This is a genomic window from Burkholderia sp. IO2, assembly GCF_029522185.1.
GTDB classification, from domain to species: Bacteria; Pseudomonadota; Gammaproteobacteria; order Burkholderiales; family Burkholderiaceae; genus Burkholderia; species Burkholderia cenocepacia.
In genome coordinates, this window is the sequence record NZ_JAKWFH010000029.1 from 1 (window position 1) to 57,671 (window position 57,671).

The window sequence follows — 57,671 nt, forward strand, 5'->3', positions numbered from 1 at the left end:
GCCTGCACCGGCTGCCGCGCGCGTCGAACGCGACGCCGCGCCGAAACGCGCGCCTGCCGCGATGCCGGCGCGCCAGCCTGTCGCCGCATCGGCCGCGCCCGCGCCCGCACAGGCTGCCGCGACCGCCGGCGGCGACGACTGGAAGACGTTCTGATCGGCGCGCGCCGTGTATCTATCCCCATTTGGTGACGAACGACGCCCGCGATCAGCGGGCGTCGTCGTTTCCGCAACGGACGAAATGTGACAGCGCGGACGATCGATCGTGCGTCGTCGCGTGCAGTGCGCGTCGCCGGTCGACGGAGACGCAGGAACGCGCTGCGTGCACGTCATGTTCCCGCGCTCGTCGTACGGGTATGTCCGTAAGGGACTGCGAAAAAAATTTGTAACGGTGCGCGCGGCGTGTCATCGCACGCGACTGCTCGAACGTATAGGGATGAAGGGGAGAAGTGGCGACGTCGGCGGTGTCCAACGCACGAGACGTTTCGATGTTCGACGAGACGCGGCGGATGCAGTTTCTGCGGCTCGGGAGATCAATTGTAAAACGGCGAAATGCGTTGTCCAAGCGGTGTTGTCGAGAATGACGAACTTCATACGAAGAGTTCGTGAAAAAAAATAAGAAAGGGTTTAGGATGAATTCGAACGCGCTTGCTTCTGCGCAGTCATACGAAGGCAGGCACGTCTTCAGACTCAGGCGAGGGAGGTAGCATGGATATTTACAGCAGCTTCGCGAACCGCTTCGAAAAAACGCGAGAGGAAGAGCTCTCGCTGGAGGAGTATCTCGCGCTCTGCAAGAACGATCCATCCGCGTACGCGACGGCTGGTGAACGCATGCTGGAAGCAATCGGGGAACCTGAACAGATCGATACCCGCAACGACCCGCGCTTGTCGCGGATCTTCGCGAACAAGGTCATCAAGGTGTATCCGGCATTCCGTGAGTTCTACGGAATGGAGGAGGTGATCGAGCAGGTGGTCGCGTATTTCCGCCACGCTGCACAAGGCCTTGAAGAGAAGAAGCAGATCCTCTATCTGCTGGGCCCGGTGGGCGGCGGCAAGTCGTCGATCGCCGAGCGCCTGAAGCAACTGATGGAGCGCGTGCCGTTCTATTCGCTGAAGGGCTCGCCCGTCAACGAATCGCCGCTCGGGCTGTTCGACTACGACGAGGATGGTCCGATCCTCGAGGAACAGTACGGCATTCCGCGCCGCTACCTGAAAAGCATCCTGAGTCCGTGGGCCGTCAAGCGCCTGCACGAATACAACGGCGACATCCGCCAGTTCCGCGTGGTGCGCCGCTATCCGTCGATCCTGCGGCAGGTCGGCATCGCGAAGACCGAGCCGGGCGACGAGAACAATCAGGACATCTCGTCGCTGGTCGGCAAGGTCGATATCCGCAAGCTCGAACAGTATGCGCAGGACGATGCCGACGCCTACAGCTACTCGGGCGGCCTGTGTCTCGCGAACCAGGGCCTGCTCGAATTCGTCGAAATGTTCAAGGCGCCGATCAAGGTGCTGCACCCGCTGCTGACCGCCACGCAGGAAGGCAACTTCAAGGGTACCGAAGGTTTCGGCGCGATTCCGTTCGACGGCGTGATTCTCGCGCACTCGAACGAGTCGGAATGGAAGGCGTTCCGCAACAACCGCAACAACGAGGCGCTGCTCGACCGGATCTTCGTCGTGAAGGTGCCGTACTGCCTGCGCGTGTCGGAAGAGATCAAGATCTACGAGAAGCTGATCCGCAACTCGTCGCTCGCCGAGGCCGTGTGCGCACCGGGCACGCTGAAGATGATGTCGCAGTTCTCGGTGCTGTCGCGGCTGCACGAGCCGGAGAATTCGAGCCTGTTCTCGAAGATGCAGGTGTACGACGGCGAAAACCTGAAGGACACCGATCCGAAGGCGAAGTCGTACCAGGAGTATCGCGACTACGCGGGCGTGGACGAAGGGATGACCGGCGTGTCGACCCGCTTCGCGTTCAAGATCCTGTCGCGCGTGTTCAACTTCGATACGAGTGAGGTCGCGGCGAACCCCGTGCACCTGATGTACGTGCTCGAACAGCAGATCGAGCGCGAGCAGTTCCCGCCGGAAACGGAGCAGAAGTACCTGTCGTTCGTGAAGGACGTGCTCGCGTCGCGCTACGCGGAGTTCATCGGCAAGGAGATCCAGACCGCGTATCTCGAGTCGTATTCGGAATACGGCCAGAACATCTTCGATCGCTACGTCACGTATGCGGACTTCTGGATCCAGGATCAGGAATTCCGCGATCACGATACCGGCGAGAGCTTCGACCGCGCCGCGCTGAACGCGGAGCTGGAGAAGATCGAGAAGCCGGCCGGGATCAGCAATCCGAAGGATTTCCGCAACGAGATCGTGAACTTCGTGTTGCGCGCGCGGGCGGCGAACGCCGGCAAGAACCCCGTGTGGACGAGCTACGAGAAGTTGCGCGTCGTGATCGAGAAGAAGATGTTCTCGAACACCGAGGAACTGTTGCCGGTGATTTCATTCAACGCCAAGGGTTCGGCGGAGGAGCAGCGCAAGCATGAGGACTTTGTGAACCGGATGGTCGCGAAGGGCTATACGCCGAAGCAGGTGAGGCTGCTTTGCGACTGGTACCTGCGCGTGCGCAAGTCGTCATGACGCGCGCGGTACCGTGCCCGTACGGCGAGTCCGTACGGGCGCTTTCAGAGACGCCGCCCGCATGACGGCAGACGGCATGTGCGGCGAGCGTCCCGGCGTATCGACTTTCGAGCGGGAGACCGGGAGTGCTTCATCAAATCATCGACCGCAGGCTGGCCGGCAAGAACAAGAGCATCGCCAATCGCGAACGCTTTCTGCGTCGCGTCAAGAACTACATTCGTCGTGCCGTGTCCGACGCGGTGCGCGACCGTAGCATCAAGGATATCCAGAGCACGCAGAGCATCACGATCCCGCGCAAGGACATCGCGGAGCCGAATTTCCGGCACGCGCCGGGCGGGCGTCGCGAGTACGTGCACCCCGGCAACGAGGACTACGTGCGCGGCGACAAGATCCCGCGTCCGCAGGGCGGCTCGGGTGGCGGCGGCAGTCAGGCGAGCAACGAGGGCGAAGGGCAGGACGACTTCGTGTTCGAGCTGTCGCGCGACGAGTTCATGCAGTACTTCTTCGACGACCTCGAACTGCCGCGCCTCGTGAAGACGCACCTGCTGACGGTGCCGAGCTGGAAGAACGTGCGCGCGGGCTGGTCGGCGGAAGGCACGCCGAACAACATCGACGTCGTGCGTTCGCTGCGCAGCGCGCTCGGCCGGCGCATCGCGCTCGGCTCGCCGCTCGTCAACGAGCTGCGCGAGCTCGAGGCGCAGCTCGAAGCGCTGAAGAACGACCCCGAAGACCGCCGCGCCGAAATCGCGACGCTCGAGGCCGAGATCCATCATCTGAAAGGGCGCATCTGGCGGATTCCGTTCATCGATCCGTTCGACCTGCGCTACATCAATCGCGTGAAGCAGCCGCAACCGTCGAGCCAGGCCGTGATGTTCTGCCTGATGGACGTATCCGGCTCGATGGACGAGCAGCGCAAGGATCTCGCGAAGCGCTTCTTCATCCTGCTGTACCTGTTCCTCAAGCGCAACTACGAGCGCATCGAGGTGGTGTTCATTCGCCACCACACGCGCGCCGAGGAAGTCGACGAGGACACCTTCTTCCATTCGACCGAAAGCGGCGGCACCGTCGTGTCGAGCGCGCTCGAACTGATGCGCAAGGTGATGAGCGAGCGCTACTCGCCGACCGAGTGGAACATCTACGGCGCGCAGGCGTCCGACGGCGACAACTGGACTGACGATTCGCCCAAGTGTCGCAAAATCCTGGAAGAGGATATCCTCACTCAGACGCGTTACTTCGCGTATATCCAGGTCGCGCCGGAAGAGCAGAATCTGTGGCTGGAATACGCGCAACTGGCCCTGTCGCAACCGCATCTCGCGATGAAAAAAGTGGAATCGGCTGCGGACATTTACCCGGTGTTTCGCGAATTGTTCGAAAAGCAGGTGGAAATGTCATGACGACCCGCCATCTGCACAACGAGTCGCGCGGCTACGAGCCGCGCCCTTCCGGCGACGACACGGCCGGTCCTGCCGCACCGCAACAACATGGGCAGGCCGAACCGTCGCCGCCGGCCGCCGACTTGCCCGGTTCCGGGCAAAAGGAAGCGCGTATGAACGTTGCCGAACGCAAGCCGCTGCCGTGTCCGTCCGACTGGACGTTCGAATTGCTCGAGGAATACGACACGCACATCTCGCAGGTCGCCGAACAATACGAGCTCGACATCTACCCGATCCAGCTCGAACTGATCAGCGCCGAGCAGATGATGGATGCGTATGCGTCGGTCGGGATGCCCGTCAACTACCGTCACTGGTCGTTCGGCAAGCACTTTCTCGCGACCGAGAAGAGCTATCGTCGCGGCCAGATGGGCCTCGCCTACGAAATCGTCATCAATTCGAACCCGTGCATCGCGTATCTGATGGAAGAGAACACGATGACGATGCAGGCGCTCGTCATCGCGCACGCGGCGTACGGGCACAACTCGTTCTTCAAGGGCAATTACCTGTTCCGCCTGTGGACCGACGCGCACGCGATCATCGACTACCTCGTGTACGCGAAGAACTACGTCGCGGAATGCGAGGAGCGCTACGGCCTCGATCGCGTCGAGGAACTGCTCGACTCGTGCCATGCGCTGATGAATTACGGCGTGGACCGCTACAAGCGGCCGCAGAAACCGTCGCTGTCGAAGGAAGCGGCGCTGCGGCGCGAGCGCGAGGCGTACCTGCAGTCGCAGGTGAACGAACTGTGGCGCACGCTGCCGGGCAAGAAGCCCGAGCTCACGGAGGAGCAGGAGGACCGCTATCCGCCCGAGCCGCAGGAGAACCTGCTGTATTTCGCGGAGAAGAATGCGCCGCTGCTCGAACCGTGGGAGCGGGAAGTGATCCGCATCGTGCGCAAGATCGGCCAGTATTTCTATCCGCAACGGCAGACGCAGGTGATGAACGAAGGCTGGGCGACGTTCTGGCACTACACGCTGCTCAATACGCTGTACAACCAGGGGAAGCTGGAAGACGGCTTCATGATGGAGTTCCTGCACTCGCACAGCAACGTGGTCTACCAGCCGCCCGTCACGAAGCCGTACTACAGCGGGATCAACCCGTATGCGCTCGGTTTCTCGATGATGAGCGACATCCGCCGGATCTGCGAAGCGCCGACGGAGGAAGACTACAAGTGGTTTCCGGAGATCGCGGGCACGCCGTGGCTGCCGGCGATGCACTACGCGATGCGCAACTTCAAGGACGAGAGCTTCATCGCGCAGTACCTGTCGCCGAACCTGATCCGCGAGATGCGGCTCTTCTCGGTGCTCGACGACGACATGCGCGATTCGCTCGAGGTATCGGCGATCCACGACGATTCCGGCTACCAGTACGTGCGGCAGGCGTTGTCTCGGCAGTACGACATCCATCACCGCGAGCCGAACATCCAGGTGTGGGCCGTCAACACGCGCGGCGACCGCAGCCTCACGCTGCGCCACTTCATGACCGACAACCGCCATCTGTCGAACGACAGCGACGAAGTGCTCAAGCACATGGCGCGGCTCTGGCAGTTCGACGTGTACCTGGAGAGCGTCGACGAGGCCGGCACCGTGCGCAAGCGCTACGAGTGCCGCTACGTGCCGCCGGAAGTGCGCGTGTGATCGTCGCGTCGACAATGTTTGCATCGGACGCCAGCCTGCGGGCTGGCGTTTTCATATGACGAACGCGTGGCAGGAGAAAAATTTTCTACATCCGGACGAACCCGGAGCGCTTGTTACTTTACATTTCGCTAAAATCCCGTAGCGCCGTGCGCCGGAACCGGTGCCACGTGCGACCGCACGCGGCGGCCCCGGCCGTCTCGCCCAGAAAGCACTAAAAGGAACAGACCAACCCATGGACGTCCAGACCGACCAAGCTGCGCTGTCCGCGCATGACACCCGGCGACGCGTGTTCGCCATCGTCGGCGCCTCATCGGGCAACCTCGTCGAATGGTTCGACTTCTACATCTACTCGTTCTGCGCGCTGTACTTCGCGCCGGCGTTCTTCCCGAGCGGCAACACGACGACGCAGCTGCTGAACACCGCCGGCGTGTTCGCGGCCGGGTTCCTGATGCGTCCGATCGGCGGCTGGCTGTTCGGCCGCATCGCCGACCGTCACGGCCGTCGCGCGGCGATGATGATCTCGGTGCTGATGATGTGCGGCGGGTCGCTCGTGATCGCGGTGCTGCCGACCTATGCGCAGATCGGTGCGCTCGCGCCGGCGCTGCTGCTGGTCGCGCGCCTGTTCCAGGGCCTGTCGGTGGGCGGCGAGTACGGGACGAGTGCGACCTACATGAGTGAAGTGGCGCTGAAGGGCCGTCGCGGCTTCTTCGCGTCGTTCCAGTACGTGACGCTGATCGGCGGCCAGCTGTGCGCGCTGCTGGTGCTCGTGATCCTGCAGCAGACGCTGTCGGCCGGCGAGCTGAAAGCGTGGGGCTGGCGCATTCCGTTCGTGGTCGGCGCGGCGGCCGCGCTGATCTCGCTGTACCTGCGCAAGTCGCTCGACGAGACGTCGACGAGCGCATCGCGCGACAAGAAGGACGCGGGCACGATCCGCGGCGTGTGGCAGCACAAGGGGGCGTTCTTCACGGTGGTCGGCTTCACGGCCGGCGGCTCGCTGATCTTCTACACGTTCACGACGTACATGCAGAAGTACCTCGTGAACACGGCCGGCATGCACGCGAAGACGGCCAGCAACGTGATGACCGTCGCGCTGCTCGTCTACATGCTGATGCAGCCGGTGTTCGGCGCGCTGTCGGACAAGATCGGCCGCCGAACGTCGATGATCCTGTTCGGTGCGTTCGCGGTGATCGGCACGGTGCCGCTGATGCATGCGCTGAAGGGTGTGACGAGTCCGGTGGCCGCGTTCGTGCTGATCACGGTGGCGCTGGCGATCGTCAGCTTCTACACGTCGATCAGCGGCCTGATCAAGGCCGAGATGTTCCCGCCGGAGGTGCGCGCGATGGGCGTCGGCCTGTCGTACGCGGTGGCGAACGCGATCTTCGGCGGCTCGGCCGAGTACGTCGCGCTGTGGTTCAAGTCGATCGGCAGCGAGGAAACGTTCTACTGGTACGTGACCGCGCTGTGCGCGATCTCGCTGATCGTGTCGTGGCGGATGCGCGATCCGAGCAAGGAAGGGTACCTGCGTCACGAGCCGTGATCGGCCGCGCGTCGCGCATACTCGCATCATGACGAACGTCCCGCCGGTTGGCGGGACGTTTTTTTTGCGACGTGCAATCGCGCATGTGACGGCACCCGCGGTTCGACAGGCCAGGTGCCGGCATGAACGCGCCGCGTCATATCGATATGGAAATCGATTCGTTGTCCGTGGCGGCCGATTTCCTTAATCTGACTGCGTAGTTCGTGTGACACCTCCTTGACTGGGATTCGCGCCCGCTGCGTGCAGCGGGCGTCTTTTTTTGCGCCGCGGCAATGCGTGCCCGCAGCCCGTCTGCTTCATCACGAAACCCGCAGAGCAAAGCACCATTTGTTGGTTCGGATTCACTGCACGCGCTGATACGTTAGCGGCTTCGCGACGACACACTCCGTCGCGATGTTCTTCGAACCGTGCCGCCGCGCGATCCGCGGCGGCCTCCATAACAAATCAGGTCGTGCTCATGAAAATCAACACGCTCGCTACGTGGCTCATCGGAGTCGCGCTCGTTACCGCAGGCACCGCCGCCCATGCGGACCGTCTCGACGACATCAAGAAGGCCGGCGTGCTGCGCGTCGCGACGTTCGACAGCAATCCGCCGTTCGGCTATGTCGACGCGAAAAGCAATCACATCGTCGGTCTCGACGTCGATTACGCGAAGGCGCTCGCCGACAAGCTCGGCGTGAAGCTGCAGTTGCAACCGACCAATCCCGCGAACCGCATCCCGTTCCTGACGTCCGGCAAGGTCGACCTCGTGCTCGCGAACTTCACGATCACCGACGAGCGTGCGAAGCAGGTCGACTTCAGCATCCCGTATTTCTCGTCGGGCCAGCAATTTCTCGCGAAGAAAGGTGTGCTGAAATCGGCCGACCAATTGAACGGCCTGCGCGTCGGCGCCGACAAGGGCACGACCAACGAAATCACGCTGCGCGAGAAATTCCCGAAGGCGACGATCGTCGCGTACGACGACACGCCGTTCGCGTTCGCCGCGTTGCGCGCCGGCAACGTGCAGGCCATCACGCAGGACGGCCCGAAACTGATCGGCCTGCTCGCGAACGTGCCCGACAAGCAGAACTACGAGATCCCGGCGTTCACGATCTCGAACGACTACATGGGCGTCGGCGTGCCGAAGGGCGAGACGCGCCTGCTCGGCTTCGTCAACGACACGCTGAAGGGGCTCGAGGCGAACGGCCGCGCGACGCAGATCTACGACGCATGGTTCGGGCCGACGACGAAAACGCCGCTCACGCGCATTTTCCGGATCGGCGACAAGACCTGACCGCTGCCGCACGCGCGCCGCGTTTGGCCGGAACCTCGGCCGCGCGGCGCTTTTCGTTTTCATCCGACCGCGCGCGTCGTGCGCGCTCCCCAGCATGCTCGGGTTGGCTCCCAAATATCTGTCCTGGCTCTGGCAGGGTTTCCTGCTGACACTCGGCCTCGCGGCCGCGTCGGCCGTCGCCGCGACCGTCGGCGGGTTGCTGCTCGCCGTGATGCGGCATGCGCGCGGCAGGGCGCCGCGCACGGTCGCTGCGGCGTACGTCGTCGCGTTCCGCAACACGCCACTGCTCGTGCAGTTGCTGTTCTGGTATTTCGGCGTCGCGTCGTTGCTGCCCGATACGTGGATCGCGTGGCTCAATGCGCGCCATGCGGTGAGCGTGGGCCCGGTCACGCTCGCGTGGCCGTCGTTCGAATTCGTGGCGGGCTGGGTCGGGTTGAGCGCCTATACGGCTGCCTTCGTCGCCGAGGAATGCGAAGCCGGTTTGCGCGGCGTGCGGCGCGCGCAACACGATGCGGCGGCCGCGCTCGGCCTCACGCCGATGCAGTCGCTGCGCTACGTGGTGCTGCCGCAGGCCGTGCGCATCGCGCTGCCGCCGCTGTTCGGCCAATACATGAATCTCGTGAAGAACTCGTCGCTCGCGATGGCGATCGGCGTGGCCGAGCTGTCGTATGCGTCGCGGCAGGTCGAGACGGAGACGTTCCAGACCTTCGCCGCGTTTGGTGTCGCGACCGTGCTGTACGTCGCGGCGGTGGCCGCGATCGAGGCCGGCGCGTATGCGGCCACGCAATGGCGCGACCGGCTCGGAGCGGGACGCTGACAATGGATCTTTCGCTGTTGCTCTCGAATCTGCCGTACCTGTTGGTCGGCGCGTTTCCGGACGGCCCGCTCGGCGGCGCCGCGCTTTCCCTGGTGCTGGCGCTCGCGTCCGCGGTCGCGTCGGCCGTGCTCGGCGTGGCGCTCGGCGTCGCGATGGCGCTCGCGCGTGGCCCGGCGCGCATGCTGCTGCTCGCGGTCATCGGCTTCTTCCGCGCGATTCCGGTGCTGATGCTGATCTTCTGGACGTATTTCCTGATGCCCGTGCTGCTGCACATGGACGTGCCGGGGCTCGCGACGGTCGTGTGCGCGCTGGCGCTGATCGGCGGCGCGTATCTCGCGCATGCGGTGCATGCGGGGATCGTCGCGGCGGGCGACGGGCAATGGCAGGCCGGGCTGTCGCTCGGGCTCACGCGCTGGCAGACGGTGCGCTACGTGCTGCTGCCGCAGGCGATCCGGATCATGACGCCGTCGTTCGTCAACCAGTGGGTCGCGCTCGTGAAGGACACGTCGCTCGCGTATATCGTCGGCGTGCCGGAACTGTCGTTCGTCGCGACGCAGGTGAACAACCGGCTGATGGTGTATCCGGCGCCGATCTTCCTGTTCGTCGCGCTGATCTATCTGGTGCTGTGCACGTCGCTCGATGGCGCGGCGCGCTGGCTGCTGTCGCGGGGGCCGCGCACGCAACGTGCGGCGCAGGCGACGGCCGAGCGCACGGAACCCGCAAGGTAACGGTGGGCCGGCGAGCCGCGTCCAATGCGTGCGCGCGCTTTCGGTGATGAAGATGGATGATGGGCGACCATCCTCAGCGGGCCGCGTCGCCGTGATTCGAGCGACGACGCGCGCGGTGGTGCCGATGAGGCCGAGGTGCCCGGACGCTTCAGGACGTCAGCGTCATGACGCGCTGTAGTGCGTATCGAAAACCGCGCGCAGCGTCGACGGGCCGGTCGCGAAATCGCCCCACAGCGGCCCGTCGTTCTGCGTGAACGCGAACGGCGTCGTATTGATCGACGCGAGGCGCAAGCGCCATTGCGCGGCTTCCTGGCGGAACGCGGTGAGTTGCATGTCCGACAGCGCCGTCTGCGCGCTGGCCAGCGTGACGAGCGGATCGACCGGATCGTTCGCGACCCGCACCTCGAAATGCAGGTGCGGGCCGGTCGCCGCGCCCGTCATCCCGACCGAACCGATACGTTGCCCCTGCTTCACCGTTTCGCCGGTCTTGAGCCCGCGAGCGAACGCGGACAGGTGCGCGTAGTAGGTCGAATAGCCGTCCGCATGATCGACGATCACATAGCGGCCATAGCCGCCCGGATCGGTGCCGACGAACGACACGACGCCGTCGGCCGCCGCATCGACCGGCGTGCCGCTCGGCGCGGCGAGATCGACGCCCGTATGGAACGCCATCGCCTGCGACAGCGGATGGATGCGCTCGCCGAAGAACGAGCTGATGCGCGTCCACTTGACCGGCATCGTGAACGCGGCGGCTTCGAGCGGCGAGCCGTCGAGCGTGTAGTACGCGCCGTGCTCGGCGCCCGGCGCGCGGAACCAGATCGCGCCGAACGTGCGGCCGGCGACGCGCAGCTCGAGCGCGGTGAGGCGCGGCGTGCCGTCGTGCGTGTCGAACGCGACGCGGTAATAGTCGCCGCGCTGCGCACTCGCGCGCATCGCGACCTTGCCGGTGACGAGATCGCCGAGCTGGATGCGCACCTCGGGCGGCACGTCGAGACGGTTCAGCGTATCGGACAGCGTGAGTTCGATGTCGCCGGCGCGCATGCCTTGCTGGTGGTCGGGCGCCGCGAACTGGAACAGGCTCGCATAGCCGAGCATGTCGTTGCGATGCGCGCTGAGCGGCGCGAACAGGCCCGGCTGCAGGCTGCGATCGTTGCGATCGAGGTGTTCGTTGCGCTCGCCGATCGTGCGGGCGAGCTCGCTCGTCACGAAATGCTGCGCGGTGGGAAACGGCGTATCGGACAGCACGCGCTGCGGCAGCGCGGCCGTGCCCGAGTCGACGGCGCCCGGCAGTTGCGACACGGCCGGCAGCGCGGCGGCGAGGCCGAATGCGGCGAGGGCGCCGAGCACGGCGGCCGGCACGAGCGCGCGCACGGCGCGCTGCGCGCGACCGGGCGCGACGGCATCAGGGGTTGCGACAGACTTGACCAAGGTGTCCACATCCAGGAAAGCGGTTCAAAGGGGTGTGGGCGGGGGCCGCCGGCGGCACACCGTCGAACGGCGACGGGGCGGGCGGCGGGCGTGCAACAAAACAGGCCCCGCCAGGGGCCTGTGTCGTTTCCGTTCGACCCAACCTGCGGGGCAGTGCCCGCTTCGAACGGCGGCGTGCCTACCGGGTCGAACCCGGTTATCACGAAGACGCTAAAGAAAGATGACAGCATCAGTCTACCGATGTTCCGCAAAACGTTAAAAATTTTAAAGGGGGTCAGCTCATTCGTTTCGCAGTGCGGTAAATCGGGTTAAATCAGCATTTGTTACGACGATTTTCGTCAGTCCGGCAATTTTTGCGCGCGCCCACGCAGCGCGGCGGAGGTCCGGACGGCGTCGAAGCCGGCGTCGAGCATCGCCTCGGCGTCGTTCCACAGGTTGCCGCGCAGCCGGTTGGTCCAGATCATCGACGCGAACACGCCTTCGAGCAGCGACACCAGATAAACGGCGGCCAGATGCACGTCGAGATCGGCGGCGAGCTCGCCGGCGGCGATCGCGCGACGCAACAGCGCCTTCGTGATCCGCAGCATCTGCAGCTCGAGCAGCATGCGGCGCCGCTGCAGCGCGCCGTTCTCCTCGCTTTGCTCGCACTTCGTATAGAGAATCACGAGCACGCGCTGCATCGGGCCCGGCTCGCCGCATTCCTGCAGGTAGTGCGACGCGGCGCGGCGCAGCGTCGCGAACGGCGGCAGGCCGTCGCCCGCGTCGAAGCCTTCCGACGTGCGCGCGAACGCGCGGTCGCACATCGCCAGACACACTTCCATCTTGTTGCGGTAGTGGCCGTAGACGGCGCCCCGCGACATCCCGGCGGCCTCGGCGAGGTCCGCCATCGCGGTCTGCGCGACGCCTCTTTCGAGCAGCACGAGCTCGGCGGCGTCGAGGATCCGGTGCTTGATGGCGAGCGATTCTTCCCGGGTCTTGCGGGCCATGTCGTGAAATTCCTTACAGTTCGCTGTCGTTTTATTGAGACAGTGTGTCGGTCAGATTGAAACAGCATGTATTTAATCAGTCGTGACTGATTATAATCGGCCACCCTGAGCCGCCGCATTGTATCGGCGGCGAATGATCCGAGGTCAGAACATGAATAACAAACGCACCCTGTGGCGCCGCATGCGGCTGGCGCCGTTCGCGCTCGCGGCCCTGCTGGCCGTGGCCGGATGCGGAAAGGGCGACAAGGACGCCGCGCCGGAGACCGCGAAGCAGGCCACCGTCGTGACGGTGCGCCCGACGGCCGTGCCGATGACCGTCGAACTGCCGGGCCGGCTCGACGCCTACCGGCAGGCGGAAGTCCGCGCGCGGGTCGCGGGCATCGTCACCGCCCGTACCTACGAGGAAGGCCAGGAAGTGAAGCAGGGCGCGGTGCTGTTCCGCATCGATCCCGCGCCGCTGAAGGCCGCACGCGACGCCGCGCAGGGCGCGCTCGCGAAGGCGCAGGCCGCCGCGCTCGCCGCGACCGACAAGCGTCGCCGTTACGACGATCTCGTGCGCGATCGCGCGGTGAGCGAGCGCGACCACACCGAGGCCGTCGCGGCCGATACGCAGGCGAAGGCCGAGGTCGCATCGGCAAAAGCCGAACTCGCGCGCGCGCAGCTGCAGCTCGACTACGCGACCGTCACCGCGCCGATCGCGGGCCGCGCACGGCGCGCGCTCGTGACCGAGGGCGCGCTCGTCGGGCAGGACCAGGCGACCCCGCTCACGACCGTCGAGCAGCTCGATCCGATCTACGTGAACTTCTCGCAGCCGGCCGCCGACGTCGACGCATTGCGTCGCGCGGTGAAGAGCGGGCGCGCGACGGGCATCGCGCAGCACGACATCGCGGTGACGCTGCTGCGCGCCGACGGCACCGCGTATCCGCTGAAGGGCAAGCTGCTGTTCAGCGATCTTGCGGTCGATCCGACGACGGACACCGTCGCGATGCGCGCGCTGTTCCCGAATCCGGAGCGCGAGCTGCTGCCGGGTGCGTATGTGCGGATCGCGCTCGACACGGCGGTCGACCAGCGGGCGATCCTCGTGCCGCGCGACGCGCTGCTGCGCACGGCCGACCGCACGTCGGTGCGTGTCGTCGCCGCGAACGGCAAGGTCAAGGACGTCGAGGTCACGGCCGACCAGATGAGCGGCCATGACTGGCGCATCACGCGCGGCCTCGCGGGCGGCGAGCGCGTGATCGTCGACGACGCCGCGCAGTTCGCGCCCGATACGGCCGTCAAGCCCGTCGAGAAAGCGCCGCCGTCGAAGGCGGCGCCGCCCGCGGCCGCTTCGCAGGCGGCCGCCCGTCAAACCTGACCGGTTCAAACCAACATGGCACGTTTCTTCATCGATCGCCCCGTCTTCGCGTGGGTGATCGCCATCTTCATCATGCTGGGCGGCCTGTTCGCGATTCGCGCGCTGCCCGTCGCGCAGTACCCGGACATCGCGCCGCCCGTCGTCAGCATCTATGCGACGTACCCGGGCGCGTCCGCGCAGGTCGTCGAGGAATCGGTGACCGCGCTGATCGAACGCGAGATGAACGGCGCGCCGGGGCTGCTGTATACGTCCGCGACGAGCAGCGCCGGCGCGGCGTCGCTGTACCTGACGTTCAAGCAGGGCGTGAACGCCGATCTCGCGGCCGTCGAAGTGCAGAACCGGCTGAAGACCGTCGATGCGCGCCTGCCCGAGCCCGTGCGCCGCGACGGCATCCAGGTCGAGAAGGCCGCCGACAACATCCAGCTCGTCGTGTCGCTGACGTCCGACGATGGCCGGATGACCGACGTGCAGCTCGGCGAATACGCGTCGGCGAACGTCGTGCAGGCGCTGCGCCGCGTCGAGGGCGTCGGCAAGGTGCAGTTCTGGGGCGCCGAATATGCGATGCGGATCTGGCCCGACCCGGTGAAGATGGCCGGGCACGGCCTCACCGCGTCGGACATCGCGTCGGCCGTGCGCGCGCACAACGCGCGCGTGACGATCGGCGATATCGGCCGCAGCGCGGTGCCGGCCAGCGCGCCGATCGCGGCGACCGTGTTCGCGGACGCACCGCTGAAGACGCCGGCCGATTTCGGCGCGATCGCGCTGCGCGCGCGGCCCGACGGCTCGGCGCTGTTCCTGCGCGACGTCGCGCGCGTCGAATTCGGCGGCAACGACTACAACTATCCGTCGTACGTGAACGGCAAGGTCGCGACCGGAATGGGCATCAAGCTCGCGCCGGGCTCGAACGCGGTGTCCACCGAGAAGCGCGTGCGCGCGACGATGGACGAGCTGTCCGCGTACTTCCCGCCGGGCGTGAAATACCAGATCCCGTACGAGACGTCGTCGTTCGTGCGCGTATCGATGAACAAGGTCGTCACGACGCTGATCGAGGCCGGCGTGCTGGTGTTCCTCGTGATGTTCCTGTTCATGCAGAACCTGCGCGCGACGCTGATTCCGACGCTGGTCGTGCCGGTCGCGCTCGCGGGCACGTTCGGCGTGATGTATGCGGCCGGCTTCTCGATCAACGTGCTGACGATGTTCGGCATGGTGCTCGCGATCGGCATCCTCGTCGACGACGCGATCGTCGTCGTCGAGAACGTCGAGCGACTGATGGTCGAGGAAGGGCTCGGGCCGTACGACGCGACCGTCAAGGCGATGCGACAGATCAGCGGCGCGATCGTCGGGATCACCGTGGTGCTGACGTCGGTGTTCGTGCCGATGGCGTTCTTCGGCGGCGCGGTGGGCAACATCTACCGGCAGTTCGCGCTGTCGCTCGCGGTGTCGATCGGCTTCTCGGCCTTCCTCGCGCTGTCGCTGACGCCCGCGCTGTGCGCGACGCTGCTCAAGCCGGTGTCCGGCGACCATCACGAGAAGGGCGGCTTCTTCGGCTGGTTCAACCGTTTCGTCGCGCGGGCGACGCAGCGCTATGCGACGCGGGTCGGCACGATGCTGAAGAAGCCGGTGCGCTGGCTCGTCGTGTACGGCGCGCTGACCGCGGCCGCCGCGCTGATGCTCACGCAACTGCCGACCGCGTTCCTGCCGGACGAGGACCAGGGCAACTTCATGGTGATGGTGATTCGCCCGCAAGGCACGCCGCTCGCGGAAACGATGCAGAGCGTGCGCGAAGTCGAGTCGGCCATCCGCCGCGACGAGCCGACCGCCTACACGTATGCGCTCGGCGGCTTCAACCTGTACGGCGAAGGGCCGAACGGCGGGATGATCTTCGTCACGCTGAAGAACTGGAAGGAGCGCAAGGCCGAGCGCGATCACGTGCAGTCGATCGTCGCGCGCATCAACGAGCGTTTCGCGGGCACGCCGAACACGACCGTGTTCGCGATGAACTCGCCGGCGCTGCCCGATCTCGGTTCGTCGAGCGGTTTCGACTTCCGGCTGCAGAACCGCGGCGGGCTCGACTACGCGACGTTCAGCGCCGCGCGCGAGCAACTGCTCGCGGCGGGCGGCAAGGATCGCGCGCTCACCGACCTGATGTTCGCGGGCACGCAGGACGCGCCGCAACTGAAGCTCGACATCGATCGTGCGAAGGCGTCCGCGCTCGGCGTGTCGATGGACGAGATCAACACGACGCTCGCGGTGATGTTCGGCTCCGACTATATCGGCGACTTCATGCACGGCACGCAGGTGCGGCGCGTGATGGTGCAGGCCGACGGGCTGCACCGGCTCGATCCGGACGACGTGAAGAAGCTGCGCGTGCGCAACGCGCGCGGCGAGATGGTGCCGCTCGCGGCGTTCACGACGCTGCACTGGACGCTCGGGCCGCCGCAGCTCACGCGCTACAACGGTTATCCGTCGTTCACGATCAACGGCTCGGCCGCGGCCGGCCACAGCAGCGGCGAGGCGATGAGCGCGATCGAGCGGATCGCCGCGAAGCTGCCGGCCGGCATCGGCTATGCGTGGTCGGGGCAGTCGTTCGAGGAGCGGCTGTCGGGTGCGCAGGCGCCGATGCTGTTCGCGCTGTCGGTGCTCGTCGTGTTCCTCGCGCTCGCGGCGCTCTACGAGAGCTGGTCGATTCCGTTCGCGGTGATGCTGGTCGTCCCGCTCGGCGTGATCGGCGCGGTGCTCGGCGTGACGCTGCGGATGATGCCGAACGACATCTATTTCAAGGTGGGGCTGATCGCGACGATCGGGCTGTCCGCGAAGAACGCGATCCTGATCGTCGAAGTCGCGAAGGATCTGGTCGCGCAGCGCATGTCGCTCGTCGACGCCGCGCTCGAGGCCGCGCGCCTGCGGCTGCGGCCGATCGTGATGACGTCGCTCGCGTTCGGCGTCGGCGTGCTGCCGCTCGCGTTCGCGTCGGGCGCCGCGTCCGGCGCGCAGATGGCGATCGGCACCGGCGTGCTCGGCGGCGTGATCACGGCGACCGTGCTCGCGGTGTTCCTCGTCCCGCTGTTTTTCGTGATCGTCGGCCGCCTGTTCGACGTCGGCCCGCGCCGACGCGGCGGCGCGCAGCCGACGACGATGGAGGGTTCGCAACCATGATGTTTGCGCTGAATGCACGCGGCGCGCTGCGGGTTCAGGTCGCGCTGGCCGCCGCGCTGGCGCTTGCCGGCTGTTCGCTCGCGCCGCGTTACGAGCGTCCGGCCGCGCCGGTGCCGGCGACCTATGCGCCGGTCGACGCCGGCACGGCATCGGCGGCCGAACCGCCCGCGGCGCAGGATGCCGCGTTGCTCGACGACTGGCATGCGTATTTCACCGATCCGGCGCTGCAGGCGTGGATCGACGCGGCGCTCGCGAACAACCGCGACCTGCGGATCGCGGCCGGCCGGCTCGACGAAGCGCGCGCGCTGTATGGCGTGCAGCGCGCGGACCGGATGCCGTCGGTCGATGCGAATCTCGGCTATGAACGCGCGCGCCAGTACGACCCGGTCGTGCGCGAAAGCGCGATCAGCGGGCTGTATCGCGCGGGCGTCGGCATCAGCGCGTACGAGCTCGACCTGTTCGGCCGCGTGCGCAACCTGTCCGACGCGGCGCTCGCCGAATACTTCGCGACGGCCGACGCGCAGCGCACGGTCCGCATCGGCGTGATCGCCGAAGTGGCGGGCGCGTACGTTTCCGAGCGATCGTTGCACGAGCAACTGGCGCTCGCTCAGCGTACGCTCGAAGCCCGCGAGCGGATGGCCGCGCTCACGCAACGCCGCTATGCCGCGGGCACGAGCGACGCGATCGAGCTGCGCTCGGCCGAGATGCTGGTGGCGTCCGCGCGCGCGTCGCAGGCCGCGCTGCAGCGCGAGCATGCGCAGGCCGTACGGGCGCTGCAATTGCTGGCGGGCGATTTCGCGCGCAACGTGCCCGACGACGCGACCGTGCTCGACACGCTGTCGATCGCGCCCGTGGCGCCGGGCGCACCGAGCCAATTGCTCGAACGACGGCCGGACATCCGGCAGGCCGAGGCACGGCTGAAGGCCGCGAACGCGAACATCGGCGCGGCGCGTGCGGCGTTCTTCCCGCGCATCGCGCTGACGACCGACTACGGCTCGGTGAGCGACGCGTTCTCGAACCTGTTCGCGGCCGGCACGAGCGTGTGGACGTTCGCGCCGCGCATCACGCTGCCGATCTTCGCGGGCGGACGCAATCGCGCGAACCTCGACGTCGCGCACGCGCGCAAGGACATCGCGGTCGCCGAATACGAGAAGGCCGTCCAGACCGCGTTTCGCGAAGTGGCCGATGCGTTCGCCGCGCGCGACTGGATCGACCGGCAGCTTGCCGCGCAGCAGGACGTGTATGCGGCGGATGGCGCGCGGCTGAAGCTCGCGGAGCGTCGCTATGCGGGCGGCGTCGCGACGTATCTCGAACTGCTCGACGCGCAGCGCAGCACGTACGAGTCGGGGCAGGAGCTGATCCGGCTCAGGCAGCTCAGGCTCGCGAACGCGATCGCGCTGTACCGTGCGCTCGGCGGCGGCTGGGCGCCGGCAACGGCGGAGGCCGCGGCTTCCGTGTAGTCGGCGATGTGTTGCGTGGCACGGCAGCGTGCCACGCAACACGACGGCGGCCGCGCGATTCGACGTGCGGCCGCCATTTCAACAGGGCGTGCCGTGCCCGCCATGCCGCCGATCATCGTCGGCATTTCCTTTCGCTGTTCGGCGCCCCCGCTCTCCGCTCTTTCATCGCTCGGCGGGGCGGCGGCGCTGCTTTCGCGGCGTCCCGCATCCGTGGGTCGATCGTGTCATCTGCCGGCGCAAACGTATGCGCGGCGCTTCGTCGTTTTCATCCCGTCCAATCCGGCACGCCAGCCGCGTTCCGGCGACTGCACATGCATGCGATTCAAGATCGGCAATTGACGAAAGAATTAATCAATGTATTGGAATTAATGGTGGCGGCAAAATGTCGCGGTAAAACGTTTTTATGCTTTTCGCAATCGTTTGCGTGATAAGTCCGTATTGATGAAATGCCGTCTTTAATTTCCTGTCAGTTGAAAATGAGTCGATATTCGCGTTGCAATCGGGCAACGATGGCGGCGCAGGACAATGTTTTGTCTTTTGAGTGGCGGTTCCGCACGAGCCAATGTCGGCAAGGGAGAGCGGGGGTGGCGACGATTATCGGCAAGAAATTCCCTTAATCTTCAATCGGTTCCGAAAAATAAAAAAGGACTGCGGATAAAAATTTTGGGATTGTAAATTCAAAAGAAAGAGTGCCGTTTTAGAGTGCGGAATCGAACATTGTCAGAATCATTTGACAATGATTTACAGAAATCTTTCATGGTTATCTCGATAATGCCGCCTCGTGTCGGACGGGAGCCACCATGCGCTGCCGTTTGTGTCCGCCACGTCGTCCATTCCATTTGCACTCCTTACGGGAAACGTCATGAAAAAATCCATCCTGACCGCTGTCGCACTCGCGGCCCTGTCCACCTCGGCCTTCGCAGCGGGCACCGGCACGATCAACTTCACGGGCGAGATCGTCGCGGGCGCATGCGGCATCGATTCGAACTCGGTCAACCAGACCGTGCAGCTCGGCAAGGTGCCGACCAACAAGTTCAAGCAGGCCGGCGACAAGTCGGACCCGGTGTCGTTCGACATCAAGCTGACCGACTGCGACACCAGCATCGCGCAGAACGCGTACTTCACGTTCACGGGCACGTCGAGCGCCGGCCAGCCGAAGCTGCTCGCCACGATCGGTTCGGCCACCAACGTCGGCATCCGCCTGCAAGCCGCGTCGGGCGAATACCTCGACAACGGCGCCGAGCAGAAGGCGCCGACGCTGCTGCAGAACGGCACGAACACCGCACGCTTCGCGGCGATGTACGAAGCGACGGCAGCCGGCGTGACGCCGGGTACCGCCGACGGCGTCGCGAACTTCACGGTCCGCTACCAGTAAGCGTCCGTACCGGAGGAGGGGTGCATGCATCCCTTCCTCCTTCCTCTTTCCTCCCGTTTTCCTTCTCCCTGGACTCTCGGTAGCGCCGCGTGCGAATCAGACATTCCTTCCTTTGCGTCTCCGTGCTGGTCGTCGGCAGCCAGAGCCAGGCGACGGAATTCAATTCGTCGTTCCTCGACATCGACGGAACGAGCAACGTCGACCTGTCGCAGTTCTCGCAGGCGGACTTCACGCTGCCCGGCGAGTACATGCTCGACGTGCAGGTCAACGACCTGTTCTACGGGGTGCAAGCGATCGAATTCATCGCGGTCGACGCGTCGGGCGCCGGCAAGCCGTGCCTGCGGCCCGAGCTCGTCGCGCAGTTCGGGCTGAAGCCGTCGCTCGTGAAGGATCTGCCGCGCTTCCAGGGCGGGCGTTGCGTTGACCTCGGCGCGATCGAGGGCGCGACCGTGCGTTACCTGAAAAGCGACGGGCGGCTCAAGATCACGATTCCGCAGGCCGCGCTCGAATTCACCGATTCGACCTACCTGCCGCCGGCGCGCTGGTCCGAAGGCATTCCGGGGGCGATGCTCGATTACCGCGTGATCGCGAACACGAACCGCAACTTCGGTGCGGGCGGCGGACAGACGAATGCGATCCAGGCCTACGGGACGGTGGGCGCGAACTGGGATGCGTGGCGCTTTCGCGGCGACTACCAGGCGCAATCGAACGTGGGTAACACGGCGTACGCGGACCGGACGTTCCGCTTCAGCCGGCTGTATGCGTTTCGCGCGCTGCCATCGATCCAGTCGACGGTGACGTTCGGCGACGACTACCTGACCTCCGACATTTTCGACACGTTCGCGCTGACGGGCGCGTCGATCCGCAGCGACGACCGCATGCTGCCGCCGTCGCTGCGCGGCTATGCGCCGCTGATCTCGGGCGTCGCGCGCACCAACGCGACCGTGACGGTGTCGCAGGCCGGCCGCGTGCTGTACGTGACGCGCGTGTCGCCGGGCGCGTTCGCGCTGCAGAACATCAACACGAGCGTGCAGGGCACGCTCGACGTGGCGGTCGAGGAAGAAGACGGCAGCGTGCAGCGCTTCCAGGTGACGACGGCCGCCGTGCCGTTCCTCGCGCGCGCCGGGCAGTTGCGCTACAAGGCCGCGGTCGGCAAGCCGCGCCTGTTCGGCGGCGCCGGCATCACGCCGTTCTTCGGCTTCGGCGAAATCGCGTACGGCCTGCCGTTCGACGTCACGGCGTATGGCGGTTTCATCGCCGCGTCGGGCTACACGTCGATCGCGCTCGGCGTCGGTCGCGATTTCGGCGCGTTCGGCGCGGTGTCGGCCGACGTCACGCATGCGCGGGCGAAGCTGTGGTGGAACGGCGCGACGCGCAACGGCAACTCGTATCGCATCAACTATTCGAAGCACTTCGACGGGCTCGATGCCGACGTGCGCTTCTTCGGCTACCGCTTCTCCGAGCGCGAATACACGAACTTCGCACAGTTCTCCGGCGACCCGACCGCATACGGCCTCGCCAACAGCAAGCAGCGCTACTCGGCGACGCTGTCGAAGCGTTTCGGCGACACGTCGACCTATTTTTCCTACGACCAGACGACCTACTGGGAACGTGCGAACGAGCAGCGCGTCGGCCTCACGCTGACGCGCGCGTTTTCGATCGGCACGCTGCGCAACCTGAACGTCAGCGTGTCGGCTTTCCGCACGCAGAGCGCGGGCGCAAGCGGCAACCAGGTCTCGGTCACCGCGACGTTGCCGATCGGCGGGCGTCACACCGTCACGTCGAACCTGACGACGGGCAGCGGCAGCACGAGCGTGAACGCGGGCTACATCTACGACGATCCGAATGGCCGCACCTACCAGATCAACGCGGGCGCGACCGACGGACGCGCGTCGGCGAACGCGAGCTACCGCCAGCGCTCGTCGGCGTATCAGCTGACCGCGCAGGCATCGACGCTCGCCAACGCGTATGCGGCCGCGTCGCTCGAAGTCGACGGCTCGTTCGTCGCGACGCAGTACGGCGTGTCCGCGCACGCCAACGGCAATGCGGGCGACACGCGGCTGCTGGTGTCGACCGACGGCGTGCCCGACGTGCCGCTGTCCGGCACGCTCACGCATACCGATTCGCGCGGCTACGCGGTGCTCGACGGCATCTCGCCGTACAACGTGTACGACGCGACCGTCAACGTCGAGAAGCTGCCGCTCGAAGTGCAGGTGACGAACCCGATCCAGCGCATGGTGCTGACCGACGGCGCGATCGGCTTCGTGAAGTTCTCCGCCGCGCGCGGCAGCAACCTGTACCTGACGCTGACCGACGCGGCCGGCAAGCCGCTGCCCTTCGGGGCGTCGGTGCAGGACGCGGCGAACGGCAAGGAACTCGGCATCGTCGGCGAAGCCGGCGCGGCGTTCCTGACCCAGGTTCAGCCGAAATCCACGCTGGCGGTGCGGGCGGGCGAACGCACGCTCTGCACGATCGCCGCGCTGCCGAACCAGCTCCAACTCGAAGGCACGCCGATTCCGGTGACGTGCCAGCCACCCGGCGAGTCGCATGCAGCGGCCGCGCGGGCCGAACGATGATTTCACGGATCCACGATGAAGCATTCCTTTTCCCGTTCTTTCCCGCGGCGCGCGCTGGGCGTGTTCGCGACCGTCGGCGCGATGCTGGCAGGTGCCGCCCAGGCGGCGATCGTGCCCGATCGCACGCGTGTGATCTTCAACGAAGGCGAGCAGGCCGCGATCGTCACGATCACCAACAAGAGCACGACGTATCCGTATCTCGTGCAGTCGTGGCTCGAAGATGCGAAGGGCAACAAGATCACGTCGCCGCTGATGGTCGTGCCGCCGCTGCAGCGGGTCGAGGCGAACGAGCGCAACGTGCTGCGGATCGCGAAGCTGCCCGGTGCGCAACTGCCGGCCGATCGCGAGACGGTGTTCTACCTGAACATCCGCGAAGTGCCGCCGAAGACCGACACGCCGAACACGCTGCAGATCGCGCTGCATACGCAGATGAAGCTGTTCTACCGGCCGAAGGCCGCGCAGCCCGCGCGCGACGAGGACTGGACGTTGCCGATGACGCTGCGGGTCGATGCGGCCGCGCACAAGCTGGTGTTCGACAACCCGACGCCTTACCACGTGACGGTGGTCGACGTGAGCGCGGGCGCGCAGAAGACGCCGGTGCCGATCGAGCCGACGATGGTGAGCCCGATGAGCACGGCCGAGGTGCCGTTCAAGGCCGCGACGCCGTCGACGCTGTTCGTCACGCACATCGACGACTACGGCGGCCAGGTGGCGGTCGAGTATGCGTGCGAGGCCGGTGCGTGCAAGAGCGTGAAGAAATGAGCGGGGGCGCGAAACAACGCGTGTCGCCGTTCGCGACGTGGCTGCGCTGGGCCGTGCTCGCGATGCTGATCGCGGTCGCGCAGCCGGCATGGGCGCTGCGCTGCCTGGCCGACGGCGGCGCCGATTCGCTCACCGAGCCGATCGGCGGCGTCGCATCGTATCCGACGGATGCGCCGGACGGATACGTGATCTGGGTATCGCCGCCACGCACGACGACGGGGTACTGCTACAAGGACTACGGCGGGGCCGCACTGAACTTTGCCGAACAGGTTTACTTCTACGCGAACCCGAGATCGCAGGATCCCGCCGCCTGGGGGCTCGAGATCGGCATTCGCTATGGTGGCCGCGACTATTTCGGCCTGGGCAGCGGACCGGGCGCGCGCGTGGAAACCACCACCACCGTCGGCACGTGTTCGCAGTGGAACTTCGACCGGGGGCTGTGCCCGAAGGTGCCGCTCAGCATCACCTATCAGGTGGTGGTGCGCAAGAAGGGCCAATGGATGCAGCCGCCGAACGATATCTATGCGGTCTTCCAGTTCGACGGCAAGGGCGGCCTCAACGCGGCTCGATCGAGTTTCCAGTACCGGTTGAGCGGGTTGTCGCGTCTGAAGCCGACACCCTGCCTCGTCGACGTGCTGGTGACGCCCGAGCCCGGCATCGTCAATTTCGGTCAGGTGCAGACTACCGGCAACGGCTTCCTGCCTGCCGTGCCGCGTCGGCGGTTCTCGTTGTCGCTGTCGAAGAAATGCAGCATTCCGATTCGCGTCGACGGCTATTTCGAGGCGACCAAGGGCGCCGTGCAGAACGGTTTGCTGGTGCCGGCGAAGGACAGCAACTTCGGAATCGGTCTCGAGGACAGCCAGGGCAAGCCGATCGACTTCAACAAGCAGTTCACGCTCACGCAGTTCGCGGCCAACGTTGCGAATCAGACCGTGATGCTCGATGCGGTGCTCAAGTCGTTCGGACCACCGAAGATCGGGCCGTTCGACGCGGCCGCAACGATCCGGATTTTCCTGTATTGAGCGTGGTGCGGCATGAGCGGCGTGCACCGCGCAACATGCTGCCTGTACCGGATTTTCATTGATGTACGGACGGAGGAGAAGGGGATGCATCCGAGACGCAGTGTCGTCGCGGCCGTGCTGGCCGTGTCGGCGATGAGCGCGGTTCACGCGCAGACGGTATCGGCCGGCGGTTATTCGCTGACCGTGATCGGCGACCTGGGCGGGCCGCGCAACGTGCGGTACGACGGCAATGCCGTCAGCGCTGACGTCAAGACGATCATCGGTTCCTACTGGAGCGAAGCGCAGCCCGGTGGCTCGATGGCCTTCTCGTGGTCGGCCGCGACGGGCTGGCAGCGGCTGGCCGCGCCGGCGAATGCCTATGATTCGCAGGCACGGACGGTGTCGGCCGATGGGCAGGTGATCGGCGGGTCGATCAGTGCGCGCGAGACGGACGGCAGCAACCTCGATCGATGGGCGGTGCGATGGCCCGGCGACGGTCGCACGCAGAAACTCGTTCCGGATACGGCGGGCCGGGATGCATCGGTTGACGTTGCGAACCTCGCCGGCACGAGGATGGCGGGCAGCCTGACGACGACCGGCGGCCGGAATGCACGGTTCATGTGGGACCAGCCGAGGGGTTTTCGCGAGTTGCCGCCGGGCGGCGACTATCTCGTGCACCTGCTCGCGATGACCTCGTCCGGGAACGCGGCAGTCGGGTTCGCCGGCAATGTCGACGGCGTGTATGGCTCGCGTGCGCTTCTTTGGTCGGAACGAACCGGCGAACGACTGTTGCCGACGATCAACGCGGGCGTGGCCAGAATGGATCTGGCCCGTGGCGTGACCGAGGACGAACGGACGATCGCCGGCGCGCTCGGCACCCTGGTGGTCACGCCGGATGGGCAACGGGTCGACTCGGAGGCCGTGCTGTGGACGAACGGCGGCGACGACATCCAGCGGCTCGGTTTTCTCGACGGCGACGACAATAGCCATGCGTCGTCGATCAGCACGGACGGGCGGGTTGTCATCGGCGAATCGGGCAACCGGCAGACCGGTGTCGCGCGCGTCTTCGTGTGGACGCCGCAAAGCGGCATGCGCAGCCTCGTTGCGTTGCTCGAAGCGGCCGGCCTGTCGGTCGGCACGCTGAACCTGGTCAACGTGATCGGCGTGAGCCCCGACGGGCAGACCATCACGGGGCAGGGTTATCGCGACGGCGATCCCGACTACCGGCCGCAGTTCTGGCAAGTGCACATCGATGCGGCGACACTGCGCGCGCTGCGGCCGGCGAGCCCGGGGGCCGACGCGTTGCGGGCGCGGGCGACGCAGCCGAAGGCGATGGCGGTGTCGCGCATGCTGGCCGCGCAGCCGAAGGCAGCGATGCAGCGAAGCGCCTGCCGCCTGCCCGTCATCCCGGCGCGGCTCGCGTCGTGCCGGCTGCTGTTGCCGGCCGCGCGCTAGCGAGCAGGGTCGCATGCAGGTGAAGCGATGAAACGAGGCGCCGTTTTACGGCGCCTCGTTTTGTTTACCGCATCGCCGCGGCACACCTTGTGCCCGTGATGCTCGCTGCGGCACACGCAGTGCGGTTGCGCTTCCCCGATGGCCGGCGCGGGCAGTGCGGCGGCCATGGCGGCCGCGCTCACAGTTCGACGGCTCGGCTGTTTATCTGCCGATGCGAATCGGCACGGCCCGAACCAACGCACGGCACCTCGCTCGGGGACAGCACGACAGCGCCGGGGCGCCGGGTCGCGTCCCGACCACGCAAAGCCGTTGCATCGACAACCCTCTCCAGCGACGGCAGCGCACGAGCCCGGTGCCTGCCGGCCACGTCGTCGAGCCGTTCGAACCGGTACACGAAGGCCGGCGGAAAATTCATCCACGCGACGCCGATCCGGACGGCGCGCATGCGCATCGCCTCCAGACAGCGCGCCGGAATCGGGCAGCGCGGCACATAGGTGAACTGATAGAACGCGCCACCGGCAGCCAGGTGGCGCACGAACGCGCCGTGCACGATCGCGACGGCCCGTTCGACCGGCATCGCGACGAGCGGCAACCCGCTCACGATCGCATGCGCGCGCTCCCCGCCGAAGAAGTCGCCGGTCATCCCGAGCTGGGCCGCGTCCATCTGCATCACCCGCAACGCGGGAAACTGATGCCGCAGCGCGTTCGCGAACGCAGGGTCGGCTTCCACGAGCACCAGCCGGTCGCTCGCGACGCCGCGCGCGAGCAGCGCGCGCGTGAACACGCCGGTGCCCGCCCCGAGTTCGATCACGGACGCGCCGTCGCGCGGGACATGCGCGGTGATCAGCGCGGCGAGCGCCGGGCCGGATGGCGCGAGGGCGCCGACCCGGCGCGGATGGCGCAACCACGTACGCAGAAACAGCATCCATTCGGGGATTCGCATCGGCAGGCTCCTGGTGGATCGATCGGTCAATGACGGGCGCGGCTAGGCGGCCGCTTGCGCGGCGAGATAGCCGGCCGTGATGAACAGCGTGTTCCATAGCGCGATGCCGGCCGCGGCGCCGGATGCGAAACGCGTGAAGCTCGTTTCCAGCAATCCGGCGAGCGCCGGCGCGACGAGCCGGACGAACGGCACCAGTTGCGACCACAGGGCGAGCCGCGTGGGCCGCGCGCGGATACCTTCGATCAGCGCGTCGATTCGCGCGGGCTGCATCCTGCCCAGCGGCGCGAGGCGGCGCAGCAGGGTCAGCACGCCGTCTTCCGGCCACAGATTGCCGAGCGCGTAATGAAAGAGGCAGCCGGCGAAACTGCCGAGCACCGTGACGACGATCGCTTCCGGCAAGGTCCACGCACCTTGCGCACCGGCGACGCCGATCATCGCGAGCAGCACGTGCGACGGCAGCACGGGAATCAGCCGTTCGATCAGCGACAGCCCGGCGAGGCAGACGATGCTGTTGGCGCTGGCCAGGCTCAGCGCGAGGCCGAACGGAACGAGCGTGGCGAACTGGTTCATCGCACCGCTCCCGTGCGACGCGTGCACGACGCGCGGAACGTGCACGACGCGTGCGGTCTTCCATGCCAGAATGGCCCGTACCGGCCCGGCGCGAAGGGGGTGCGCCGCGCCGTCTTGCATCGCAGCAACGGAATCGAACAACAGAACACGGTCATGGCGGGCCTCTCGGGAAAGCGCCGGATGCAGGGCGCCGGCAATGCGGCGATCGACACGCATCGTGGCCCTTCGGCTTTAAGAAGTTTTTAATCGCGGTCCGTCACGCTGGCGACCTCGCCATTCGAGGAGCGATACCGATGCATATCCTGCTGGTGGAAGACGATGTGATGCTGGCCGACGCCGTGCGGGCCGGCCTCGCGCAGAACGGCTGGCGCGCGGACTGGTCGGCCGACGTGCCGGCGGCACGGCTCGCGCTCGTCGGGCACGACTACGACGCGGTGCTGCTGGACCTGCAACTGCCGGGCGCATCCGGTTTCACGCTGCTGGCCGCGATGCGCGCGAACTACGATGCGACGCCGGTGCTGATCGTGACCGCGCGCGATCAGTTGAGCGACCGTATCCGCGGCCTCGACGCCGGCGCCGACGACTATCTCGTGAAGCCGTTCCAGCTGGACGAGCTTTATGCGCGGCTTCGCGCGCTGACGCGCCGCAGCCAGGGCCGCGTGTCGGAGCGGCTCGTTTGCCGCGATGTCCACGTCGATCCGGCGCGCCGGGAAGTCACGCGCGCCGGCGAACCGGTCGCGCTGAGCATCCACGAATACCGGACGCTGCTCGCGCTGATGGAGCGGCAAGGGCGAGTCGTCACGCGCGCGCAGCTCGAGGAGCGCGTGTACGGCAACGACGGCGCAATCGAAAGCAACACGATCGCGGTGTACATCCATCAACTGCGGCGCAAGCTCGGCGACGAACTGATCGTGACGGTGCACGGCTTCGGCTATCGCATCGGGGAGGGCACAGCATGAGGTCGCTGCGTATCCGCCTGCTCGCGACCGTGATGGCGACGGTCGTCGTGTTCTGGGCCGGCTGGGGCGCGTTTCTCGGCATCGCCCTGTGGCGCGAACAGCGCGGCTGGCGCGACGGCTTGCTCGAGGGCGCCGCGCAACTGCTGCTGTTGTCGTTGCCCGATACGATCGATCGCCTGCCGGAAGTGCGCGCGCAGGCGGTGGCGCCGAAAGCCGCATACGGCAAATACGACGTCGCGTTCCAGATCTGGGTCGACGGCCGCAACGTCATGCACAGCGCCGATGCGCCGGGGCCGGCGCTCAAGCCGGACATGCGCGACGGCTACGGCGTGAGCGCCGGGCGCGGGATCGCGCACGACGAGACCTGGCGGGTCTATTCGCTATCGGGTTCGACCGGCCGGATTCACGTGCAGACCGGCGGGCCGGCCACGACCTGGCAGGAGAAGGCCAGCAATGCGGTGCAGCTCGGCCTGTTCAATACGGCGGTGATGCTCGCGATGCTGGGCGTGGCGATCTGGTGGGGGATCCGCTGGTCGTTCGGGCCGGTGCGCGACGTTCAGCGGGCGATCCAGCACAAGGCCGCATTCGATTTCTCGCCGTTGCCGCTGCTGACGCTGCCGCGCGAGCTTCGACCGCTCGTCGAATCGTTCAATCGGCTGCTCGCGCGGCTGAGTCAGGCCGTCGATACCGAGCGCCGTTTCATCGGCGATGCGGCGCACGAGTTGCGCATTCCGCTGGCGGCATTGTCGGCGCAGGCGGAAGTGGCGTTGCGGGCGGACAGTCCGGCGGACAAGGACGCCGCGCTGCGCCGGCTGGCAACGGGCGTGGAGCGCAGCGCGCGGCTGTCGGCGCAATTGCTCGAACTGGCGCGGCTGGATGCCGGCTCGCGTGCGGAGCAGCACGGGCCGGTCGACCTGGCGCGGCTCGTTGCGCTGATCGCGAGCGACTTCGATGCGGCCGCGCATGCGCGCCGGCAGACGGTGCGGGTGGCGATCGAGCCGGTATGCGTGTGGGGCGATCTCGACGAAATCGCGATCGCGGTGCGCAACCTGATCGACAACGCGCTGCGTTACGGCCGTGAAGGCGGACGGGTCGAGATCACGTGCGATGGCGCCGTGGAGGCGGGGCGGGTCAGGCTGCGGATCGCGGACGACGGGCCGGGCGTGCCGGTCGACCAGCGCGAGCGGATTTTCGAACGCTTTTACCGGGTGCCGGGCACCGCGCAGCCGGGAAGCGGCATCGGCCTGTCGCTGGTCGCGCGGATCGCCGAGTCTCATGGCGGAGCCGTCGACGTGACGGCCGGTATCGACGGGCACGGGCTCGCGGTGATCCTGTCGTTCCCGATCTGGCTCGCGCCGGAGCGATGGCAGGATTAGCGGCGGACGCCGCCTGGCGTTCGCAACGAAAAAAGCGCCGGCAAGCGGCGCTTGTTCGCATCGGCGGCGCGACGCTCAACGCACCCAGCGGCACACCTTGTGATGGTGATGCTCGAAGTGACACACGCGGTGCGGATGCGCTTCGGCGATGGCCGGCGCGAGTATGGCAGCGGCCATGGCGGCGGCGGTAAGGGTTTTCAGTAGCGTCTTCATGTCGAGGTCCTGTCGTCGAATGATGGATCAAGGGCGCGTCGCGGCATCACCACTGCGGCCGCTGATCGTCGCGGCGGTCATCCGGGCGATCGTCGCGGCGGTCGCGGTCGTCACGCGGGCCGGCATGCCGGGCTTCCCAGTCGCGGCGCTCCCAGTAGCGATTTCCGTCCCAGTAACGATCGCCATGCCAGCCGATCGTGACTTCGGCAGGGCCGGGGTAGGCGACGCACCCGGCGAGCATCACGCTCGACAGCGCGCCCACCATGACTGCGGATAACACGATGGCTTTCATGTCGTTCTCTCTTGGAAACGGCAGGTCGATCGTACGAGCCCCCAAAATTTCACGTGGTAAGAAGTTGCTACCGCCGATGACACGGGCGGGCGGTTCGTCAGGAACATGAAAGCATGCGTCGGCGGTGTGCGAACCGTCCGCGCGGCGCAGACGCACCCATGTCCGCTCCGGCAACGATTCGGATCATTGTTCAGACAAATCCTGACAACCGAAAGGGTCATCCTGTAATCGGATTGAGAATGATTTGCGTTTACGTTAAATTGCGCTATCTCGGAATTTGACGGAGCAGATCGATGGCCATGGCGGAAGTGCTCGACCGACCGGCGGCGGCAGCGGCAAACCCGTTCCTCGGCAGTTATCCGGACCTGCCGCCGCGCGCCGCGCCGCGTGCGCGCCGGGCGTCCGAGCCCCGCGCGCAGGGCGCGCTGCTCGACGTGCTGATCTCGCATCGCGCGATGCTCGTCAACGTCGCGCGCGGCTTCGTCGGCTGCGCGAGCCGCGCGGAAGACGTCGTGCACGACGTGTTCGTGAAGCTCGTCGAATTCCCGAACCAGGACGCGGTGCGCCAGCCGGTCGCCTATGTGACGCGGATGGTGCGCAACGCGTCGATCGACGCGTGCCGTCGGCAAAGCCTCGAAAACGTCTATCACACGGAAGAGGACGACGGCTTCGACGTGCCGTCGCCCGAGCCGACGCCGGAAGCCGCGCTGATGACGCGCGACACGCTGCGGCGCGTGTGGGCCGCCCTCGACGACCTGCCGGCGCGCAGCCGCGCGGCGTTCGAGATGGTGCGGCTGCGCGAGGAAACGCTGCAGACCGCGGCGCGCGCGCTGAACGTGTCGCAGACGCTCGTGCATTTCATGGTGCGCGACGCGGAGCGCCACTGCGCGGAATGCCTCGACGCGTGCCATCGCGGCGTCGCCTGTCCGGTGTTCCTGGGCGGCCGCGCGCGGCGGCGGTAAAAAAACGCGCCGGCCAACCGTCTATCAGACAGGAGCGGCCGAATACGCCGCTTCGCCTCCTTCAACCGCCCAGCGATTTCCGATCATGACGCAAGCCCCGACGCCTTCCGCCGACACCGACGATCTCGTCTATACGGTCGTCATCAACGACGAAGAACAGTATTCGATCTGGCCGACGTTCCGGCCGGTGCCGGCCGGCTGGCGCGAAGTCGGCGTGAGCGGCCCGAAGGCCGACTGTCTCGCGCACATCGAGACGGTCTGGACCGACATGCGCCCCGCGAGCCTGCGCCGCGCGATGGACGGCGAGCGCGCGACGCGCGCGTCATGACCTGCTGCGCCGCGTGTGCGGCGCGCCACCTGAAGAGGACGTTGCATGACCCTGCTTTCGTTGCCGACGCTCGACGACCTGCGTATCGAGCCGGGGCTGCCCACCGTCGTGTCGCCGCGCGGCAACGACGGGATGTCGATCGACGACGTCGCGCCGCTGGCGCGCGAGATCGCGGCCGACACGCTCGAACGGGCGGGCGGCGTGCTGTTCACGGGCTTTCACGTGCCGTCGATCGATGCGTTCCAGCAATTCGCGGCCTCGTTCGGCGATCCGCTGATCGGCTATGAATACGCGTCGACGCCGCGCAGCCAGGTCGAAGGCGCGGTCTACACGTCGACCGAATACCCGCCGCACCGCGCGATTCCGCTGCACAACGAGCAGTCGTACACGCGCGAATGGCCGCTGCGGATCTGGTTCCACTGCGCGCTTGCCGCGCCGAAGGGCGGGGCGACGCCGATCGCGGACAGCCGTGCCGTGTACCGCGCGCTCGATCCGGCGCTCGTCGCGCGCTTCGAGAAGCGCGAGCTGCTGTACGTGCGCAATTTCGGGCAGGGGCTCGACTTGCCGTGGCAGCAGTCGTTCGGCACCGACGAGCCGGCCGAGGTCGAGCGGATGTGCGCGGCGCGCGGCATCGAATGCGCGTGGCGCACCGACGATGACGGCGAACTGCTGCTGCGCACGCGCGAACGCTGCCAGGCCGTCGCGCGTCATCCGCGCACCGGCGACCGCGTATGGTTCAACCAGGCGAACCTGTTTCACCTGTCGGCGCTCGACGACGACATGCAGGAAGCGCTCGTCGACGCGGTCGGGCTCGAGAACGTGCCGCGCAACGTGTATTACGGCGACGGCGAACCGCTGGAAGCCGACGCGCTCGCGCAGATCCGCGGCGTGCTCGACCAGCAGCGCATCGTGTTCCCGTGGCGCACCGGCGACGTGCTGATGCTCGACAACATGCTGACCGCGCATGCCCGCGACCCGTTCGAGGGGCCGCGCAAGGTCGTCGTCGCGATGGCGCAGAGTTACACGGTCCCGCGCGACCGAACGGAGGATTGATGACGCGTAGTACCGCCGCGCTTGCCGCGCGCGGGCTGTCGGTGGGATATCGCGACCATGTCGTGATCGACGGGCTGGACCTGTCGATCGCGGCCGGCCGCGTGACCGCGCTGTGCGGACCGAACGGCTGCGGCAAGAGCACGCTGCTGCGCACGCTGGCGGGCCTGCAACCCGCGCGTGCCGGCCATGTCGAAGTGAACGGCCGACCGCTCGCGTCGTTTCGCCGTCGCGCGCTCGCGCGCGAGCTGACGATGCTCGCGCAGTTCAACCAGATTCCGTCGGGCCTCACGGTCCGTGAGCTCGTCGCGTACGGGCGCTATGCGTACGGCGGCTTCCTGCGCGGCCTGTCGCGGGCCGATCAGGCGGCGATCGACGAAGCGCTCGACACGAGCGGCCTCGCGGACGATGCGGAGCGCGACGTCGGCGCGCTGTCGGGCGGCGAACGCCAGCGCGCGTGGATCGCGATGGCGCTCGCGCAGCAGGCGCCGATCGTGCTGCTCGACGAGCCGACGACCTATCTCGACATTCATCACCAGCTCGACATCCTCGATGCGCTGCGTGCGCTGAACCGCGCACGCGGACTGACGATCGTGTGGGTGCTGCACGACCTGAACCAGGCGGCCGCGTACAGCGACGAGATCGTGCTGATGCGCGCGGGCCGTCTCGTCGCGCAGGGCACGCCCGACGCGATGCTCGACTCGGCGCGGTTGCGCGCGGCGTTCGGCGTCGAGATGCTGAAGCTCGCGCATCCGCAGACGGGCGCGCCGATGTGCGTACCGGCCTACGGACCGTCGACCGACGGCGCGCCGCAGGCGTCCGCCGTCTTCGACCGGGATCTCGCAGTATGACGACGTTCGCGATGCGCAAGCGCCTCGCGGCGACCGGCAAGGGGACGACGGCGGGGCGGGCCGGCGCGATTGCGTGCGGCCTCGTCGCGTCGATCGCGCTGCTCGCGGCGCTGCGGATTGCTCCCGATCTGCGCGTGTGGTGGGACGCGGCGCCCGGCAGCGATGCCGCGTCGCTCGCGCACGTGTTCCTGTTCGACCTCAATCTGCCGCGTGTCGCGGCCGCGCTCGTCGCGGGCGGCTGCCTCGGCATCGCCGGCGCGCTGTTCCAGTCGCTCACGCGCAATCCGCTCGCATCGCCTGACCTGCTCGGCGTGACGGGCGGCGCCCAGCTCGGCCTGCTCGCGGCGATGCTGGTGCCGGCGCTGGCCGGCGTCGCGTCGGTGCCGCTGCTGTTCGTGTGCGGGCTCGCGGCGGCCGCGTGCGCGATCGTCGCGGCGGGTGGCTGGCGCGCGACGCCGTTGCGGCTCGTGCTTGCCGGCAGTGTGTGCATGCTGCTGTTCGCCGCGCTGTCGACGCTCGTGCTCGCGTTCTTCGAACAGAACATCGCGGGCGCCGCGCTGTGGACCAACGGCAGCCTGTACCAGCCGGGCGCGACGGGCCTCGCGCTCGCCGCGCGCTGGCTCGTCGTGCCGCTCGCCGCGCTGCCGTTCGTGATCCGGCCGCTGAATCCGCTCGCGCTCGGCGACGATGCGGCGGCCGCGGCCGGCGTGCGCGTCGATGCGACGCGGCTCGCCGCGACGATCGTCGCGGTCGCGTTCACGAGCGTGGCCGTCAGCATCGCGGGCCCGCTGTCGTACGTCGGCCTCGTCGCGCCGAACCTGCTGCGCCAGGTGCGCGGCGCGCGTGCGGCGCGGCTCGGCGTGCTGGTGCCGTTGTCGGCGCTCGCCGGCGGCGCGCTGGTGCTGGTCACCGACAGCGCGGTGCTCGCGTCGGGCCTCGACGCGACGCTGTCGACCGGCGTCGCGATCGCGCTGGTCGGCACGCCGCTGATGCTCGCGATGATCCGGCGCGGCGCCGCGTGGTCGGGCGTGCTGCATGCGGATGCCGAACGCGCGGCGGGCGGCGGCGCGACGCGGCTCGTCGGCTGGCTCGAACGGCTCGAACGGCTCGGCTGGCCGCTGCGTACCGCGTTGTTCGTCGTGGCGGGCGTGCTGGTGGTGTGGGTCGGCGTGTCGGCCGGCCCCGAGTGGCTGTCGCCCGCGCGCTGGTTCGCCGCGCTGTCCGGTCACGATGCGCTCGCGCGCATGCTGATCGACCTGCGCATGCCGCGCCTGCTGTGCGCGCTGCTCGCCGGCGCGTTGCTGGCGGTCAGCGGCGTCGCGATGCAGAGCGTCGTGCGCAATCCGCTCGCGGGCCCCGAAGTGCTCGGCGTCACGCAGGGCGCGGGGCTCGTCACGCTGTTCGCGTTGTCGACGTGGCCGCTGATGGGCCACGTGACGCTGGCCGCCGCCGCGCTGATCGGCGGCGGGCTGTCGCTCGCGATCACGCTCGCGCTGAATCACCGGCATCGCTACGCGCCGCTCGCGGTCGCGCTGACCGGCATCGTGATCGGCGCGTTGTGGACCACGCTCGCGCAATGGCTGATCACGCAGGAAAGCGTGCAGCCCGCGCGCTTCGTCGTGTGGCTCGTCGGCGGCACGTACGGCCGCAGCTGGGGCGAGGTGTCGATGCTGCTGCCGTGGTGCGTGCTCGCGGTGCCGGTGTTCGCGTGGCTCGCGAAACCGCTCGACATGCTCGCGCTCGGTGACGACCAGGCGGCCGCGCTCGGCCTGCCGGTGGCCGCGCTGCGACCGCTCGCGCTGACGATCGCGACGCTCGCCGCGTGCGCGGCCGTCGCGGCGGTCGGGCCGGTCGGCTTCATCGGGCTGATGGCGCCGCACGTCGCGACGATGCTCGGCGCGCGCCGGCATCGCACGCGGCTGTGGCTCGCGGCGGCGTGCGGCGCGCTGATCCTCGGGTTGGCGGATCTCGCGGCGCGCACCGTCGTCGCGCCGCGCGAAGTGCCGGCCGGCGTGCTGACCGCGCTGATCGGCGCGCCGTACCTGCTGGGGCTGCTGATTCTCGAGGGGCGCCGCGCCCGGCGCGCGGGACGATGACGCCGGCGCTCGACGGCGCGCGCGCCACGCGCTTTTCGGCGTTCGCGCCGCCACCGTTCGCCGAACACCTCGACGTCGTGTGGCTCGGCATGCCCGACGACGCGCATGGGCCGGGCCGCGTCGTCGTGCCCGTCAGCGCGTTGCCCGCGCACCGCGACGCCGTGCTCGCCGCGATGGTCGACCATTACGGCGGCGATCCGGCGCAGCATGCGCGCGCGCTGATGTCGCAATGGAGCAAATACTATTTCGGCCGCGCGGCACCGGCCGGTGTCGTCGCCGCGCTGACGCTCGGCCGGCCGCTCGACATGACGCCCGAGCGCACGTTCGTTGCGCTCGACGACGGGATGCCGGCCGCGCTGTATTTCGCGGCGGATGCGCTCGGCGCGCCGTGCGACGATCCCGCGCCGCGCTATGCGGGGCTGATCGCGCATCTCGGCGCGGTGATCGATCTGCTCGCGGCGATGGGCCGCGTCACGCCGCGCGTGCTGTGGAGCAACGCGGGCAATCTGCTCGACTACCTGCTCGATACCTGTCGTTCGTGGCCGTGCGCGGCCGATCCCGTCGGCGACGCGCACTGGCTGTTCGGTTCGACCTGCATGCGTGGCGAATCGAATCCGCTGCGCATGCCCGTGCGCGATGCCGTGCCGCGCTCGCCGCTGCTGCCGACGCCGTTTCGCGCGCGCCGCGTGTGCTGCCTGCGCTACGAAATTCCTGGAGAAACGCAACTGTGTGGAAGCTGCCCCCTGCTACTGACGATGGACGACGCGGCGCTGGCCGAGCAGGACGCGATCCGGTGACGCACGCCGGCCGCCGGCATGCGCTCGGTGCGCTCGCGGCGGCACTCGGCGCCGTGTGCTGCGGTGCATTTCCCGCATCGGCGGCGGCTGCCGTTTCCGCGGCCGGAGGCGCAGGCGGTGCGCACGGCGGCGTGTCGCTGGCCGGCAATCCCGTCGTGTCGCAGGCCAGCGCGAAGATGCCCGTGCGGCCGCAGCGCGTGGTCGCGCTCGACTTCATGTTCGCGGAAAGCGTGATCGCGCTCGACCTCGTGCCGGCCGGGATGGCCGATACGGCGTTCTACCCGGGCTGGCTCGGCTACCGCAGCGAGCAGCTCGCGCACGTGACCGACATCGGCTCGCGGCAGGAGCCGGGACTCGAGGCGATCGCGGCGGTCAAGCCGGATCTCATCATCGGCGTCGGCTTCCGGCATGCGCCGATCTTCGACGCACTCGACCGGATCGCGCCGACGATCCTGTTCCAGTTCAGCCCGAACGTGTCGGAAGGCGGCGTACCGGTCACGCAGCTCGACTGGATGCGGCAGATCTTCCGGACGATCGGTGCGGTGACGGGGCGCGACGCGCGCGCGCAGGCGGTCGAAGCGCAACTCGACGCCGGCATCGCGCGCAACGCGGCGCGGCTCGCGGCCGCCGGCCGCCACGGCGAGCGCGTCGCGCTGCTGCAGGATCTCGGCTTGCCCGATCGTTACTGGGCGTATACGGGCAACAGCACGTCGGCGGGCCTCGCGCGGGCGCTCGGGCTCGATCCGTGGCCGAAGAAGCCGACGCGGGAAGGCACGCTATACGTGACGTCGGCCGATCTGCTGCGGCAGCGCGACCTCGCCGTGCTATTCGTGACCGCGTCGGGGATGGACGTGCCGTTGTCGACCAAACTCGATTCGCCGGTGTGGCGCTTCGTGCCCGCGTTGAAGGACCATCGGATCGCGCTGATCGAGCGCAACATCTGGGGGTTCGGCGGGCCGATGTCGGCGCTGAAGCTGGCCGACGTGATGACCGATACGATGCTGAAGCTGCCGGCCGTGCGTTGAGCGCGCGGTGCGCGTCGAGCCGCAGGCGATGCGACGTTTGACGGGCAGGGCGTTGTGATCGGCCCGACGACGCATGGCGTCCGCCTTTCCTGGTCGCCACACGTCAGCGGCTGAACTCCCCGCTGAAACGACCATCGCCGGCACACTGCCACTGCAGCGTGCCGGCGATTTTTTCATCGACTGTCGTCGTGTTACGCGCTCAGCGCATCGACGCCATCCTGCGCACGCAGGCGCGCCGGTTGCGTGTCGCTGACGATGCGCCCGTTGTCGAGCTTCAGCAGACGGTCGGCGAGATCGAAGTAGCGGTCGTCGTGCGTGATCACGATCACGGCCTTGCCGCGCGCGCGCAGCTCGGGCAGCAATTGTTCGTAGAACACCGCCTTGAACGACGGGTCCTGGTCGGCCGCCCATTCGTCGAACAGGTAGAACGGACGATCTTCCAGGTACGCGACGACGAGCGCGAGCCGCTTGCGCTGCCCGGTCGACAGCGCGCGCGTCGAGAACGCGCCGTCGACCACCTTCACCTTGTGATCGAGCGCGAGTTTCGCGACGAGCGCGTTCGCTCGCGCATCGGCCTGCGCACGCGACGGATCGTCGGGATCGACGATGCCGAGCAGCGCATCGAACAGGTGGAAATCGTTGAACACCGCGCTGAAGCGCTGCCGGTAGGCCGCGCGCTCGCGCCAGCCGATCGTGCGGCCGTCGACCTCGATCGTGCCTTGCTCGGGCTCGTAGAGCCCCGTCAGCACCTTCGCGAGCGTGGTCTTGCCGCTGCCGTTGCCGCCGACGATGAACACGAGCTCGCCCGGCTTGATCGTCAGGTCGATCGGCCCGATGCTGAACATCCGTTCGTCGCGTTCGTGGAAGTACGCGTGCGTGACGCCGCGCAGCGTGACGGCGCCGGCCGGCGGCACGTCGGGCGCATCGGCCGCGGGCGGCACCGTGCGCAGCGCGCCGAACTCGGCCATCACGCCTTCGATCCGCGTGAGCGACACGCGCGCCGCGTTGACGGTCGGCAGGTTGTTCAGCAGGCCGTCGAGCGGCACCAGCATGAACAGGAACACGACGACGTAGCCGGCGGCCGCGGCCGGGTCGGCATGCACGCCGAGCTGCGGCCAGAACGACGCGACGCCGAGGAACACGTAGAACAGGAAGATGATCCAGCCGACCCCGACCGCATACGCGCTGAACGCGCGGCGTCGGTGGTCGCGCACTTCGCCGATTGCGGCGCCGAGCTGGCCGTCGACGAACTGGCGGGCGCGCGCATCGTGCAGCTTCAGCTCCTTCGCGCCGGAGAACAGCGAGCCGAGATAGCCGAACAGGCGGTCCTGCGCGTGGCCGGCGGCTTCGAGCGACGCGATCGCGCGGCGGTCGCCGGTGTGATAGCCGAGCGAGCCGGCGATGATCGCGGCCAGCGCCAGCAGGCACACGGGCCACGACAGCCACGCCAGATAGCCGAGGCAGCCGAACACGATCGAGCCGTGCATGACGAGGTTCGGCAGCGCGAAGAACAGCATCGACACGTTGGTCGCGTCGTCGGTCAGCACCGACTGCACGGGCGCGGCGCCGATCCGCTCGATGTCGCGCAATTCGGCCGCGCCGACGCGCCGCGCCAGATGCACGCGCAGCCGCGCCATCGTGTCCTGCGACAGGCGGGCGAACAGCGTGCCCGACACGATCCGCGTGACGAGCGCGATCACCGCGCACAGCGCGAAGCGCCACGCGAGCGACGCATCGGCGGCGCCCGGTTGCGACAGCGCGCGGTTCAGCGTCGCGACGAGCAGCACGCTCGCGACGCCGTTCAGCACGCAGGCGGTGAGCGCCAGCGTGAGCGACACACGGCTTTCGCGCAGCAGCGCAAGGATCAGGCGCGCCGCGGGGCGGCCGTGGGAAGCGTCGAGGGACGGCGGGGAAGAAGGCTCGTGGGCGGCTGTCATCGGCAACGTCGGTAAAGGGAAGGCAGGCAATCAAGCGGAAACGGCAAATCTGACGCGAAAGCGGCGGGCGGGGGGCGCGCCCCATTCCCGGCTTTCCTCCCTGATAGACGAACGGGCCGCGCAAATATTTAGCCCCATCGTCAAAAAAAGCCGCCGCACGCACTTTGCACGCAAAACGGTAAAAAATCGGCCGCGCCGTTCGTCACACCAGTGAAGCCGCCCCAAGCGGCCCCGAGACTTGGCCGAAGCGGCCGGACCGAAGGACTTCACGCACATGACGAGTTTCCCGACTGCGCTGCATCACCGAATCCGCGAACTGGCGCGCCTCGCGCCCGACGCACCCGCCATCGCGGTGCCTTTCCAGAACGACCTGCGCCTGTCGCGCGGTGCGCTCGACGCACGTGCATCGCAGCTCGCGCGGCAACTGCGCGCGGCCGGTGTCGGCGCCGAAGTGCGGGTCGGCGTGTGCGTCGAGCGTTCGGGCGAACTGTTCGTCGCGCTGCTGGCCGTGCTGAAGGCGGGCGGCGTATTCGTGCCGCTCGATCCGCGCCATCCGGCCGCGCGCCTCGACTGGATCGTGCAGGATGCGCAACTGCGGCACGGCATCGTCGACACCGCCGGCCGCGCGGCGCTCGGCACGCCGTTCGAACACGCGTTCGACGCGACCGCCGACGCATCGGGCGTCGCGCAGGATCACGCGTTCGATGACGACACCGTGGCCGTGCACCCGCGTTCGGCCGCCTACATGATCTACACGTCGGGCTCGACCGGCACGCCGAAGGCGGTGGTCGTCGAGCACGGGCCGCTCGCCGCGCACTGCGACGCGCTTGCCGCCGCGCTGCCGATCGAGGCCGGCGACCGTCTGCTGCATTTCGCGTCGGTCAACTTCGACGCCGCGCACGAATGCTGGCTCGCGCCGCTCGCGGTCGGCGCCGGCATCGTCGTCGCGCCGCCGCAGCCGTTCGCGCCGGTCGACGCGCATGCGCTGATGGTGCGCGAAGCAGTCAACGTCGCCGCGTTTCCGCCTGCGTACCTGCGTGAATTCGCGGCCGTCGCCGCGCGCGACGGCGTGCCGCCGGCATTGCGCGTGCTCGCGTTCGGCGGCGAGGCGCTGCCGCAGCAGGCATTCGAATTCGTGCGCCGCACGTTCCCGGCCGTGCGCCTGATCAACGGTTACGGGCCGACCGAGGCCGTGATCTCGCCGATGCTGTGGCCGGTCGAGCCGGGCGAGACGCCGGTGCTGGCCGCGGACGACGCGTATGCGTCGTTGCCGATCGGTAGCGTGATCGGCCCGCGGGCCGCACGCATCGACGGCGCGGCAGCCGATGGCGTGGGCGAACTGCTGCTCGGCGGTGTGTGCGTCGCCCGCGGTTATCACGGCCGCCCGGCGCTCACGGCCGAACGTTTCGTTCCCGATGCGGACGGTGAGCCCGGCGCGCGCGTTTATCGCACCGGCGACCTGGCACGCCTGCGCGACGACGGCGCATACGATTATCTGGGCCGCCTCGACGATCAGGTCCAGGTGCGCGGCGTGCGCGTGGAGCCGGCGGAAATCGCCGCGTGCCTGCGCTCGCACCCGGCCGTGGCGGACGCGGCCGTCATCGCCGAAACCGCCAACGGGCCGACGCGGCTGATCGCATGCGTCGCGCTGCGCGCGGCGGCCGACGATGCCGCGTTGAAGGCGCACGTGGCCGCGCAGTTGCCGGCTGCGTGGCAGCCGCACCGGTTCGTGCGTTGCGATGCGCTGCCGTACACGCTGAACGGCAAGCTCGACCGTGCCGCGCTGCGCGAGCGGATTGCCGCTGCGCGCGATACGACGCAAGCCGCCGGCGATGCGCCGCGCACGCCGACCGAACGGCAGATCGCCGGTCTCTGGCAGACGCTGCTGGGCCTCGACGTCATGCCGTCGCGCGACGATCGTTTCTTCGCGCTGGGCGCCGATTCGCTCGCCACGATGCAGTTGCAGGCCGCGATTCGTGCGGCCGTTCGTGTGAATCTGCGGCTCGATACGCTGTTCGCCGATCCGGCGCTCGCCGAGCTGGCCGACACGGTCGACCGTGCGGAACGCGAGACCGGCGAACCGCTCGCCACGATTACCGCGCGCCGTGCGCCGGCCGCCGTGGCCGCGCCGTACGTCGATCGCGCGGCATCGCTCGCGCAGCAACGTTTCTGGGTGCTCGCGCAAACGCGCGACGCAAGCGCCGCGTATCACATCGCCGCACACTGGACGATCGACGGCGTGCTCGACCGCGACGCGCTGCAGCGCGCGCTCGATCACGTGATCGGCCGTCACGAAGCGTGGCGCACGACGCTCGTCGACAACGACGACGGCGTCGTGATGCAGCGGATTCATGCGCATTTGCCGGTGTCGATCGCCACGGTCGACCTGCGCGATCAACCGCCGGCCGCCCGCGACGCGCACGCCGCGCGTCTGGCCGAGCGCGATGCGGCCGAGCCGTTCGACCTCGCACGCGGCCCGCTGCTGCGCGCGACGCTGGTCGTGCTCGCCGACGACCGTCACCGGCTGCTGCTGACCGCGCATCACGCGATCACCGACGGCTGGAGCTCGCGCTGCGCGTTCGACGAACTGTCGGCCGCGTATTGCGCGTATGCCGAAGGGCGCGAGCCGTCGCTGCCCGATCTGCCGATCCAGTACGCCGACTACGCGGACTGGCAGCGCGACATGCTGGCCGGCGGCGAGGGCGAGCGTCAGCTCGACTACTGGCGCGGCGCGTTGCGCGACGTGCCGGGCCCGCTCGCGTTGCCGGTCGACCGCCAGCCGGGCGCCACGCGCACGCTGCAGGGCGCCCGCGTGTCGGTGCGCCTGCCCGATGCGGTCGCGGCCGACGTGCGGCAACTCGCACGGGACGCCCAGGCGACCGTCTTCACGGTGCTGCTGGCCGCGCTCGACGCGTGGCTGTCGCGCGTGACCGGTGAAACGGACGTCGTCGTCGCGGTGCCGGTCGCGCATCGCCAGCGCCCCGAAACGCGTGCATTGCTGGGTCTGTTCCTGAATACGGTCGCGCTGCGGGTACGCGTGGCGCCGACGCTGCCGTTCCGCGAGCTCGTCGACGCGGCGCGCACCGCGGCGCTCGATGCGGTCGCGCACCAGGACGTGCCGTTCGAGCGCGTCGTCGATGCGGTGAAGCCGCCCGTCAAGCGCGGCGACGAATGGCTGCGCGTGAAATTCGCGCAGCAGTTCGACGCACGGCACGACAGCGTGCTGCCGCGCGCCACGGCGGTCGCGACGCCGGGGCCCGATCTCGCCGCGCGCTTCGACTTCGCGCTGGATTTCACCGACGATGCGAACGGGATCGAACTGGTCGCGGCCTATGCGACCGACTGCATCGATGCCGATACCGCGCGTGCGTGGCTCGACAGCTATGCGGCGCTCGTCGGCGCGGCCGCGCACGCTCCGCAGCATACGACGGCCGCGCTGCCGTGCGATGCGTCGGCTGCATCGCGCCAGCCGCGCGACGGTCGCGCGCTGCGTATCGAGCATGCCGACATCGTCGCCGCATTCGCGCGGCAGGCGGCTGCCTATCCGCATCGCGTCGCGCTGTCGGATGCATCGACTTCGCTGACGTTCGCGGAACTCGACGACGCATCGAACCGCATCGCACGGGCACTGGCACAACGCGGCGTGGCCGCCGAAGCGGCCGTCGTGGTCTGCATCGAGCGCTCGACACGGTTCGTCGTCGGCCTGCTCGGCGCGCTGAAAGCCGGCGCGCTCGCCGTGCTGCTCGATCCCGCCCAGCCCGCCGCGCGTCTCGCCGCGGCTGCCGCCGACTGCGACGCGCGCTGGGCGCTCGTCGCGGAACCGGCCGCGTGGCCAGCCGGCATCGACGCGCAGCCGCTCGACGTCGACGCGCTCGCGCAGGACGCGACGCTCGCTCATGCGGCCGGCGTGCGCGTTGCGCCGCACCCGGAACAGGGTGCATACCTGATCTATACGTCCGGCTCGACCGGCACGCCGAAGGGCGTCGTCGTATCGCATGGCGCGCTGGCCGACTACGTGCAGGGGATGCTCGACGAACTCGCGTTCGCGCCCGATGCGTCGTTCGCAATGGTGTCGACGGTCGCGGCCGATCTCGGCCACACGACGCTGTTCGGCGCATTGTGCGCGGGCCGTACGCTCCATCTGCTGCCGGCCGCTTGCGCATTCGATCCTGACCTGTTCGCCGACGAAATGCGCCGCCGTGAAGTCGGCGTGCTGAAGATCGTGCCGAGCCATCTGCAGGCGTTGCTCGACGCGCGCGTGCCGGCCGACGTGCTGCCGCGCCACGCGCTCGTGACGGGCGGCGAAACGCTCACGTGGGCGCTCGTCGCGCGCCTGGCCGCGCTCGCGTCGGCGTGCCGCGTGATCAACCATTACGGGCCGACCGAAGCGACGGTCGGCGCGCTCGCGTGCGATACGGCGTCGATTGCCGCCGACGCGCGCGATCCCGCGAGCGGCGTGCCGCTCGGGCTGCCGCTGCCGAATGCGCGCGCGCTGGTGCTCGACGCGTTCGGCGCGTGCGTGCCGGCCGGCGCGACGGGCGAGCTGTATCTGGGCGGGCCGGGCGTCGCGCGCGGCTACCTCGGACGCCCGGCGCAAACCGCCGAGCGCTTCGTGCCCGATCCGTTCACGCCCGGCGCACGGCTGTATCGCACGGGCGACCGCGTACGGCTGCGTACGGACGGACGCCTCGCGTTCCTCGGCCGGATCGACGATCAGGTGAAGATTCGCGGCTACCGCGTCGAGCCGGGCGAGGTGAGTGCGGCCGTGCGTGCGGCCGGCCCGATCGCGCAGGCCGAAACGCTCGCGATCGAGCACGATGGCCGCCTGCGGCTCGCGACCTTCGTCGTGATGCGCGACGGCGCGGCATTCGACGAAGCCGCGGTGCGCGCGGCGCTCGCCGCGAAGCTGCCCGACTACATGGTGCCCGCGCAGTTCGTCGCACTGGCGCGCCTGCCGGTGACCGCGAACGGCAAGATCGATCGCGCGGCGTTGCGCGAACTCGCAGCCGTGCCGGTTGTAGTCGCATCCAGCGATGCGCCGCAGGGCGCGGTCGAAACGGTGCTCGCCGACGTCTGGCAGGCCGTGCTGAAGGCGCCGAAGGTCGGACGCGACGACAACTTCTTCGAACTCGGCGGCGATTCGATCCTCGTGCTGCAGGTGATCGCCCGTGCGCGCAAGCGCGGCGTGCGCTTCACGCCGAAGCAACTGTTCGACGGGCCGACCGTCGCCGAACTCGCGCGCGTGGCGAAAACCGACGACACGGCCGTTGCCGCGCAGCCGGCGAGCGCGGTTCCGACCGCGACTGCGGCTGCCACGGCCTCGCCGGCTGCCGCCGCGATCCTGACGCCCGCGCAGCAGCGCTTCTTCGCGCTCGATATCCCGCACCGCGGCCACTGGAACCAGTCGGTGTCGTTCGATGTGCGGGGCGCGTTCGATGCAGACGCATTCGCCCGCGCATTCGACGCGGTGCTCACGCATCACGATGCATTCCGCCAGCGCTTCGCACGCGGCGCCGACGGCACGTGGCACGCGAGCGATGCGGCGAAACCGTACGATGCGCTGCCGTTCGTGGAAGTCGCCGCACGCGACGACGCCGACGCGCTGGCACGCTTCGACGCGCTGCAGCGCCGTCTCGACCTCGGCAACGGGCCGCTCGCGTGCGCGTGCGCGGCACGGCTGCCGGACGGTTCGACCCGGCTTTATCTCGCGATTCACCACGCGATCGTCGATGGCGTGTCGTGGCGCATCCTGCTCGACGACCTGGACAGCGCCTATCGCGCCGCATGCGAGCGCACGCCGGTTCGCCTGTCGCAGCCCGGCCTGCGCGCGGACGCCTGGGCCGCACGGCTCGCCCGCGCGGCAACGGAACCGGCGTCGCCGTTCGCGGCCGAAGCCGCCTACTGGGCCGGCATGGCACAGGGCGACGACATCGTGGCCGATCACCCCGACGCGGCGGCGACGAACGCCGATGCGGCCGTCGTCGTGCAGACGATCGACGCGGCATTGACGCGCGCCGCGCTGACCGACGCGCACGCGGCCTATCGCACGCAGACGATCGAGCTGCTCGGCGCGGCGCTCGCGCTGGCGCTGGCCGGCGCGCGCGGCGCCGCATCGTGCCGGGTCGAACTGGAAGGACACGGCCGCGAAGCGCTGTTCGACGATGCGGACGCCAGCCGCACGATCGGCTGGCTGACGAGCCATTACCCGGTGACGCTGCCGGTCGCAGCGACGGCCCGCGACACGCTGTGCGCGGTCAAGGACACGCTGCGCGCGGTGCCGCACAAGGGGCTCGGCTTCGGCGTGCTCGCACACTATGGCGATGCAGCCACGCGCGCGGCGCTGGCCGCCGTGCCGCGCCCGCGCGTCACGTTCAACTATCTCGGCCAGTTCGACGCGCCGCGCGATGCGACACTCGTCCCGCGCTTCGGCGGCACGGGCATCGAGCGCGATCCCCGAGGGCCGCTCGGCAACACGCTCGCGATCCATGCGTACCTCGACACGGACGGCGACGGCGCGCGCACGCTGAAGGTCCATTGGGTCTACGGTGCGCCGCAATTCGAACGCGCGACGATCGACGCATTCGCCGAACGCTTCGCGGCCGCGCTGCGCGAACTCGTCGACGCCTGCGCGTCACGCGTCGCGCATCGCGGCGCCGGCGCGACGCCCGGCGATTTCCCGCTCGCGCAGGCCGCCGGCCTCACGCAGGGCGCGATCGAACACGCGCCGCTCGACTGGCGCACGATCGACGACGTGTATCCGCTGTCGCCGATGCAGCAGGGCATCCTGTTCCATGCGCTGTTCGCGCCCGGCCACGCGAGCTACGTGAACCAGCTCGTCGCGACCGCGACGGCGCTCGACGCCGACCGGCTCGCGGCCGCGTTCGACGCGTCCATCGCGCGTCACGACATCCTGCGCACGAGCGTGATGCCGGACGAAGCCGCGCCGCTGCAGTGCGTGCATCGTCACGCGCGCATGCCGGTCGAACAGCTCGACTGGCGCACGCGCGGCGACACGCTCGACGCCGATTTCGACGCCTGGCTCGCGGCCGACCGCACGCGCGGCTTCGACTGGCGCGAGCCGCCGCTGATGCGGCTCACGCTGATCCGCGTGACGGACGACGCGTGGCGGGTCGTCTGGACGCGTCACCACGTATTGCTCGACGGCTGGAGCACCGCGCGCCTGCTCGCCGACGTGCTGCGCGACTATCGCGACCCGGACGCCGTGTCGCCGTTCGCGAGCCGTCCGGCATTGCGCTATCGCGATTTCATCGCATGGCTCGGCACGCGTGACCGCGATGCCGACGAGCGCTTCTGGACCGGGCGCCTGGCACGGCTCGACGCACCGACGCTGATCGCGGAACGCACGGCCGACCGCGCGGAAGCCGAGATGGTCACGTGGCGCGCGACGCTCGATGCCGACACGATGACGCGCGTCGCGCAGACCGCCCGCGCGCTGAAGCTGACCGTCAACACGCTGGTGCAGGGCGCGTGGGCGCTCGCGCTGCAACGGATGACGCACCAGCCGGCCGTCGCGTTCGGCGCGACCGTCGCGGGCCGTCCCGATGCGCTCGCGGACGTCGATTCGGTGCTCGGTCTTTTCATCAACACGCTGCCGGTCATCACCGCGCCGGCGCCGCAGCAACGTGCGGCCGACTGGCTGCACACGCTGCAGCGCGAGAACGCGGCCGCCGCCGAACACGCGCACACGCCGCTCGCCGACATCCAGCGCTGGGCGCGCGGGTCGGGCGGCGCACTGTTCGACACGCTGGTCGTGTTCGAGAACTATCCGGTCGACGAGTCGGTGCGCGACGCCGATCCGCGCGCGCTGGCGTTGAGCGGCGTGCGCAGCATCGAAGCGACCGATTTCGCGCTGACGCTCGTGATCGAGAGCGGCGCCGAACTGACGATCGACTACGGGTACGACACCGCACGCGTCGATGCGCGTCAAGTCGAGACCTGGCATCGCGCGTTTGCCTGCGCGCTCGATGCGCTGGCCCGCACGCCGGACGCGCGGCTCGGCACGTTGTCGATCGCCGATGAGGCGACCCGCGACGCGCTGGTACGTGCGCAGGACACCGCGCGGACCTGGCCGCCCGGGCAACGGCAGCCGCTGCACCTGCAATTCGTCGATGCGGCACGCGCGACGCCCGACGCGATCGCACTCGAGTACGCGGACACTCACGGCCGCGTGCAGCGCGCGACCTATCGCGAACTCGACGCCGCCACGTCGCGCATCGCGGCCGCGCTGCGCCGGCGCGGCGTGCGGCCCGACACACCGGTCGCGCTGTGCGTCGAGCGTTCGTTCGACATGGTGATGGCGCTCGTCGGCGTGCTGAAGGCCGGCGCCGCGTACCTGCCGGTCGATCCCGACTATCCGGCCGAGCGCATCGCATACCTGCTGCGCGACGCGCGGCCGGCCGTCGCGATCACGCAGGCGCATCTGCGCGAGCAGGTCGAGGCCGCGCTGGGCGAGGGCGCCGACACGCAGTTGCTGACGGTCGCGGATCTGCTGGCCGACGAAGCGGACGATGTCGCCGATGAAACCGCGGCGATCGACGACGCGCAGCTCGCGTACCTGATCTACACGTCCGGCTCGACCGGCAAGCCGAAGGGCGCCGGCAACACGCACGGCGCGCTCGCGAACCGGATCGCGTGGATGCAGCATGCGTACCGGCTGACGGGCGACGACGTCGTGCTGCACAAGACGCCGTTCGGCTTCGACGTGTCGGTGTGGGAATTCGTGTGGCCGCTCGCGATCGGTGCGAAGCTCGCGATCGCCGCGCCCGGCGACCACCGCGATCCGGCGCGTCTGGCTGCCGCAATCCACGCGCACGGCGTGACGGTGCTGCATTTCGTGCCGTCGATGCTCGCCGCGTTCGCCGCGCATCTCGACGATTTCTCGGCCGCCGCGCAATGCGACAGCGTGCGCCTGATCGTCGCGAGCGGGGAGGCGCTGGCGCCCGAGCTCGTCGCGAAGATGGCGCGCCTGTTGCCGAACGCGACGCTCGTGAACCTGTACGGGCCGACCGAGGCCGCGATCGACGTGTCGCACTGGACCTGCGGGCCCGACGACGCGCAAGCGGTCGCGGTGCCGATCGGCCATCCGATCGCGAACCTGCAACTGCACGTGCTGGATGCCGCGTGGCAGCCGGTGCCGGCCGGCGCGACCGGCGAACTGTATCTCGCGGGCGCGGGCCTCGCGCGCGGCTATCTCGGCCGTCCCGCGCTGACCGCCGAGCGGTTCGTACCCGATCCGTTCGTGCCGGGCGCCCGCATGTACCGCACCGGCGACCTCGCGCGCCGGCGCGCGGACGGCGCGCTCGACTACCTCGGCCGGGTCGACACGCAGGTGAAGCTGCGCGGCCAGCGGATCGAGCCGGGCGAGATCGAGGCGCTGCTGCGCGCGGCGCCGGGCGTCAACGATGCGGTCGTGATCGTGCGCGACGAGCAACTGATCGGCTATGTCGCCCGCGGCGAGGCCGGCCCGCTCGACCGTGCGGCGCTGCTCGACGCGCTGCGCGCGCAACTGCCGGCGTACATGGTGCCGTCGCAGCTGATCGAGCTCGACGCATTGCCGGTCACGCCGAACGGCAAGTGCGATCGCCATGCGCTACCCGCGCCGGTGCGTGAAGCGGCCGACGCCGTCGAACTCGCGACCGACACCGAGCGCGCGCTCGCCGACATCTGGCAACGCGTGCTGCACGTGGACGCGATCGGCCGCGACGGCGATTTCTTCCTGCTCGGCGGCCATTCGCTGCTCGCGACGCAGGCCCACGCGCAGGCCAACCTGCACTGGGGCCTGGCGCTGCCGCTGCGCACGCTGTTCGACACGCGCACGCTGGCGCGCTGCGCGGAAGCGATCGACGCGGCCTGCGCGGCACGCGGCGCGACCGATGCGGCGAGCGCAATCGACGCGCTGCTCGGCGAACTGGAAACCCAATAAGGACGACGGATGACGAAGGTGCAACCCGACTGGCTCGCGCTCGCGACGCGTTTCGCGCAACTGCCCGACGCGCAGCGCGCGGTCTTCATCGACAAACTCGGCGCGGCCGGCATCGACTTTCGCGTGCTGCCGATCCCGCCGCGCACGCCGCGTACCGACCGCGTGCCGGCGTCGTTCGCGCAGACGCGGCTGTGGCTGCACGCGCGGCTGATCGATGCGCCGGACGCGTATCACATCACCGAGCGCCTGGCGCTGACGGGCCCGCTCGACGTACATGCGCTGCGCCTCGCGTGCGACGCACTGATCGCGCGCCACGAAGCGCTGCGTACGACTTTCGACGAAGCGCAGGACGGCGTCGCGCAGACGATCCACGCACCGCTGCGCTGCCCGTGGCGCGAAACCGATCTCGAAGCGTTGCCGGACGCGCAACGCGTAGCGCGCGCGGAAGCCGTCGCGACGGCCGACGAGGCCGAACCGTTCGATCTCGGCACGGCGCCGCTCGTGCGCGCGCATCTGGTGCGCTTCGACGCGACGCATCACTGGCTCGCGCTGACCGTCCATCACATCGTGTCGGACGGCTGGTCGTCGGGCGTGATGCTGTCCGAACTCGCCGCGTTCTATCGTGCGTATGCGTCGGGCGAACCGGTGCCGCTCGCGCCGTTGCCGATCCAGTATGCCGACTACGCGCTGTGGCAGCGCCGCTGGCTCGATGCCGGCGAGCGCGACCGTCAGCTCGCGTTCTGGCGCGAACGGCTCGATCCGCAGCGCGGTGTGCTGACGCTGCCCGGCGCGAGCGCCCGGCCGGCCCGGCGCAGTGCGCGCGGCGCGCGTCATGTGTTTTCGCTCGACGCGCGCCTCGGCGCGCAGCTGCGCGCGTTCGCGGCCGCATCCGGCGCGACGCCGTTCGCGGTGCTGCTCGCCGCGCTCGATGCGCTGCTGGCGCGCGCGACCGGCGACGCGCGGATCTGCGTCGGCGTGCCGGCCGCGAACCGCGAGCGCGCGGAAGTCGCCGGCCTGATCGGCTTCTTCGTCAACACGCTGGCGATCGACGTCGACGTGCCCGCGCACGGCGATTTCTCGTCGCTGGTCGAACGCACGCAGCGCGCGCTCGTCGACGCGCAGATGCACCAGGACGTGCCGTTCGAACAGGTGGTCGACGCGCTCGGCGTGCCGCGCAGCGCGAGCCACCATCCGCTGTTCCAGGTGATGGCCGCGTATGGCGAACGCCGCGCGCTGCCGGCGCTCGGCGCGGCGTCGGCCGCGTTGCTGCCGTCCGGCACGCCGTCCGCGAAGTTCGACCTGACGCTGTCCGTCGAAGCGACGCCGGACGGCACCTTCGACGCCGCCTTCATCTACGCGCTCGACCTGTTCGATGCGGACGCGATCGCACGGCTGGCCGCGCGCTTCGTCACGCTGCTGACCGATGCGCTCGCGCGTCCCGATCTGCCGATCGGCGATCTCGACTGGCTGCCGGCCGACGAACGTGCGCAGCTGTTCGCATGGAACGCGTCGGCCGGCGCGACCGATGCCGAGCCGTTCGTGCCGGTGCATGCACGCATCGCCGCGCATGCGCACGCACGGCCCGACGCACGCGGCGTCGCCGACGTCGATCGCGCGTTGACGCGCGGCGAAGTCGATGCCCGCGCGGCGCGCCTCGCGCGCCATCTGGTGGCGGCCGGCGTGCGGCCCGAGATGCGCGTCGGCGTCGCGCTGCAGCGTTCGGTCGACCTGCTCGTCGCGCTGATCGCGGTGCTGAAGTCGGGCGCCGCGTTCGTGCCGCTCGATCCGGCGCATCCGCGCGAACGGCTCGCGCAGATCGTCGGCGACGCGAACATCGCGCACGTGCTGACCGACGGCGCGAGCGCCGCGTCGTTGCCCGAATTGCCGGAACTGCGCGTGTGGCGCGCGGACGCAATCGATACGCTCGACGAAGCCGCGCACGTCGCGCTGCCGGACGTGCTGCCCGGCCATGCGGCGTATGCGATCTACACGTCGGGTTCGACCGGCAAGCCGAAGGGTGTGATCGTCGACCACGCGTCGTTCGCCCTGCATTGCGCGGCGATCGCCGAGCGCTACGGCGCGGGCGAGAACGACGTGTTCCTGCTGTTTCAGTCGGTCAATTTCGACGGCGCGCACGAAGGCTGGTTTTCGCAATACATGTCGGGCGCCGCGGTGTCGGTGACGGCCGACGTGCTGTGGCCGCCCGCGCAGACCTGCGCGATGATGATGCGCGACGGCGTGACGATGACCTACGTGCCGCCCGGCTGCGCGGCACAGCTCGCCGAATGGGCGCTCGCGCACGGCGCACCGCCGACGCTGCGTTCGCTGACCGTCGGCGGCGAGGCGACGTCGCGCGAGGCGTTCGCGATGCTGCGCCGCGCGCTGCCGAATGTGCGCGTGGTCAACGGTTACGGCCCGACCGAAACGGTCATCACGCCGACGCTGTGGATGTTCCGGCCCGGCGACGATCTCGCGAAACTCGGCGATGCCGCGTATCTGCCGATCGGCACGCTGGTCGGCGCGCGCACCGCGCACGTGCTCGACGCGCGGCTGCATCCGCTGCCGGTCGGCGTGATCGGCGAACTGTACCTGGGCGGCGAGGGCATCGGCGTCGCGCGCGGCTATCTCGATCGCCCGGCGCTGACGGCCGAGCGTTTCGTGCCCGATCCATACGGCGCGCCGGGCGCGCGGCTGTACCGTACCGGCGACCTCGTGCGGCGCCGCGCGGACGGCGTGTTCGATTTCATCGGCCGCGTCGATCACCAGGTGAAGCTGCGCGGCCTGCGCATCGAACTCGGCGAAATCGAAGCGCAGCTCGCCGCGCACGACGCGGTGCGCGAAGCCTGCGCGGTCGTGCACGGGCAGGGCGCGCTCGCGCAGCTCGTCGCGTATGTCGAATTGACCGCGGAGGCGCAGGCGGCCGCGCAGCCGGTCGAAGCCGCGACGCTCGACGCGCACCTGCGCCGCACGCTGCCCGATTACATGGTGCCCGCGCAACTGATCGTGCTCGATGCGCTGCCGCGCAACGCGAACAGCAAGGTCGACCGTGCGCGGCTGCCGGCGCCGGTGCGTGTCGAACGCGCGTACGAGGCGCCGCACGACGGCGACGAAGCCGCGCTCGCGGCGATCTGGTGCGACGTGCTGAACCTGGAACGCGTCGGCCGCGGCGATCACTTCTTCGATCTCGGCGGCCATTCGCTCGCGGCCGTGCGTGTCGCGACGCGCGTGGCCGAACGGCTCGGCCGCGACGTGCCGGTGCGTGCGCTGTTCGAGGCGCCCGTGCTCGCGCAATACGCGCGGCAGGTGGCCGATGCGCCGCGCGCCGCGCATACCGGCGCCACGGCGCCAGGCGTCGCCGTGGTCAAACCGGACGCCCACGGCGTGTGGCCGCTGTCGCCCGCGCAGCTCGGCCTGTGGTTCCTGTGGCGCGCGCAGCCGGACAGCGCCGCGTACAACATTCCGGTTGCGTTGCGCGTGCGCGGGCCGCTCGATGTCGATGCGCTGCGCGCCGCGTTCGCGGAGGTGGCCGCCGGGCATCCGGCGCTGCGGGCACGGCTCGTCGTCCGCGACGGCGCGCTGCCGGGCCAGCGGATCGACGCAGACGTTGCCGTCGCGCTGCCGGTGATCGACCTGTCGACGCAAGCCGATGCACTGGCCCGCGCGGCCGCGCTGACCGATGAGGATGCGCTCGCGCCGTTCGACCTCGCGACCGACGCGCCGCTGTGGCGCGCCCGCGTGCTGCGGCTCGCGGCGGACGATCACGTGCTGTCGGTGACGATCCACCACATCGTGTCGGATGGCGAATCGATCGAGCTGTGGCTCGACGCGGTGCGCGCCCGCTATGTCGCCCGCGTGCAAGGCAGCGCCGTGCCGGCCGACGAAGCCGATCAACCGGCCGTCCAACTGGCCGTCCAACCGGCCGTCCCGCTCGTGCTCCCCGCGCCGTGCCATCCGGCGCGTGTCGCGTACTGGCGCGATGCGCTCGCCGATCTGCCGTCGCGCGTGCTGCCACAGCGCGCCGACGCGCCGGCGGTGCCGCAATGGCGCGCGGCCCGCATCGCGTTCGAATTCGATGCGCAGCTGATTCGCGCGGCACGCGACGCCGCGTCGGCCTCGCACGCGACGTTGCCGATGCTGCTGCACGCGGCGCTCAACACCGCGCTGTTCCGCGCGACGGGCGTGGCCGACCAGCCGGTCGGCGTGCTCGCGTCGACGCGCGAGCTCACCGGCGACGCGGCCCGCGCGGCGCTCGGCCTGTTCATCAACTCGGTCGTCGTGCGCACGCGGATCGACCCGGCCGCGCGCCGCGCGGACGTGCTCGCGCAGGTGCGCGACACGGCGCTCGCCGCGTATGCGCATGCCGACGTGCCGTTCGCCGACGTCGTGGCCGCGCTGCGCGCGCCGCGCGCCGCGCAGGCCAATCCGCTGTTCCAGGTGATGTTCAACTACCTGCGCCCGACCGGTGCCGCCGCACGCGACTGGGCCGGCCTGTCGCTGACCGAATTCGACGACGTGCGCCATCGCGTCGTGTTCACGCTGGAGCTGGACGTCGTCGAGCATCCGGACGGCCGCGTGAGCGCCGCGTTCTCGTATGCGGACGAACTGCTCGCGCGCGACTTCGTCGAGGCGCTCGTCGAGCTGTACCACGACGAAGTCGCGCGTTTCGCCGGCGCGTCGGAAGCGGCGCTCGGCGCGCCCGATGCCCGTGCAGCCGCGCAGGCTGCGTTCGGCGCCCACGCCAACGCGGTAACGCGGCCCGACGCCATGCCGTCGCATGCGGCCGCCGTGCTCGCCGCGCTGTGGTCGGACACGTTCGCGACGGCCGCCCCCGAGCCCGATGCGGATCTGTTCGAAGCCGGCGCGACGTCGTTCGACGTCGTGCGCTTCGTCGACGCGGCCGGCCGCGCCGGTCATGCGCTGACGGTCGCCGACGTGTTCGCGGCGCCGACGCTCGCGGCACTCGGCGCGCGGCTCGACGCCCAGGCGGAAACGGGGCAGGAGGCGCGCCATGCTGGCTGAGGTCCGTCCGGACGGATTCACGATGCTCGATACCTACCGCCTCGCATTCGCGGACGGCCTGTTCGCCGTGCGCGACGGCGCGGAAATCCGCGTCGCGCACGGCGACGGCATCGGCGCGCAGTTGCTGCGCGCGCAGCTCGGCGACGACGGCGCGCTGCGCCTCGTCGCCTACAACCATCGCGCGGCGCCGGCCGACCAGCGGCGGGCGCTGCTGGCCGCACTGGCCGCGGCGTTTTCGGACAGCGCGTGCCACGCGGCGATCCGGCTCGACCCGGCCGCCTGGCCGGCGGTCGCGCTCGACGCGCTGCGTGCGAGCGGCGTGCTCGCCGACGGCGGCCGCTGCCTGCGCGATGGCTGGGCGCAGCAGGCCGACCTGTGGCGCGTCGGTCTGCATTTGCCGTGCGCGACGCTGCCGACGATCACCGACGGCCGGCGTCATCCGCGCCGGCCGCCCGCGCCGCGCGGCGAGGTCTACGCGCGCGACCTGCCGGCGCTCGGCGTGCGCTTCACGCTGCGCGGCTGGCAGCCGGTGGAGGACGCGGAGCGGCTCGCCCGCTGGTTCGACGAGCCGCGCGTGCGCGACGGCTGGCCGGGCGCACCGCCCGCGCAACGCGGCGCGGAAGACCGGCAGTTGCAGGAAGCCGATCCGCATGTGACGCCGCTGATCGGCTGTTTCGACGGCGAGCCGTTCGCGTATTTCGAGGCGTTCTGGCTGAAGGAGGACGCGCTCGGGCCGCACGTCGCGGCGCGCGACTACGACCGCGGGCTGCGGATGCTGGTCGGCGAGTCGCGCTGGCGCGGCCCGCACCGCGTGGCCGGCTGGCTGCCGTGCGTCGTGCATTACCTGTTTCTCGACGACCTGCGTACCGAAGCGGTCGGCTGTGCCGTGCCGGCCGGCCACACGCGGGTTGCCGACCATCTCGCGCGGCATGGCTTCGCGCGGCAGCGCCGTCTCGCGCTGGCCGACGCACAGCCGCTGTGGATGCGCACGCTGCGCGAGACGTTCTTCTCCGGCCGTCACGTCTGACGGGCCGGATTCACCGACAAGGGAGCTGAGACATGCAGAGAGAAACCGTATTCGACCTGATCGGCGTCGGCTTCGGGCCGTCGAATCTGGCGCTGGCCGTGCGCCTCGCGGAGCGCGGCGGCGCGCACACGCTCGCCCATTGCTTCGTCGAGCGTCAGCCGGCATTCGGCTGGCATCGCGGGATGCTGCTCGACGACTGCCGGATGCAGATCTCGTTTCTGAAGGATCTCGTCACGATGCGCGATCCGAAAAGCCGCTACACGTTCATCAACTACCTGTTCGAACGCGGCCGGCTGAACGAATTCGTCAACCTGAAGAACTTCTATCCGACCCGCGTCGAATTCCACGACTACCTGAGCTGGGTAGCCGACGCGTTCGACGATCGCGTCCACTACAGCGAAACGGTGCTGGGAATCGAGCCGGTGCGCGGCGACGGCGCGAGGATCGACGCGCTGCGCGTGCTGTCGCGCGACGCGGCCGGCCACGAGCGCCAGCGCGTCACGCGCGCGCTGTCGGTCGGCGTCGGCGGCACGCCGGCGATTCCCGATGCGTTCGCCGCGCTCGGCCGCGACCGCATGATCCATTCGTCGTCGTACCTGACCGACATCGACCGGCTCGTCGCGTCGCCCGACGGCGAGCGCCGCCGCGTCGCGGTGATCGGCGCGGGGCAGAGCGCGGCCGAGGTGTTCATCGACCTCGCGCGCCGTTTCCCGCACGTCGACGCGAACCTCGTGATGCGCGCCGGCGCCCTGAAACCGGCCGACGACAGCCCGTTCGTCAACGAAATCTTCAGCCCCGAATTCACCGACGTCGTCTACGCGCAGCCGCAGGACGCGCGTCGCGCGCTGCTCGAGCGCTATCGCGACACGAACTACGCGGTGGTCGACCGGCCGCTGATCGAACAGATCTACGAAATGCTGTACCTGCAGCGCATCGACGGCACGCCGCGTCACGCGCTGCTCGCGAACAGCGCGATCGAGGCCGCGGTGCGCACCGCCGACGGCCGTATCGAGCTGACGCTGCGCGACCGGATGAGCGGCGCCACGCGCGTCGAGCGCTTCGACGCGCTCGTGCTCGCGACCGGCTACCGCCGCGACACGCATTCGGCGCTGCTCGAAGGGCTCGCGCCGCACCTGGGCGATGCGCTCACGCGCGGCGACGTGACGCGCGACTACCTGCTCGCGACGCCCGAGCACTTCGCGCCGCGCATCTACCTGCAAGGCTGCTGCGAAGACAGCCACGGCCTGTCCGACACGCTGCTGTCGGTCCTGGCGCGCCGTGCGGACGAAATCTGCGCGTCGCTCGAAAACGGGATCGCGCCCGCGCACGATGAAGGCGTGGCCCGGGCCACGCACGAAAAACGACTGAATAACGGGGTGAGCGCAGGCCGGATGGCTTTCGCTCTTTGACAAAGGCGCGGTCGGAGACCGCATGAAAAAACTGGAGCAGAAGAAGATGGAGTGGGCAACAGGCACGCGTTTGCGTGCGATCGCAGCCGCGGCAAGCGTGGCGTTCGGTACGGCGGCGGCAGGGCACGCATACGCCCAGACGGCGCCGGCCGTGAACGCGGGCGCCGCGGCGTCGGCCAGCAGTGCGCAAAACGGCGCGACGACGAATCCGTCGACCGGCGCGCAAAACGGCACGCTGCCGGCGATCACCGTCAACGCGGCCTCGGCAGGAGACGGCACGGTCGGGCTCGTCGCGAAGCGCAGCACGACCGGCACCAAGACCGACACGCCGCTCAACGAGATCCCGCAGACGATCAACGTCGTCACCGCGCAGCAGATCGAGATGACCGGCGCCACCGACGTGAACGCGGCGCTGCGCTACGTGCCGGGCTTCTCGTCGTACGGTTCGGACAACCGCTCCGACTGGTACGCGGCGCTGCGCGGCTTCACGCCGACCGCCTACGTGAACGGGCTGCAGGTGCCGAACACGATCAACCTCGCGAGCTGGCGCGTCGATCCGTACATGATCGACAGCATCAGCGTGCTGCGCGGGCCGACCTCGGTGCTGTACGGCGCGGGCGATCCGGGCGCGATCATCGACGTGCACACCAAGCTCGCCGACGGCGAGCGCGTGCGCGAAGCGGGTGTGCAGATCGGCAACTATGCGCGCAAGCAGTTCATGATCGACGTCGGCGACAAGCTCGACCCGGACGGCAAGTATGCGTACCGGTTCGTCGGCGTCGCACGCGACGGCAACGCGCTGACCGGCCCGAACAACGACCAGCGCGTCGCGCTCGCGCCGTCGTTCCGCTGGCGCCCGGACGCCGATACGTCGCTGACGCTGTCCGCGACCTACCTGCAGGACTGGGGCGACATCTCGTCGAACTTCCTGCCCGCGCAGGGCACGGTGCTGCCGAACCCGAACGGCCAGATCAACAAGGACATCTACGAAGGCGACGGCAACTTCAACTACTACCGCAAGAAGCAGTGGTCGATCGGTTACCAGTTCGAGCGCAACCTGACGCCGGCCTGGACGTTCCGTCAGAACACGCGCCTGATGCACCTGTCGCTCGACAATGCGTCGGTGTTCGCCAACGGCTTCGCCGGCGACAGCCTGACCGACGTATCGCGCTGGGCCGGCCTGTTCCAGATGAACTACAGCCGCTTCGACATCGACAACAACCTCGAGGGCCGCTTCGCGACGGGCCCGCTGCAGCATACGCTGCTGC

37 protein-coding genes (1 of these 37 running past the window's edge) are annotated in these 57,671 nt (G+C 69.0%); 30 read left to right on the forward strand and 7 right to left on the reverse strand.

Translation table 11 applies throughout. The features are described 5' to 3' along the window. Positions 1-705 precede the first annotated feature (705 nt). The 7 genes from MMB92_RS19465 to MMB92_RS19495 all read left to right on the forward strand — a co-directional run bounded on the left by MMB92_RS19465 (position 706) and on the right by MMB92_RS19495 (position 10,053). Complete coding sequence (locus MMB92_RS19465; RefSeq protein ID WP_006483964.1) at positions 706-2,628, forward strand: PrkA family serine protein kinase; 1,923 nt, start codon at positions 706-708, stop codon at positions 2,626-2,628. 125 nt (positions 2,629-2,753) lie between these two features. Next, on the forward strand, positions 2,754-4,022 hold the full coding sequence (locus MMB92_RS19470) for a YeaH/YhbH family protein (RefSeq protein ID WP_006483957.1): 1,269 nt from the start codon (positions 2,754-2,756) through the stop codon (positions 4,020-4,022). Continuing rightward, positions 4,019-5,698 carry a SpoVR family protein gene (locus MMB92_RS19475; protein ID WP_006483958.1) on the forward strand — a complete coding sequence of 560 codons (1,680 nt, stop codon included), beginning with the start codon at positions 4,019-4,021 and terminating at the stop codon, positions 5,696-5,698. The genes MMB92_RS19470 and MMB92_RS19475 overlap by 4 nt, the downstream gene beginning before the upstream one ends. A gap of 232 nt (positions 5,699-5,930) precedes the next feature. Further along, on the forward strand, positions 5,931-7,235 hold the full coding sequence (locus MMB92_RS19480; RefSeq protein WP_006483959.1) for an MFS family transporter: 1,305 nt from the start codon (positions 5,931-5,933) through the stop codon (positions 7,233-7,235). Positions 7,236-7,692: 457 nt separating this feature from the next. Next, positions 7,693-8,508 carry an ABC transporter substrate-binding protein gene (locus tag MMB92_RS19485; protein WP_006483955.1) on the forward strand — a complete coding sequence of 272 codons (816 nt, stop codon included), beginning with the start codon at positions 7,693-7,695 and terminating at the stop codon, positions 8,506-8,508. Between the two features lie 94 nt (positions 8,509-8,602). Then, a complete protein-coding gene (locus MMB92_RS19490; protein ID WP_006483961.1) occupies positions 8,603-9,325 on the forward strand; it encodes an amino acid ABC transporter permease in 723 nt (240 codons plus the stop codon). Between the two features lie 2 nt (positions 9,326-9,327). Beyond that, positions 9,328-10,053: an amino acid ABC transporter permease gene (locus tag MMB92_RS19495; RefSeq protein ID WP_034201807.1), complete on the forward strand. Its 726-nt coding sequence runs from the start codon at positions 9,328-9,330 to the stop codon at positions 10,051-10,053. A gap of 162 nt (positions 10,054-10,215) precedes the next feature. On the opposite strand, the gene MMB92_RS19500 is transcribed toward MMB92_RS19495, so the two are convergent. Next, a complete protein-coding gene (locus tag MMB92_RS19500) occupies positions 10,216-11,481 on the reverse strand; it encodes a M23 family metallopeptidase (protein WP_059723587.1) in 1,266 nt (421 codons plus the stop codon). Positions 11,482-11,819: 338 nt separating this feature from the next. Continuing rightward, positions 11,820-12,467 carry a TetR family transcriptional regulator gene (locus MMB92_RS19505; protein WP_006499094.1) on the reverse strand — a complete coding sequence of 216 codons (648 nt, stop codon included), beginning with the start codon at positions 12,465-12,467 and terminating at the stop codon, positions 11,820-11,822. A gap of 151 nt (positions 12,468-12,618) precedes the next feature. Here MMB92_RS19505 and MMB92_RS19510 point away from each other — a divergent pair, with 151 nt between their 5' ends. The 9 genes from MMB92_RS19510 to MMB92_RS19550 all read left to right on the forward strand — a co-directional run bounded on the left by MMB92_RS19510 (position 12,619) and on the right by MMB92_RS19550 (position 25,606). Continuing rightward, the gene (locus MMB92_RS19510; protein ID WP_062884550.1) at positions 12,619-13,821 is read left to right on the forward strand and encodes a MexX/AxyX family multidrug efflux RND transporter periplasmic adaptor subunit; all 1,203 of its coding nucleotides are present in this window, start codon (positions 12,619-12,621) and stop codon (positions 13,819-13,821) included. A 15-nt stretch (positions 13,822-13,836) separates the two neighbouring features. Next, the gene (locus tag MMB92_RS19515; protein ID WP_006499092.1) at positions 13,837-16,977 is read left to right on the forward strand and encodes a multidrug efflux RND transporter permease subunit; all 3,141 of its coding nucleotides are present in this window, start codon (positions 13,837-13,839) and stop codon (positions 16,975-16,977) included. Next, positions 16,977-18,437, forward strand: a complete 1,461-nt coding sequence (locus tag MMB92_RS19520; RefSeq protein WP_062884549.1) for an efflux transporter outer membrane subunit — start codon at positions 16,977-16,979, stop codon at positions 18,435-18,437. The genes MMB92_RS19515 and MMB92_RS19520 overlap by 1 nt, the downstream gene beginning before the upstream one ends. A gap of 102 nt (positions 18,438-18,539) precedes the next feature. Continuing rightward, positions 18,540-18,776, forward strand: a complete 237-nt coding sequence (locus tag MMB92_RS19525) for a hypothetical protein (protein ID WP_154641320.1) — start codon at positions 18,540-18,542, stop codon at positions 18,774-18,776. 523 nt (positions 18,777-19,299) lie between these two features. Next, entirely contained in the window at positions 19,300-19,812 is a 513-nt protein-coding gene (locus tag MMB92_RS19530; RefSeq protein ID WP_006486075.1) for a fimbrial protein, read from the forward strand. 122 nt (positions 19,813-19,934) lie between these two features. Next, on the forward strand, positions 19,935-22,388 hold the full coding sequence (locus tag MMB92_RS19535) for a fimbria/pilus outer membrane usher protein (protein ID WP_277562875.1): 2,454 nt from the start codon (positions 19,935-19,937) through the stop codon (positions 22,386-22,388). 81 nt (positions 22,389-22,469) lie between these two features. Continuing rightward, positions 22,470-23,150, forward strand: a complete 681-nt coding sequence (locus MMB92_RS19540; RefSeq protein WP_227745498.1) for a molecular chaperone — start codon at positions 22,470-22,472, stop codon at positions 23,148-23,150. After that, positions 23,147-24,172 carry a fimbrial protein gene (locus MMB92_RS19545; protein ID WP_006486070.1) on the forward strand — a complete coding sequence of 342 codons (1,026 nt, stop codon included), beginning with the start codon at positions 23,147-23,149 and terminating at the stop codon, positions 24,170-24,172. Before MMB92_RS19540 ends, MMB92_RS19545 begins: the two co-directional genes overlap by 4 nt. A gap of 84 nt (positions 24,173-24,256) precedes the next feature. Next, complete coding sequence (locus tag MMB92_RS19550; protein WP_062884547.1) at positions 24,257-25,606, forward strand: hypothetical protein; 1,350 nt, start codon at positions 24,257-24,259, stop codon at positions 25,604-25,606. 178 nt (positions 25,607-25,784) lie between these two features. Here the strand turns inward: MMB92_RS19550 and MMB92_RS19555 are convergent, their stop codons facing one another. Continuing rightward, the gene (locus tag MMB92_RS19555; RefSeq protein WP_277562865.1) at positions 25,785-26,549 is read right to left on the reverse strand and encodes an rRNA adenine N-6-methyltransferase family protein; all 765 of its coding nucleotides are present in this window, start codon (positions 26,547-26,549) and stop codon (positions 25,785-25,787) included. A 42-nt stretch (positions 26,550-26,591) separates the two neighbouring features. After that, complete coding sequence (locus tag MMB92_RS19560; RefSeq protein ID WP_034201948.1) at positions 26,592-27,119, reverse strand: VTT domain-containing protein; 528 nt, start codon at positions 27,117-27,119, stop codon at positions 26,592-26,594. A 293-nt stretch (positions 27,120-27,412) separates the two neighbouring features. Between MMB92_RS19560 and MMB92_RS19565 the strand changes: the two genes are divergently transcribed. Together MMB92_RS19565 and MMB92_RS19570 are read left to right on the forward strand one after the other, a co-directional pair. Then, positions 27,413-28,078: a response regulator transcription factor gene (locus MMB92_RS19565; RefSeq protein WP_006486077.1), complete on the forward strand. Its 666-nt coding sequence runs from the start codon at positions 27,413-27,415 to the stop codon at positions 28,076-28,078. Continuing rightward, entirely contained in the window at positions 28,075-29,454 is a 1,380-nt protein-coding gene (locus MMB92_RS19570) for an ATP-binding protein (protein WP_212246566.1), read from the forward strand. The genes MMB92_RS19565 and MMB92_RS19570 overlap by 4 nt, the downstream gene beginning before the upstream one ends. A gap of 75 nt (positions 29,455-29,529) precedes the next feature. Here MMB92_RS19570 and MMB92_RS19575 read toward each other — a convergent pair whose 3' ends face one another. Together MMB92_RS19575 and MMB92_RS19580 are read right to left on the reverse strand one after the other, a co-directional pair. Then, positions 29,530-29,667 carry an HHHH-motif protein gene (locus MMB92_RS19575; protein WP_006486072.1) on the reverse strand — a complete coding sequence of 46 codons (138 nt, stop codon included), beginning with the start codon at positions 29,665-29,667 and terminating at the stop codon, positions 29,530-29,532. 46 nt (positions 29,668-29,713) lie between these two features. Next, positions 29,714-29,959, reverse strand: a complete 246-nt coding sequence (locus MMB92_RS19580; RefSeq protein ID WP_006491479.1) for a hypothetical protein — start codon at positions 29,957-29,959, stop codon at positions 29,714-29,716. 293 nt (positions 29,960-30,252) lie between these two features. On the opposite strand from MMB92_RS19580, the gene MMB92_RS19585 reads away from it, so the two are divergent. The 7 genes from MMB92_RS19585 to MMB92_RS19615 all read left to right on the forward strand — a co-directional run bounded on the left by MMB92_RS19585 (position 30,253) and on the right by MMB92_RS19615 (position 37,068). Continuing rightward, positions 30,253-30,921, forward strand: coding sequence for an RNA polymerase factor sigma-70 (locus MMB92_RS19585; RefSeq protein ID WP_034201800.1), 669 nt, complete (start codon positions 30,253-30,255; stop codon positions 30,919-30,921). A gap of 85 nt (positions 30,922-31,006) precedes the next feature. Next, the gene (locus MMB92_RS19590; RefSeq protein ID WP_006476052.1) at positions 31,007-31,249 is read left to right on the forward strand and encodes an MbtH family NRPS accessory protein; all 243 of its coding nucleotides are present in this window, start codon (positions 31,007-31,009) and stop codon (positions 31,247-31,249) included. A gap of 45 nt (positions 31,250-31,294) precedes the next feature. Next, a complete protein-coding gene (locus tag MMB92_RS19595) occupies positions 31,295-32,302 on the forward strand; it encodes a TauD/TfdA family dioxygenase (RefSeq protein ID WP_006486082.1) in 1,008 nt (335 codons plus the stop codon). Next, on the forward strand, positions 32,302-33,150 hold the full coding sequence (locus MMB92_RS19600; protein WP_277562866.1) for an ABC transporter ATP-binding protein: 849 nt from the start codon (positions 32,302-32,304) through the stop codon (positions 33,148-33,150). Before MMB92_RS19595 ends, MMB92_RS19600 begins: the two co-directional genes overlap by 1 nt. Next, positions 33,147-35,246 carry a Fe(3+)-hydroxamate ABC transporter permease FhuB gene (fhuB, locus tag MMB92_RS19605; RefSeq protein ID WP_205671234.1) on the forward strand — a complete coding sequence of 700 codons (2,100 nt, stop codon included), beginning with the start codon at positions 33,147-33,149 and terminating at the stop codon, positions 35,244-35,246. Before MMB92_RS19600 ends, fhuB begins: the two co-directional genes overlap by 4 nt. Next, positions 35,243-36,043 (forward strand): siderophore-iron reductase FhuF, encoded by an 801-nt coding sequence (fhuF, locus tag MMB92_RS19610; RefSeq protein ID WP_059723580.1) that lies wholly within the window; start codon positions 35,243-35,245, stop codon positions 36,041-36,043. Before fhuB ends, fhuF begins: the two co-directional genes overlap by 4 nt. Continuing rightward, the gene (locus tag MMB92_RS19615; RefSeq protein ID WP_006492070.1) at positions 36,040-37,068 is read left to right on the forward strand and encodes an iron-siderophore ABC transporter substrate-binding protein; all 1,029 of its coding nucleotides are present in this window, start codon (positions 36,040-36,042) and stop codon (positions 37,066-37,068) included. Before fhuF ends, MMB92_RS19615 begins: the two co-directional genes overlap by 4 nt. A gap of 191 nt (positions 37,069-37,259) precedes the next feature. On the opposite strand, the gene MMB92_RS19620 is transcribed toward MMB92_RS19615, so the two are convergent. Further along, positions 37,260-39,005 carry a cyclic peptide export ABC transporter gene (locus MMB92_RS19620; RefSeq protein ID WP_200064046.1) on the reverse strand — a complete coding sequence of 582 codons (1,746 nt, stop codon included), beginning with the start codon at positions 39,003-39,005 and terminating at the stop codon, positions 37,260-37,262. Positions 39,006-39,279: 274 nt separating this feature from the next. Here MMB92_RS19620 and MMB92_RS19625 point away from each other — a divergent pair, with 274 nt between their 5' ends. The 5 genes in view from MMB92_RS19625 to MMB92_RS19645 are tightly spaced (at most 32 nt apart) and all read left to right on the forward strand, a layout consistent with a single transcriptional unit that may run on beyond the window. Continuing rightward, the gene (locus tag MMB92_RS19625; RefSeq protein WP_277562867.1) at positions 39,280-48,948 is read left to right on the forward strand and encodes a non-ribosomal peptide synthetase; all 9,669 of its coding nucleotides are present in this window, start codon (positions 39,280-39,282) and stop codon (positions 48,946-48,948) included. A 9-nt stretch (positions 48,949-48,957) separates the two neighbouring features. After that, positions 48,958-53,967: a non-ribosomal peptide synthetase gene (locus MMB92_RS19630; RefSeq protein ID WP_062910650.1), complete on the forward strand. Its 5,010-nt coding sequence runs from the start codon at positions 48,958-48,960 to the stop codon at positions 53,965-53,967. After that, a complete protein-coding gene (locus MMB92_RS19635) occupies positions 53,957-54,994 on the forward strand; it encodes a GNAT family N-acetyltransferase (protein WP_048986557.1) in 1,038 nt (345 codons plus the stop codon). The genes MMB92_RS19630 and MMB92_RS19635 overlap by 11 nt, the downstream gene beginning before the upstream one ends. 32 nt (positions 54,995-55,026) lie before the next feature. Continuing rightward, complete coding sequence (locus MMB92_RS19640) at positions 55,027-56,403, forward strand: lysine N(6)-hydroxylase/L-ornithine N(5)-oxygenase family protein (RefSeq protein ID WP_062884538.1); 1,377 nt, start codon at positions 55,027-55,029, stop codon at positions 56,401-56,403. Positions 56,404-56,425: 22 nt separating this feature from the next. Next, on the forward strand, positions 56,426-57,671 hold the 5' portion of the coding sequence (locus tag MMB92_RS19645; RefSeq protein WP_059723575.1) for a TonB-dependent siderophore receptor. It continues 1,022 nt past the right edge of the window; the window shows 1,246 of its 2,268 coding nt (coding positions 1-1,246); the start codon lies at positions 56,426-56,428; the stop codon falls past the right edge of the window.

Bases quoted from the DNA above. Each gene is read 5' to 3' on its own strand.
- MMB92_RS19465 (WP_006483964.1), top strand. From the start codon at position 706: ATGGATATTTACAGCAGCTTCGCGAACCGCTTCGAAAAAACGCGAGAG.
- MMB92_RS19475 (WP_006483958.1), top strand. From the start codon at position 4,019: ATGACGACCCGCCATCTGCACAACGAGTCGCGCGGCTACGAGCCGCGC.
- MMB92_RS19480 (WP_006483959.1), top strand. From the start codon at position 5,931: ATGGACGTCCAGACCGACCAAGCTGCGCTGTCCGCGCATGACACCCGG.
- MMB92_RS19485 (WP_006483955.1), top strand. From the start codon at position 7,693: ATGAAAATCAACACGCTCGCTACGTGGCTCATCGGAGTCGCGCTCGTT.
- MMB92_RS19490 (WP_006483961.1), top strand. From the start codon at position 8,603: ATGCTCGGGTTGGCTCCCAAATATCTGTCCTGGCTCTGGCAGGGTTTC.
- MMB92_RS19495 (WP_034201807.1), top strand. From the start codon at position 9,328: ATGGATCTTTCGCTGTTGCTCTCGAATCTGCCGTACCTGTTGGTCGGC.
- MMB92_RS19505 (WP_006499094.1), bottom strand. From the start codon at position 12,467: ATGGCCCGCAAGACCCGGGAAGAATCGCTCGCCATCAAGCACCGGATC.
- MMB92_RS19510 (WP_062884550.1), top strand. From the start codon at position 12,619: ATGAATAACAAACGCACCCTGTGGCGCCGCATGCGGCTGGCGCCGTTC.
- MMB92_RS19515 (WP_006499092.1), top strand. From the start codon at position 13,837: ATGGCACGTTTCTTCATCGATCGCCCCGTCTTCGCGTGGGTGATCGCC.
- MMB92_RS19520 (WP_062884549.1), top strand. From the start codon at position 16,977: ATGTTTGCGCTGAATGCACGCGGCGCGCTGCGGGTTCAGGTCGCGCTG.
- MMB92_RS19525 (WP_154641320.1), top strand. From the start codon at position 18,540: ATGCCGCCGATCATCGTCGGCATTTCCTTTCGCTGTTCGGCGCCCCCG.
- MMB92_RS19530 (WP_006486075.1), top strand. From the start codon at position 19,300: ATGAAAAAATCCATCCTGACCGCTGTCGCACTCGCGGCCCTGTCCACC.
- MMB92_RS19540 (WP_227745498.1), top strand. From the start codon at position 22,470: ATGCTGGCAGGTGCCGCCCAGGCGGCGATCGTGCCCGATCGCACGCGT.
- MMB92_RS19545 (WP_006486070.1), top strand. From the start codon at position 23,147: ATGAGCGGGGGCGCGAAACAACGCGTGTCGCCGTTCGCGACGTGGCTG.
- MMB92_RS19550 (WP_062884547.1), top strand. From the start codon at position 24,257: ATGCATCCGAGACGCAGTGTCGTCGCGGCCGTGCTGGCCGTGTCGGCG.
- MMB92_RS19555 (WP_277562865.1), bottom strand. From the start codon at position 26,549: ATGCGAATCCCCGAATGGATGCTGTTTCTGCGTACGTGGTTGCGCCAT.
- MMB92_RS19560 (WP_034201948.1), bottom strand. From the start codon at position 27,119: ATGAACCAGTTCGCCACGCTCGTTCCGTTCGGCCTCGCGCTGAGCCTG.
- MMB92_RS19565 (WP_006486077.1), top strand. From the start codon at position 27,413: ATGCATATCCTGCTGGTGGAAGACGATGTGATGCTGGCCGACGCCGTG.
- MMB92_RS19570 (WP_212246566.1), top strand. From the start codon at position 28,075: ATGAGGTCGCTGCGTATCCGCCTGCTCGCGACCGTGATGGCGACGGTC.
- MMB92_RS19575 (WP_006486072.1), bottom strand. From the start codon at position 29,667: ATGAAGACGCTACTGAAAACCCTTACCGCCGCCGCCATGGCCGCTGCC.
- MMB92_RS19580 (WP_006491479.1), bottom strand. From the start codon at position 29,959: ATGAAAGCCATCGTGTTATCCGCAGTCATGGTGGGCGCGCTGTCGAGC.
- MMB92_RS19585 (WP_034201800.1), top strand. From the start codon at position 30,253: ATGGCCATGGCGGAAGTGCTCGACCGACCGGCGGCGGCAGCGGCAAAC.
- MMB92_RS19590 (WP_006476052.1), top strand. From the start codon at position 31,007: ATGACGCAAGCCCCGACGCCTTCCGCCGACACCGACGATCTCGTCTAT.
- MMB92_RS19595 (WP_006486082.1), top strand. From the start codon at position 31,295: ATGACCCTGCTTTCGTTGCCGACGCTCGACGACCTGCGTATCGAGCCG.
- MMB92_RS19600 (WP_277562866.1), top strand. From the start codon at position 32,302: ATGACGCGTAGTACCGCCGCGCTTGCCGCGCGCGGGCTGTCGGTGGGA.
- fhuB (WP_205671234.1), top strand. From the start codon at position 33,147: ATGACGACGTTCGCGATGCGCAAGCGCCTCGCGGCGACCGGCAAGGGG.
- fhuF (WP_059723580.1), top strand. From the start codon at position 35,243: ATGACGCCGGCGCTCGACGGCGCGCGCGCCACGCGCTTTTCGGCGTTC.
- MMB92_RS19620 (WP_200064046.1), bottom strand. From the start codon at position 39,005: ATGACAGCCGCCCACGAGCCTTCTTCCCCGCCGTCCCTCGACGCTTCC.
- MMB92_RS19625 (WP_277562867.1), top strand. From the start codon at position 39,280: ATGACGAGTTTCCCGACTGCGCTGCATCACCGAATCCGCGAACTGGCG.
- MMB92_RS19630 (WP_062910650.1), top strand. From the start codon at position 48,958: ATGACGAAGGTGCAACCCGACTGGCTCGCGCTCGCGACGCGTTTCGCG.
- MMB92_RS19635 (WP_048986557.1), top strand. From the start codon at position 53,957: ATGCTGGCTGAGGTCCGTCCGGACGGATTCACGATGCTCGATACCTAC.
- MMB92_RS19640 (WP_062884538.1), top strand. From the start codon at position 55,027: ATGCAGAGAGAAACCGTATTCGACCTGATCGGCGTCGGCTTCGGGCCG.